The organism is Rhodococcus sp. BH5 (assembly GCF_027583855.1).
Taxonomy (GTDB): Bacteria; Actinomycetota; Actinomycetes; order Mycobacteriales; family Mycobacteriaceae; genus Rhodococcus_F; species Rhodococcus_F qingshengii.
Genome location: NZ_JAJHVW010000001.1, coordinates 917,598 through 974,961, shown reverse-complemented (window position 1 = coordinate 974,961; position 57,364 = coordinate 917,598). Strand labels below are relative to the sequence as shown.

Annotated in this window: 53 protein-coding genes, 2 tRNA genes and 1 other RNA gene (1 of these 56 running past the window's edge); 34 read left to right on the top strand and 22 right to left on the bottom strand. The window is 62.4% G+C overall.

The features are described from left to right. Positions 1-76: 76 nt before the first annotated feature. Positions 77-400: a WhiB family transcriptional regulator gene (locus tag RhoBH5_RS04455; RefSeq protein ID WP_270008065.1), complete on the top strand. Its 324-nt coding sequence runs from the start codon at positions 77-79 to the stop codon at positions 398-400. A gap of 47 nt (positions 401-447) precedes the next feature. Here RhoBH5_RS04455 and RhoBH5_RS04450 read toward each other — a convergent pair whose 3' ends face one another. From RhoBH5_RS04450 to RhoBH5_RS04440, 3 genes are all read right to left on the bottom strand, one after another. After that, on the bottom strand, positions 448-1,791 hold the full coding sequence (locus RhoBH5_RS04450) for an ABC1 kinase family protein (protein ID WP_174519481.1): 1,344 nt from the start codon (positions 1,789-1,791) through the stop codon (positions 448-450). A gap of 4 nt (positions 1,792-1,795) precedes the next feature. After that, positions 1,796-2,710: a hypothetical protein gene (locus RhoBH5_RS04445; protein WP_065352234.1), complete on the bottom strand. Its 915-nt coding sequence runs from the start codon at positions 2,708-2,710 to the stop codon at positions 1,796-1,798. Positions 2,711-2,808: 98 nt separating this feature from the next. After that, positions 2,809-4,209 carry a zinc-dependent metalloprotease gene (locus tag RhoBH5_RS04440; protein ID WP_003942352.1) on the bottom strand — a complete coding sequence of 467 codons (1,401 nt, stop codon included), beginning with the start codon at positions 4,207-4,209 and terminating at the stop codon, positions 2,809-2,811. 123 nt (positions 4,210-4,332) lie between these two features. Between RhoBH5_RS04440 and RhoBH5_RS04435 the strand changes: the two genes are divergently transcribed. After that, a complete protein-coding gene (locus RhoBH5_RS04435; protein ID WP_054187616.1) occupies positions 4,333-5,355 on the top strand; it encodes a YlbL family protein in 1,023 nt (340 codons plus the stop codon). 26 nt (positions 5,356-5,381) lie between these two features. Here the strand turns inward: RhoBH5_RS04435 and RhoBH5_RS04430 are convergent, their stop codons facing one another. After that, a complete protein-coding gene (locus tag RhoBH5_RS04430) occupies positions 5,382-5,984 on the bottom strand; it encodes a PPA1309 family protein (protein ID WP_003942343.1) in 603 nt (200 codons plus the stop codon). A gap of 168 nt (positions 5,985-6,152) precedes the next feature. Between RhoBH5_RS04430 and RhoBH5_RS04425 the strand changes: the two genes are divergently transcribed. Continuing rightward, complete coding sequence (locus RhoBH5_RS04425) at positions 6,153-9,128, top strand: UPF0182 family protein (RefSeq protein WP_030534991.1); 2,976 nt, start codon at positions 6,153-6,155, stop codon at positions 9,126-9,128. Between the two features lie 88 nt (positions 9,129-9,216). Here the strand turns inward: RhoBH5_RS04425 and RhoBH5_RS04420 are convergent, their stop codons facing one another. Continuing rightward, the gene (locus tag RhoBH5_RS04420) at positions 9,217-9,771 is read right to left on the bottom strand and encodes a transglycosylase family protein (protein ID WP_003942299.1); all 555 of its coding nucleotides are present in this window, start codon (positions 9,769-9,771) and stop codon (positions 9,217-9,219) included. Positions 9,772-10,221: 450 nt separating this feature from the next. Here RhoBH5_RS04420 and RhoBH5_RS04415 point away from each other — a divergent pair. Both RhoBH5_RS04415 and RhoBH5_RS04410 read left to right on the top strand, forming a co-directional pair. After that, positions 10,222-10,295: transfer RNA gene (locus RhoBH5_RS04415), tRNA-Met, on the top strand. A gap of 72 nt (positions 10,296-10,367) precedes the next feature. Further along, positions 10,368-11,144: an esterase/lipase family protein gene (locus tag RhoBH5_RS04410; RefSeq protein WP_270007980.1), complete on the top strand. Its 777-nt coding sequence runs from the start codon at positions 10,368-10,370 to the stop codon at positions 11,142-11,144. A 4-nt stretch (positions 11,145-11,148) separates the two neighbouring features. Here RhoBH5_RS04410 and RhoBH5_RS04405 read toward each other — a convergent pair whose 3' ends face one another. The 4 genes from RhoBH5_RS04405 to RhoBH5_RS04390 are packed head-to-tail and all read right to left on the bottom strand — an operon-like array spanning position 11,149 to position 14,592. Next, the gene (locus RhoBH5_RS04405) at positions 11,149-11,793 is read right to left on the bottom strand and encodes a GntR family transcriptional regulator (RefSeq protein ID WP_007731273.1); all 645 of its coding nucleotides are present in this window, start codon (positions 11,791-11,793) and stop codon (positions 11,149-11,151) included. 47 nt (positions 11,794-11,840) lie between these two features. Further along, positions 11,841-12,911 carry an isopenicillin N synthase family dioxygenase gene (locus tag RhoBH5_RS04400; RefSeq protein ID WP_058039107.1) on the bottom strand — a complete coding sequence of 357 codons (1,071 nt, stop codon included), beginning with the start codon at positions 12,909-12,911 and terminating at the stop codon, positions 11,841-11,843. Further along, positions 12,908-13,813 (bottom strand): ABC transporter permease, encoded by a 906-nt coding sequence (locus RhoBH5_RS04395; RefSeq protein ID WP_270007979.1) that lies wholly within the window; start codon positions 13,811-13,813, stop codon positions 12,908-12,910. Before RhoBH5_RS04395 ends, RhoBH5_RS04400 begins: the two co-directional genes overlap by 4 nt. Then, positions 13,810-14,592: an ABC transporter ATP-binding protein gene (locus RhoBH5_RS04390; RefSeq protein WP_003942349.1), complete on the bottom strand. Its 783-nt coding sequence runs from the start codon at positions 14,590-14,592 to the stop codon at positions 13,810-13,812. The genes RhoBH5_RS04395 and RhoBH5_RS04390 overlap by 4 nt, the downstream gene beginning before the upstream one ends. A gap of 251 nt (positions 14,593-14,843) precedes the next feature. Here RhoBH5_RS04390 and RhoBH5_RS04385 point away from each other — a divergent pair, with 251 nt between their 5' ends. The 3 genes from RhoBH5_RS04385 to RhoBH5_RS04375 are packed head-to-tail and all read left to right on the top strand — an operon-like array spanning position 14,844 to position 18,396. Next, a complete protein-coding gene (locus tag RhoBH5_RS04385; RefSeq protein ID WP_007731279.1) occupies positions 14,844-16,034 on the top strand; it encodes a hypothetical protein in 1,191 nt (396 codons plus the stop codon). 15 nt (positions 16,035-16,049) lie between these two features. Further along, entirely contained in the window at positions 16,050-17,027 is a 978-nt protein-coding gene (locus RhoBH5_RS04380; RefSeq protein WP_003942293.1) for an isopenicillin N synthase family dioxygenase, read from the top strand. Between the two features lie 40 nt (positions 17,028-17,067). Beyond that, a complete protein-coding gene (locus RhoBH5_RS04375; RefSeq protein WP_218748855.1) occupies positions 17,068-18,396 on the top strand; it encodes an amidohydrolase family protein in 1,329 nt (442 codons plus the stop codon). Positions 18,397-18,402: 6 nt separating this feature from the next. Here the strand turns inward: RhoBH5_RS04375 and RhoBH5_RS04370 are convergent, their stop codons facing one another. The 3 genes from RhoBH5_RS04370 to RhoBH5_RS04360 all read right to left on the bottom strand — a co-directional run bounded on the left by RhoBH5_RS04370 (position 18,403) and on the right by RhoBH5_RS04360 (position 22,875). Beyond that, positions 18,403-20,037, bottom strand: coding sequence for an acyl-CoA synthetase (locus tag RhoBH5_RS04370; protein ID WP_042450089.1), 1,635 nt, complete (start codon positions 20,035-20,037; stop codon positions 18,403-18,405). 156 nt (positions 20,038-20,193) lie between these two features. After that, the gene (locus RhoBH5_RS04365) at positions 20,194-21,399 is read right to left on the bottom strand and encodes an acyl-CoA dehydrogenase family protein (RefSeq protein ID WP_003942363.1); all 1,206 of its coding nucleotides are present in this window, start codon (positions 21,397-21,399) and stop codon (positions 20,194-20,196) included. A 27-nt stretch (positions 21,400-21,426) separates the two neighbouring features. Beyond that, complete coding sequence (locus tag RhoBH5_RS04360; protein WP_050655137.1) at positions 21,427-22,875, bottom strand: acyl-CoA dehydrogenase family protein; 1,449 nt, start codon at positions 22,873-22,875, stop codon at positions 21,427-21,429. Between the two features lie 103 nt (positions 22,876-22,978). Here RhoBH5_RS04360 and RhoBH5_RS04355 point away from each other — a divergent pair, with 103 nt between their 5' ends. Together RhoBH5_RS04355 and RhoBH5_RS04350 are read left to right on the top strand one after the other, a co-directional pair. Beyond that, a complete protein-coding gene (locus RhoBH5_RS04355) occupies positions 22,979-24,124 on the top strand; it encodes a sensor histidine kinase (protein WP_270007978.1) in 1,146 nt (381 codons plus the stop codon). After that, positions 24,121-24,759, top strand: a complete 639-nt coding sequence (locus RhoBH5_RS04350) for a response regulator (protein ID WP_047271656.1) — start codon at positions 24,121-24,123, stop codon at positions 24,757-24,759. The genes RhoBH5_RS04355 and RhoBH5_RS04350 overlap by 4 nt, the downstream gene beginning before the upstream one ends. Here the strand turns inward: RhoBH5_RS04350 and RhoBH5_RS04345 are convergent. From RhoBH5_RS04345 to RhoBH5_RS04335, 3 genes are all read right to left on the bottom strand, one after another. Beyond that, complete coding sequence (locus RhoBH5_RS04345; protein WP_270007977.1) at positions 24,753-26,291, bottom strand: multicopper oxidase family protein; 1,539 nt, start codon at positions 26,289-26,291, stop codon at positions 24,753-24,755. The two genes, RhoBH5_RS04350 and RhoBH5_RS04345, sit on opposite strands and share 7 nt — an antisense overlap. Before the next feature lie 136 nt (positions 26,292-26,427). Continuing rightward, positions 26,428-27,210 carry a histidinol-phosphatase gene (gene hisN, locus RhoBH5_RS04340; RefSeq protein ID WP_007731284.1) on the bottom strand — a complete coding sequence of 261 codons (783 nt, stop codon included), beginning with the start codon at positions 27,208-27,210 and terminating at the stop codon, positions 26,428-26,430. A gap of 19 nt (positions 27,211-27,229) precedes the next feature. Next, positions 27,230-27,724 (bottom strand): beta-class carbonic anhydrase, encoded by a 495-nt coding sequence (locus RhoBH5_RS04335; RefSeq protein WP_270007976.1) that lies wholly within the window; start codon positions 27,722-27,724, stop codon positions 27,230-27,232. 109 nt (positions 27,725-27,833) lie between these two features. Between RhoBH5_RS04335 and prfB the strand changes: the two genes are divergently transcribed. The 7 genes from prfB to RhoBH5_RS04300 all read left to right on the top strand — a co-directional run bounded on the left by prfB (position 27,834) and on the right by RhoBH5_RS04300 (position 33,484). Beyond that, complete coding sequence (prfB, locus tag RhoBH5_RS04330) at positions 27,834-28,940, top strand: peptide chain release factor 2 (protein ID WP_003942364.1); 1,107 nt, start codon at positions 27,834-27,836, stop codon at positions 28,938-28,940. Positions 28,941-28,962: 22 nt separating this feature from the next. Continuing rightward, positions 28,963-29,847: a mechanosensitive ion channel family protein gene (locus RhoBH5_RS04325; RefSeq protein ID WP_003942304.1), complete on the top strand. Its 885-nt coding sequence runs from the start codon at positions 28,963-28,965 to the stop codon at positions 29,845-29,847. Next, entirely contained in the window at positions 29,844-30,329 is a 486-nt protein-coding gene (locus RhoBH5_RS04320; protein ID WP_007731286.1) for a hypothetical protein, read from the top strand. The genes RhoBH5_RS04325 and RhoBH5_RS04320 overlap by 4 nt, the downstream gene beginning before the upstream one ends. Positions 30,330-30,400: 71 nt before the next feature. After that, positions 30,401-31,081, top strand: coding sequence for a cell division ATP-binding protein FtsE (gene ftsE, locus RhoBH5_RS04315; RefSeq protein ID WP_020969258.1), 681 nt, complete (start codon positions 30,401-30,403; stop codon positions 31,079-31,081). Between the two features lie 81 nt (positions 31,082-31,162). Continuing rightward, positions 31,163-32,068 carry a permease-like cell division protein FtsX gene (gene ftsX, locus RhoBH5_RS04310; protein WP_003942367.1) on the top strand — a complete coding sequence of 302 codons (906 nt, stop codon included), beginning with the start codon at positions 31,163-31,165 and terminating at the stop codon, positions 32,066-32,068. A gap of 76 nt (positions 32,069-32,144) precedes the next feature. Next, positions 32,145-32,618 carry an SsrA-binding protein SmpB gene (gene smpB / locus RhoBH5_RS04305; protein ID WP_003942330.1) on the top strand — a complete coding sequence of 158 codons (474 nt, stop codon included), beginning with the start codon at positions 32,145-32,147 and terminating at the stop codon, positions 32,616-32,618. A gap of 8 nt (positions 32,619-32,626) precedes the next feature. Further along, entirely contained in the window at positions 32,627-33,484 is an 858-nt protein-coding gene (locus tag RhoBH5_RS04300; RefSeq protein WP_270008064.1) for a DMT family transporter, read from the top strand. A gap of 225 nt (positions 33,485-33,709) precedes the next feature. Here RhoBH5_RS04300 and RhoBH5_RS04295 read toward each other — a convergent pair whose 3' ends face one another. The 3 genes from RhoBH5_RS04295 to RhoBH5_RS04285 form a co-directional block, all read right to left on the bottom strand. Beyond that, positions 33,710-34,588 carry a sugar phosphate isomerase/epimerase family protein gene (locus RhoBH5_RS04295; RefSeq protein ID WP_270007975.1) on the bottom strand — a complete coding sequence of 293 codons (879 nt, stop codon included), beginning with the start codon at positions 34,586-34,588 and terminating at the stop codon, positions 33,710-33,712. Positions 34,589-34,801: 213 nt separating this feature from the next. Further along, complete coding sequence (locus RhoBH5_RS04290; protein WP_030534980.1) at positions 34,802-35,728, bottom strand: aldo/keto reductase; 927 nt, start codon at positions 35,726-35,728, stop codon at positions 34,802-34,804. 413 nt (positions 35,729-36,141) lie between these two features. Further along, positions 36,142-36,726, bottom strand: a complete 585-nt coding sequence (locus tag RhoBH5_RS04285; RefSeq protein ID WP_042450077.1) for a helix-turn-helix domain-containing protein — start codon at positions 36,724-36,726, stop codon at positions 36,142-36,144. A gap of 65 nt (positions 36,727-36,791) precedes the next feature. Here RhoBH5_RS04285 and RhoBH5_RS04280 point away from each other — a divergent pair, with 65 nt between their 5' ends. The 3 genes from RhoBH5_RS04280 to ssrA all read left to right on the top strand — a co-directional run bounded on the left by RhoBH5_RS04280 (position 36,792) and on the right by ssrA (position 39,771). Then, a complete protein-coding gene (locus RhoBH5_RS04280) occupies positions 36,792-37,739 on the top strand; it encodes an NAD(P)/FAD-dependent oxidoreductase (protein WP_192712536.1) in 948 nt (315 codons plus the stop codon). Between the two features lie 20 nt (positions 37,740-37,759). Next, complete coding sequence (locus RhoBH5_RS04275) at positions 37,760-39,334, top strand: SDR family oxidoreductase (RefSeq protein ID WP_192712535.1); 1,575 nt, start codon at positions 37,760-37,762, stop codon at positions 39,332-39,334. 66 nt (positions 39,335-39,400) lie between these two features. Continuing rightward, positions 39,401-39,771: a transfer-messenger RNA gene (gene ssrA, locus RhoBH5_RS04270) on the top strand. A 104-nt stretch (positions 39,772-39,875) separates the two neighbouring features. Here the strand turns inward: ssrA and RhoBH5_RS04265 are convergent. The 3 genes from RhoBH5_RS04265 to RhoBH5_RS04255 form a co-directional block, all read right to left on the bottom strand. After that, a complete protein-coding gene (locus tag RhoBH5_RS04265; protein WP_202426910.1) occupies positions 39,876-40,865 on the bottom strand; it encodes an alkaline phosphatase family protein in 990 nt (329 codons plus the stop codon). A 92-nt stretch (positions 40,866-40,957) separates the two neighbouring features. Continuing rightward, positions 40,958-42,268, bottom strand: coding sequence for an HNH endonuclease signature motif containing protein (locus tag RhoBH5_RS04260; RefSeq protein ID WP_270007974.1), 1,311 nt, complete (start codon positions 42,266-42,268; stop codon positions 40,958-40,960). An 83-nt stretch (positions 42,269-42,351) separates the two neighbouring features. Beyond that, positions 42,352-43,173: a GNAT family N-acetyltransferase gene (locus RhoBH5_RS04255; RefSeq protein ID WP_192712534.1), complete on the bottom strand. Its 822-nt coding sequence runs from the start codon at positions 43,171-43,173 to the stop codon at positions 42,352-42,354. 53 nt (positions 43,174-43,226) lie between these two features. Between RhoBH5_RS04255 and RhoBH5_RS04250 the strand changes: the two genes are divergently transcribed. From RhoBH5_RS04250 to RhoBH5_RS04185, 14 genes are all read left to right on the top strand, one after another. Continuing rightward, a complete protein-coding gene (locus RhoBH5_RS04250) occupies positions 43,227-43,859 on the top strand; it encodes an alpha/beta fold hydrolase (RefSeq protein WP_192712533.1) in 633 nt (210 codons plus the stop codon). Beyond that, positions 43,856-45,136 carry an NAD(P)/FAD-dependent oxidoreductase gene (locus tag RhoBH5_RS04245; protein WP_192712532.1) on the top strand — a complete coding sequence of 427 codons (1,281 nt, stop codon included), beginning with the start codon at positions 43,856-43,858 and terminating at the stop codon, positions 45,134-45,136. Before RhoBH5_RS04250 ends, RhoBH5_RS04245 begins: the two co-directional genes overlap by 4 nt. Beyond that, positions 45,127-45,870 carry a DUF1365 domain-containing protein gene (locus RhoBH5_RS04240; RefSeq protein WP_192712531.1) on the top strand — a complete coding sequence of 248 codons (744 nt, stop codon included), beginning with the start codon at positions 45,127-45,129 and terminating at the stop codon, positions 45,868-45,870. The genes RhoBH5_RS04245 and RhoBH5_RS04240 overlap by 10 nt, the downstream gene beginning before the upstream one ends. Continuing rightward, on the top strand, positions 45,867-47,156 hold the full coding sequence (locus RhoBH5_RS04235) for an SAM-dependent methyltransferase (RefSeq protein ID WP_007731299.1): 1,290 nt from the start codon (positions 45,867-45,869) through the stop codon (positions 47,154-47,156). The genes RhoBH5_RS04240 and RhoBH5_RS04235 overlap by 4 nt, the downstream gene beginning before the upstream one ends. Then, positions 47,153-48,469, top strand: coding sequence for an SAM-dependent methyltransferase (locus RhoBH5_RS04230; protein WP_051649691.1), 1,317 nt, complete (start codon positions 47,153-47,155; stop codon positions 48,467-48,469). The genes RhoBH5_RS04235 and RhoBH5_RS04230 overlap by 4 nt, the downstream gene beginning before the upstream one ends. Beyond that, positions 48,466-49,269, top strand: coding sequence for a DUF1295 domain-containing protein (locus tag RhoBH5_RS04225; protein WP_037130102.1), 804 nt, complete (start codon positions 48,466-48,468; stop codon positions 49,267-49,269). The genes RhoBH5_RS04230 and RhoBH5_RS04225 overlap by 4 nt, the downstream gene beginning before the upstream one ends. Before the next feature lie 23 nt (positions 49,270-49,292). Then, complete coding sequence (locus tag RhoBH5_RS04220) at positions 49,293-49,670, top strand: fluoride efflux transporter FluC (RefSeq protein ID WP_270007973.1); 378 nt, start codon at positions 49,293-49,295, stop codon at positions 49,668-49,670. Next, complete coding sequence (gene crcB / locus RhoBH5_RS04215) at positions 49,667-50,011, top strand: fluoride efflux transporter CrcB (RefSeq protein WP_003942344.1); 345 nt, start codon at positions 49,667-49,669, stop codon at positions 50,009-50,011. Before RhoBH5_RS04220 ends, crcB begins: the two co-directional genes overlap by 4 nt. Positions 50,012-50,108: 97 nt before the next feature. Continuing rightward, positions 50,109-51,746 (top strand): phosphoglucomutase (alpha-D-glucose-1,6-bisphosphate-dependent), encoded by a 1,638-nt coding sequence (pgm, locus tag RhoBH5_RS04210; protein WP_070162194.1) that lies wholly within the window; start codon positions 50,109-50,111, stop codon positions 51,744-51,746. A gap of 42 nt (positions 51,747-51,788) precedes the next feature. Continuing rightward, positions 51,789-53,042, top strand: coding sequence for an MFS transporter (locus RhoBH5_RS04205; protein WP_003942326.1), 1,254 nt, complete (start codon positions 51,789-51,791; stop codon positions 53,040-53,042). 25 nt (positions 53,043-53,067) lie between these two features. Then, positions 53,068-53,556 carry a MauE/DoxX family redox-associated membrane protein gene (locus RhoBH5_RS04200; RefSeq protein ID WP_003942318.1) on the top strand — a complete coding sequence of 163 codons (489 nt, stop codon included), beginning with the start codon at positions 53,068-53,070 and terminating at the stop codon, positions 53,554-53,556. Positions 53,557-53,598: 42 nt separating this feature from the next. Further along, positions 53,599-54,342: a DsbA family protein gene (locus RhoBH5_RS04195; RefSeq protein ID WP_007731305.1), complete on the top strand. Its 744-nt coding sequence runs from the start codon at positions 53,599-53,601 to the stop codon at positions 54,340-54,342. Positions 54,343-54,487: 145 nt separating this feature from the next. After that, positions 54,488-54,560 (top strand) — tRNA-Ala (locus tag RhoBH5_RS04190). Between the two features lie 126 nt (positions 54,561-54,686). Continuing rightward, on the top strand, positions 54,687-55,730 hold the full coding sequence (locus RhoBH5_RS04185; RefSeq protein ID WP_270007972.1) for an NAD(P)/FAD-dependent oxidoreductase: 1,044 nt from the start codon (positions 54,687-54,689) through the stop codon (positions 55,728-55,730). A 10-nt stretch (positions 55,731-55,740) separates the two neighbouring features. On the opposite strand, the gene RhoBH5_RS04180 is transcribed toward RhoBH5_RS04185, so the two are convergent. Continuing rightward, on the bottom strand, positions 55,741-57,364 hold the 3' portion of the coding sequence (locus tag RhoBH5_RS04180) for an alpha/beta fold hydrolase (RefSeq protein ID WP_270007971.1). Its footprint extends 911 nt past the window's final position; the window shows 1,624 of its 2,535 coding nt (coding positions 912-2,535); its start codon lies off the right edge, out of view; it ends in the stop codon at positions 55,741-55,743.

Genomic DNA, 57,364 nt, shown 5'->3' with positions numbered 1-57,364 from the left:
CCATCGAACCCATATCGTGCGACACAGTTTCGCATCCGAGCACTAGGAGACCGAGTTGTCTGCCCAGACAATCCGCGTGGAACCCGAAAACTCCACCACTGCAGTAACTTCCACCGACGTCACTTCGGCTGCAGTCACGTTCATCGAGGTCGCGTCCACCCGCCGCGACCTGCCGTGCCGGGCATCCAACCCCGATCTCTGGTTCGCCGAAGCTCCGGCCGAACTCGAGCAGGCCAAGGCACTGTGCGCGCAGTGCCCCATCCGTTCCCGTTGTCTCAGTGCGGCTCTCGACCGCGCCGAGCCATGGGGGGTGTGGGGCGGCGAGATCCTCGATCAGGGGGCCGTCATAGCGCGCAAGAGACCGAGAGGGCGCCCACGCAAGCAACTTGTGTGCGCGTGAGAGCCCTATTCGGCGGAGCCGGTGTCTTAGTCGGCGGAGCCGGTGTCTTATTCGGCGGAGCCGGTGTCATCCAGAACCGGCTCCGCGAACCCTGGCAACCAACGAGTCAGGATTTCCATGTACGGGGCATATGCGTCCAACTGGGCGCATATGCCGACCGAACCGAGAAGAACACGGAAGATCATCAAATACTCGGCCGGAAGGTTGAGTGCACGGGCCGTTCGGAACTGCGCACTGTTGAAGTCAGTGGCGGTTCCGGCGGCCTTTTGCAGCCATGCCCGAGTGAAGTGAAATGACTCGGTCTGGATCGGGTCGGTGAAGGGTCGCAGGTAATCCGCGATCTCCTTGTCGGTCACCGTGCGTCCGGGGATCACGAAACCGTTGGCGCGCAACAACTCCGTCAACTCGTCGAATTGTTCCTCGACAGCCAAGCGCACCATCGTGCCGAGAACCCGTGGCAGTCCGTTCGGGAACGGCGCAGCAGCACCGAAGTCGATGACGCCGAGTCGGCCGTCCTCGAGAAGCATGAAATTGCCGGGGTGCGGGTCACAGTGGAGCAATCCGACACGGGCCGGAGACGCGAAGTGGAATTCGGCGAGTAGCGCACCGGCCGCATTGCGCTGCTCCGACGTTCCACTCTCGATGATTCTGGTCAACGGGGTTGCCGTCATCCATTCGGTCACGACCACTTTCGGTGCGCTCGCCACGACGTGCGGGATCACGAATTGGGGATCTCCGTCGAACTCTTTGGCAAAAGCTCGCTGATTGTTCGCCTCGATCCGATAGTCGAGTTCTTCCTCCGTGCGCGCGGTGAACTCCTCGATCACGGGCCGCACGTCGACACCGGGCATGACCGAACCGAAGAGACCGGCAAATCTGCCCAGGGTCTTGAGATCGGCGCGTAGAGCTTCGTCGGCGCCGGGGTACTGAACTTTCACGGCTACGTCGCGGCCGTCCGCCCAGACGGCTCGGTGAACCTGCCCGATGCTTGCCGACGCGGTCGGTTCGTCGTCGAACGACTGGAATCGGTCGCGCCACTTGGTTCCGAGTTGCTGGTCGAGCATCTTGTGTACTTGCTTGGTCGGCAGCGGCGGGGCGGCGGCCTGGAGCTTGTTCAGCGACTCGCGGTACGGCTCGGCGAATTCCTCCGGAATTGCCGCCTCCATGACGCTGAGCGCTTGGCCCAGCTTCATCGCGCCGCCCTTGAGTTCGCCCAGCACCGCGAACAGTTGCTCGGCCGCCTTCGCGCTCAACTGCGCGTCGATCTCGCCTTTGTCGCCGCCGGCGAGCTTGCGTCCGAAGCCCATGGCGGCGCGACCGGCCATCCCCAGGGGGATGCTCGCGAGTTTGGCAGTACGGGCAGAACTCTTGCGTGGGATCTCGGACACCACACCATCATGTCTGACTGGGGCGTCCTTTGCCCGAAACAGGTGCCAGGTATTGGCAACTGCAGGATATTTGCCGAGGCCAGCGCCTGGTTGTGATCCGATACGGACGGAGCGCGATCTCGAGCGTCGACGACAGACTCGCCGCATGCGTCGCCGCTGTCTCCGATAATGCGGAGTCGATCTCGGCCAGGGCCAGCGCGACACTTGCATGGATCATCGCCGATTCCGCGTGGCCTGCGCTGCCGAGTAGCTGCGCGGACAGATGAAGCCAATGAGGGTCGAGTTCGGATCGGAGGATGTCTGCGCACCGCAGGCAACTCGACTGACCAGGCAGGACAAGAGGACCGACCACACCGTTGCCGTCGCGGATGCGGACGGAAAGGTGGGGGAATCCACAGCGAACGAGATCGCTGACCAGACGAGGATCAGTCACGACGTCGTCGCTCAGGACCACCAGTTGTTCGTTCCACGTGCGCACGACGTCGGTGTTGCGATACCCGCGCGAGCGACGCGTGCTGACCCCGCCGGTGACCAGTGCGCGCTCGATGGCGTCAGAGAGCGGACCGACACCGTGAATCCGGACCGTCGCGGTGCTTCTGCGGGCAGTGTGGACGAAACCGGAATCGGCGAGTTGCTCGAGCAACTCCTCCGTCACGGATGTGGGAATCCCGCGCCTCGACGCTTCCCAGAGGATGTTTGCGCGGGATCTCGAGCCGTCCATTTTGCGCAGGATCGACTTCACCGCGCGATCGTCGACCCCGACAGGCAGAGTCAGCAGGACGGCACGTCCGGGGGTCCATCCCAGCTGCAGTCGACCATCCGGGCGCGACAGAACAGCGATCCGCGGGTCCCATCGAGGTCCCGCGGATCGCTGTGAAGTGCTGTCTTGTCTGGTGTTGTCGTGTGTGTGACCGGTCATCATTCGATGCTGGCACGACGGGCCCTCGGCGAGTCCCCGTCAGCGGCAGTTATCCACAGGCGGTCATCGCGGCTGATCTGCGAAAATCGGTCGAGAAGGGATTACTTCTCTTCGTCGTCCTCGCGGGTCTTGTCCATCGCTTCCTCGGCCGCACGCTCTTTTGCCACGACGGCTTCGAGCTGGGCTATCGGGTCGTCGAAATTACCGGCTTCGCCGGCGCCGAGGACACGGGCGACAAATCCGTCCGGTGCGTCGAGATCGCTCGAATCAGGCATCAGGTCGGGATGCGACCAGACGCCGTCGCGAACGTCCATACCGGCTTCCGCAGTGAGCTTCTGCCACAAACCAGCCGCTTCGCGGACCTTGCGAGGACGAAGTTCTAGTCCGACCAGCGTCGCAAAGGTCTGTTCGGCGGGGCCGCCGGTAGCGCGGCGACGCCGCAACGTCTCACTCATCGCGGCAACACCAGGCAGTCGCTCGCCGAGTGCGGCGGTGACGACCGTCTCCACCCAACCCTCGACCAGCGCAAGCAGAGTCTCTAGACGTTCGAGAGCGGCTTTCTGCTCCGGAGTGTTCTGCGGCTCGAACGTGCCCTGCTGCATCAGCGCTTCGAGCTTGCTCGGATCGGTGAGAGCGGATGGATCGAGGTCCTTGGCGAATTCTTCCATCGCCGAGAAGTCCATGGTGATTCCGCGGGCGTATTCCTCCACTGTCGCGAGAACACGCTGGCGCAGCCACGGAACGTGACTGTAAAGGCGCTGATGAGCGGCTTCCCGCGCGGCGAGGAAGACCAGAACTTCCTGATGCGGCTGTTCGAGACCCTCACTGAAAGCCTGAACCGCAGCCGGGAGAAGGGCCGCGGTGCCTTCGGGGCCGAGGGGCAGGCCGATGTCAGTGGAGGAGAGCACCTCGGTGGACAGTTGGCCGAGTGCCTGGCCCAATTGCGAGCCGAACGCGAGTCCGCCCATCTGGCCGAGCATGCCCAGCATCGGGCCAGCCATCTGCTGTGCTTCGGCCGGAAGACCCTGGACCCACATGCCCGCTACCTTCTCGGCCACCGGATCACAGAGTCGCTTCCAGGTGTCGATCGTGTTGTCGAGCCAGTCGTTCGGAGTCCACGCAAGAGTGCGGCTCGCTCCGGCAGGGAGCGTTGTCGCGGCGTCCAGCCACATCTCGGCCAGGTGCGCGGCGTCGGCGATCGCCTTGACGTTGCCCTCGGTGATCGGTGTGACCGATCCGATCTGTTGGCGTGCCAGCTTCTTGGCGATGTCGTAGTTGACCGGGCCGGACGTACCGCCCTGGCCCATCGACGAGCCCATTCCGCTCAGCATCTGCCCGAACTGGGTGAGCATCTGGCCGAGCTGAGCCGGATCGAATCCCTCACCGCCCGCGCCGAACCCGAACGGCATGTCACCACCCCCGAACGGATTGCCACCCGCCGCGTTCTTGTCGCGATCGGGATCGTCGTCGGAGTTGGAGAAGCCGAACGGCATATTGCTCATACCTCAACGGTACAAGGCTCGAGCGGTCGGAGTCGCCCTCCGAGTCACGCTGACGGCGAACACGCACGGCGCTCAGGCGGTGCGATCGGTGCTCCGGAGCCTTCGCGCTTTACTCTGGATCAGGTGAATCGACGGATAGTGACGCTCTTGGCCGCACTCGCACCCATCGTCGTGTTGGGAGTCGTCGGAACAATGGTCACTGTTCCTTATGTCGCACTCGGTCCGGGCCCCACCTTCAACACGCTCGGCGACGTCGACGGTAAGCCCGTCGTGGACATCCAGGGGACCGAGGTCGATCCCACCGACGGCAACCTCAACATGACAACGGTGTCGGTTCGCGACGGCCTCAACATCTTCGAAGCGTTCGGACTGTGGGCGAGTGGCAGCAACGGACTCGTCCCTCGCTCGGAGATCTATCCGCCCGAGAAGTCGAAGGAAGAGATTCAGCAGGCCAACACGGCCGACTTCCAGCAATCCGAGGACAGTGCCGAGTTGGCGGCACTGCACTTTCTCGGCAAGCCGGTGGCACTGACTGTTTCGAAGGTGACTCCGGACGGTCCCGCTGCGGGTGCCCTGCAAGAAGGCGACGTCCTGGTCAAGATCGGCGACACTCCGGTAACCACCATCACCGGCGTTCAGGACACGGTCGGTGCGATCGCGCCCGGCACCGCGATCGACGTCACCGTCCTTCGTGAGGGTGTGGAGACCGTTGTGCCGGTCACCGTCGGGGCGCGGCCCAACAAGCCCGAATCGGGTTACCTCGGCGTCACACCCAGCGAGGTCCCGGACGTTCCCTTCACCGTGCAGTTCAATCTCGCCGACATCGGCGGTCCTTCTGCCGGACTGATGTTCACACTGGCCTTGGTCGACAAGCTGACTCCGGGGGAGCTCAACGGCGGAAAGTTCGTAGCCGGAACGGGCACCATCGACTCCGACGGCGAGGTCGGTCCGATCGGCGGCATCAGGTACAAGTTGATCGCCGCGTCCCAAGCCGGTGCTGAGACCTTCCTCGTGCCGGCCCAGAACTGTGACGAGGCGAAACAGAATGCGCCGGACGGGCTTCGACTCGTCAAGGTCGACAACCTGCCCGGCGCAGTGGACTCACTCGAAAGCCTCAACACGGGTGGCGACGCACCCCGCTGCTGAAAGCTGCCTGGCCGCCGACGACTCTGTCAGTCTTCTTCGACCTCGTCGAGCGTCGCGTACAGGGCGTGCACGAGGTGAGGTGCAAGACCGTCGTAGGTGAGCAGTTCCAAGTCACCGTACGGATCCGCATCCTCGTCGGGACGCATCTGTAGGAGCGACAGCGAGGGACCGTCACGGAGCACGCCGACGAACAGTCGAGCCTCGCGTCGATCGGGATGCGCGTCGGCCGTCAGTCGAGCGACCTCGTCCGCAGCATGCTGATCGGTCAATACCGGCGCCGTGGCGTGATCGAGATCCGATTCCGCCTCGGGCGGCAGGACGACGATCTCCTGAACCAGGATGCAACCCTGCACGGACTCGGGCCAATGCGTCGTTGCCAGGAACTCGTCGAGTGCCCGTGAACCGCCGATGATGTCCTCGGGAAGCGATTCCTGTTCGATCGGTGTGTATTCGGCGCCCTCGGCGAGTTGGTCGAGCAGTCCGGGTTCGGCCGCGGCGAGCATTTCGGTGGGTACCAACGCGTACAGCTTCGGAGGCTGATCCCAGCCTTCGGCGTCGATGTGGTCGACAACTTCATGAACGCACCGGGCGAGGGCACTCGGTGATCTGCTCATATTCTCTTCACTCACGCGTTCATCCTCCCACCTTCTGTCCGGCTCCCCGCTCTCCGTGTTGTCAACCCGTGACCGTTGTTACGTAGAGTGGTCGGAAACGGCCAAGTCCACTCGGGCGTGGCCGCAGTGATCGATGCAATCGGTTGCGACGCCACGGCGTCGCCAAATCTTGGAGCGTGGCACGTGGGCATGCGGCCCCCCGCAGGTTTACCCTCTCTGTCCAGACGCAGTCGAATCTTGTTGGTGGTGGCTGTCGTAGTGGCGGCCTTGCTGCTCGTGGGGCCGCGACTGATCGGCATGTACACGGACTGGTTGTGGTTCGGCGAAGTCGGCTTCCGTGGTGTGTTCACCAAGGTTCTGCTGACGCGATTCGTGCTCTTCCTGGTCGTCGGAATTGTCGTCGGCGCCATCGTGTGGCTCGCGATGCTTCTCGCGTACCGCGCACGCCCGGTGTTCGTCCCTGTCTCCGGGCCCAATGATCCGATCGCGCGCTACCGCACCACCGTTATGTCGCGTCTTCGTCTGTTCGGCGTGATCATTCCGGTAGCGATCGGCATCCTGTCCGGTCTCATCGCGCAGGCCAACTGGGTCACTATCCAGTTGTTCCTCAACGGCCAGGCATTCGGTATCACCGATCCGCAGTTCAACATGGACGTCAGCTTCTACACGTTCGATCTGCCGTTCTACCGTTTCGTTCTCAACTGGTTGTTCGTCTCGATCCTGCTGGCTTTCGTGGCAAATCTGATCACCCACTACGTTTTCGGTGGAATCAAATTGGCCGGACGAGCGGGGACGTTCACTACCGCCGCTCGTGTGCAGTTGGCTGTTCTGGCCGGCACTTTCGTGCTGTTGAAGGCCGTCGCCTACTGGCTCGATCGCTACTCGTTGCTTTCGAGCGGCCGTAAAGAGCCGACGTTCACCGGCCCGGGGTACACGGACATCATGGCTGTGCTCCCGGCAAAGCTGATATTGATGTCCATCGCGATCATCTGTGCTTTGGCTTTCTTCGCTGCGATCTTCACCCGCGACCTTCGTATCCCGGCTATGGCCGTTGCTCTGCTGGTTCTCTCGTCCGTGCTCGTAGGCGCAGTCTGGCCGATGATCGTCGAGCAGTTCTCCGTCAAGCCCAACGCGGCGGACAAGGAGAGTACCTACATCGAGCGGAACATCGCGGCCACCAGGCAGGCCTACGGAATCACGGACGACAAGGTCACATATCAGCCTTACTCGGGTGACGGCGACGCAATTCCGCGCGAGGTGCCGGCAGACGTCACCACTATTGCCAATGCTCGTCTCCTCGATCCGAACATTCTGTCGCCCACTTTCACCCAGCAGCAACAGCGTCAGAACTTCTACGGGTTCCCGCCCTCGCTCGACATCGATCGCTACGACATCGACGGTGAGATGCGCGACTACATCGTGGCGGCGCGTGAGATCTCACCGAACAACCTGCAGGGAAACCAGACGGACTGGATCAACAAGCACACGGTCTACACCCACGGCGACGGCTTGGTGGCCGCTCCGGCGAACAAGATCACTGCGCCGGTCCTGGACCCGACGAAGGACAACGCGAACAACAACAATGCGGGCTACCCGATCTACACGGTCAGCGACATCGCCTCGCAGGACGCGGGAACACAGGTCATCAAGGTCGATCAACCGCGCATCTACTACGGCGAGGTCATCGGTCAAGGCGCTGACGACTACGCAATCGTCGGTGGTGCCGGTGGTTCGGAAGCTCGCGAATACGACACGGAGCAGACCAAGTACACCTACACCGGTTCCGGCGGCGTCTCCATCGGAAACTGGGTCAATCGCTTGGCTTTCGCGGCGAAGTACACGGAGAGGAACATTCTCTTCTCGGGTGCCGTCGGTTCGGATTCCAAGATCATCTACAACCGTGATCCTCGCGATCGCGTCGGTCAGGTTGCTCCGTGGTTGACCACTGACGGAGATGCGTACCCGGCCGCAGTCGACGGCAAGATCGTCTGGATCGTCGATGCGTACACCACGCTGGAGAACTACCCGTACGCACAGCGCAGTTCGCTGGACGGACTGGTCGCGGACAGTGTGGATGCAACGACCGGTCGTTTGTTGCCGAAGAAGGAAGTCTCGTACATCCGCAACTCGGTCAAGGCAACCGTCGATGCCTACGACGGCACCGTGACGCTCTATCAGGTCGACGACAACGACCCGGTACTCAATGCGTGGAAGGGTGTGTTCCCGGACACGGTCAAGCCGCAGAGTGATATCTCGGACGATCTGCGGGCACACTTCCGCTATCCCGAAGACCTGTTCAAGGTTCAGCGGGAAATGTTGGCGAAGTACCACGTCGACAATCCGACCGAGTTCTTCACCAACAACGCTTTCTGGTCGGTGCCCAACGAGCCGACGGTGGAGAATTCGAAGGAAAATGAACCGCCGTACTACGTGATGGTGGGGGACCAGGAAACCGGCGCGCCGTCGTTCCGGCTCACAAGTCCGATGGTGGGATTCCAGCGAGACTTCCTGTCGGCTTACATCACCGTGAATTCGGATCCGAAGGACTACGGCAAGATCACTGTTCTGCAGTTGCCCGTCAACAAACAGACGCAGGGTCCGTCACAGTCGCAGAACTCGATGATCTCGGATGCTCGCGTGGGCTCGGAGAAGGCACTGCTGGAGAGAACCAACACGATCCGATACGGCAACCAGTTGGCCTTGCCGATCGCAGAGGGTGGAATTCTCTACGTCGAACCCATGTATACCGAGCGAAGTAACACAACGACTTCGTTCCCGCAGCTTTCCCGAGTTCTGGTGAGTTACCAGGAGTCTGCGAAGGCTGGCAGCAGGGTTCGTGTCGGTTACGCATCCACGTTGGCCGAGGCGCTCGATCAGGTCTTCGACAATGGTGGAGCCGCGGGTGCTGCCACCGCACCGGGTGGAACTGCCACGACGGAACCGCCGGCGGGAACCGGGACCACCCCCGCGCCGACGGCGCCGACGACGCCTACAGGTCCGGCATCATCGGAAGATGTGTCGAAGGCTCTGGCAGAGGTCAACGCTGCCATGGATGCATTGAAGTCTGCGCAACAGACTGGTGACTTCAGTGGTTACGGAGCCGCGCTGGATCGCCTGCAGAAGGCGGTTGACGCTTACCAGGCGCTGCCGCCCAGTTAGTCGACCTCGTTCGTGAGTCACAGAAGGCCCGCCATCCGATCGGATGGCGGGCCTTCTTGTGTTCTCAGGTGAAGCTGTACGAGCTGAATCAGCGCAGTGCTGCAACGATCGGTGCGTTGGCATCGGAGAGCTGCTGGAACTGTGCGGCGAAGCCGTACTGGCCGGCGAGGTCACGAGCGGTGTCGTAAGCCTGCTGTGCGGCGGGCTTGAGCTCGGCCGGGATCTCGATGGCGGGAGCAACTGCGGGTGCCTCGGCGACGGGAGCTGGCGCTGCGGCGGGAGCTTCTTCGACTGCAGGCTCGCTCGCGACGGTCAGACGCTGGCCGCAGACGGGCCATGCGCCGGGGCCCTGGCTCTGCAGGGTGTTCTCGGCGACGCGGATCTGCTCTTCCTTGGAAGCGTTGGCGGGCGAGCCGGTGCCACCGTTGGCGGTCCAGGTGCTCTGCGAGAACTGCAGGCCGCCGTAGTAGCCGTTTCCGGTGTTGATGTTCCAGTCGCCACCGCTCTCGCACTGTGCGACGCCGTCCCAGTTGTGGGTGGCTGCGGAAGCGGTGCCGGTGCTCATGGTGAGGGGCACTGCGACAAGTGCGCCGGCTACTGCCAATGTGCCGAATGCACGCTTGCTGATGCTGGTGTACGTCATGTCGGGGTAAATCCTCTCCGCGCTTGCTGACATCGGCGGGCCTGCGGGTCGGCGATGATGCTGACTTTCCCGGGCGCTTGTCTCTCCGTGTCTCTGCCCCTCGAAGGTTTCGGGGGTTCCGATCCCGCGGGGCAGAGTGGAGCAGCGGCGGGTCGGCGTTCGCCCGGTTGATTCGGGCCGGGACCGACCGTACGGGAGCGTCGAACGAGGGTCGATTCGCAATTTTCCGGACTGTCTGGTCTGCTCTCGACCCAAAATTTTAGCGTTTGTGCTGGTAGAGCCTTTCCGATGCCGTTTCGACGTACGTTCGTTACATGCTTGTTATGTGTTGATGCTCACGGGCATTTTGTGAACCCAGTCACCCGATTCTTCGACTTTCAGGCGTGTATTTCGCTCCAGCGCAGGCGATTTGCGTTCCGTTCACCTGCTCGTGTAACTTTGTCCATGCATCGCGGGGTGGAGCAGCTCGGTAGCTCGCTGGGCTCATAACCCAGAGGTCGCAGGTTCAAATCCTGTCCCCGCTACTAGAAAAGGACCGCCGCACTGGAATCCAGTGCGGCGGTCCTTTTTTTGCGCAGCCGTCGTAGGGTGGCGACGTGCGACTCTCGAAGATTCTCTTGGCGATGGCGGTGACTACTTCGCTGGTGACCACCGCTCTGGCGTTCTCGGCAGGAAGCGCTGCCGCCGGTGGGCGGATCACCGATGCGAAGCGCGTGGTCTTCATCGTTCCGGGGCAGCAGCTCTACAACTCGAGAGAAACGCACCAGGCGACCTACCGCGCCCTCGACAAGGCACTGAGCGCTGCGGGCTACGAGACACACTTCGTCGACGCACCCGGCAAGATGATTGCGGCCGACGCCGAGCTGATTGCGGATTCGATTCGCTCCTACGCTACCGGCGCTGACTCCGTCGGGGTGATCGCGCACAGTGCGGGTGGACTGAGCTCCCGGTACTACGCGAAGTTCCTCGGTGGCTCCGAAGTAGTGGATTCATTCGTCGCCATCGGTGCGCCACAGTACGGTAGCCCCGGTGGCTGCGTACAAGGCCCTGCCGACGGTTACGACACCTGCATGTTCTCCGAAGTTCTCACCAAGCTCAATGCCGGTGAGGACACTCCTGGATCTGCCTACTATTCGGTGGTGCAGAGTTCGGGCGAGTGGGCGGACGGTCGGTTGGACGGGGGCCAGTGCCGGGTGTACGTCGATGGCGTTCCCGGGGCCGGAACCGGAGGAGACCACCTCACCGAGCTCGAGCATCCAGAGGTCATCTCGGGAGCGATCAGCGCTTTGGGGCGCGACTGTGTCGGTACGTTCGTGGACGAGAACGACGGCGACATCACCTGGCCTGACACGCTGTTTCCGTCATTTCGGTAAAGCTTCAGGTCCGGGTTGTTCGGACGAGTAGCCCGGCTACGTGTGCGCTCGCGGCAGTCCTCGCCCCCAAGGCGTCACCCGATTCGATGGCCGCGACTATACGTGCGTGCTCGGTGACGGCGATCCGCCGATTGAGCTCGAGGCTCCACATGTCCGAACGGTAGAGGTGTGACTGACCATCCAGACGATGCAGGGCTTCGCTGAGCGGGTGATTGCATGCAGTCTCACGAATCAAGGTGTGGAACTCGAGGTCGAGCTTCGAATCCCGACGCTGATCCGGCGGGCTCTCGAGAAGTTCGCGTTGCACCTGCACCATCTTGTTCAGCTGTGACACGGTTTCGTGCGTGGCATTGGCCGTCGCGTTGAACGCCGCGAGACCGTCGAGTACCTCACGCACCTCGAAGACCGCGCGCAGAGACTCCGCGTCCAGCGAATCGACTTTTGCACCCGCATTCCGTGTGTGGACGGCGATGCCCTCGTAGATCAACTGCTGCACGGCCTCGCGGACCGGCGTTCGACTGACATTGAGCTTGCTCGCCAGCGCGGGAACACTCAGTGGTGTCCCCGGCGCCAGCTCGCCCGAAAAGATCAGTTCGCGAAGCGTCTCGTGCACGGACTCGGTGAGTAAAGCTCGTTCGGTGGTGGTCATCTTGTCCTCACTTCGATCCTGCACGATGTCGACGGTACCCGGGAGCGCTATCCAGCGGCGCGCACCCGGTCAGCGCTGCGACTGTCGACCTCGGGCGCCGTCGCGCCTTTCAGTCCGGCCACTTTGGCCGCGATGTTCTCAGCGATCGTGATCGGCGGGTATCCCACTTCGCCCGGTGTGAGAGTCCCTGGCAGTGCTTCGATGACGGCGTCGTAGTTCCCGTCGAAAAAGAATGCGGCAGAGCGACGTCGGATGATCTGACCATCGACGATAGGTGGGTCGACTCGGTGCACTGTCGAGCGCCATCGGTCGTTCGTCCAGCGTGCCATCGCGTCGCCGAGGTTGATCAAGAGTGCGCCGTCGGCAGGTTGGACGTCGTGCCATACGCCGTCGGCACTCAGAACTTGAAGACCCGGAACTCGATCTGCCCACAGGATGGTCAAGATTCCGAAGTCGGTGTGAGCGCCCATTCCCGTCATGTCGCCGGAGATGCGGATCTCGCCCTCGGGCAGTGCGTAGTTGTTCATCTTCATCGCGTCGATCGAATGGTCGAGCATCGAATCGAAGTACCCGGGCTGCAATCCGAGAGCGTCGGTAAAGGCGCACATCAGGATTCGTGCCAAGCCCTGGGCATGACGGAAATACTCTTCGATTGCCGGTCGGAATCCGGGCGCGGCCACGGGCCAGGTGTTGGCGGCGTAGCTGGACTCGGGTAGGTCGACGCCCGGATAGTCGCTCACCTCTGTGCCCACGACTATTGCTTCGTAGAAATCGTTCATCTGGTTCGCAGCGGCGACGCCCAGGCTCATGCTGAGTGATTCCGATTTCGGTGGTGAGTAGCCGCGGTTCTCGGACGAGGGACGGCGATAGTTGTTCTTCACCGTCAGTGGGAGAGCAAAGAACTCGTCGAGAGCGTCGGCCAGTCCTTCGGTCGCCGATCGTGGAATGCTGTGTCCGACAATCTGTATGAATCCGACCTCCCGGCACGCGCGATCGAGTTGAGCTGCCACTTCCGCACAGGCAGTGCTGTTGGTGGCGTTTGCAACCGCTGCCTCGCCGCGGAGGTACGGGCTGATATCGATCGTAGGGATCTCGAAGACAGGAGTTTCGTGGGTCATTTAAAGTCCTTGCGGCCGGACGTGTGCCACTTACCGACGAGCACACGTGAGAGGAATCCAAAGGCAGAGAAGACGAGGACACCGAACACCGACGCGATCACGATCGCGGCGATCAGATCCTCGGACTGAAGGCGGCTTCGGTAGACGTCGAGCAGCGTTCCGATCCCGGGTTGTCCTTTGGCGAAGAACATGTCGCCGATGATGGCACCGACGACAACAAGGCCGGAGGCGGTGCGGATGCCGGTGAGAATAGCCGGCATTGCCGCTCGCAGTTCGAGTTTCACCAATCGATCCCAACGGGACGCGCGGCCGAGGGTGAACAGTTCGTGCAGTCCGCGATCGACCGATTGCATTCCGAAGTGTGTGTTGGTGATGATCGGGAAGGCTGCGATGAGAACACACACCAGGGTACGCGCGGTCATACCGTAGCCGAACCAGAGCCCGATGAGGGGGACGATGGCGAGGATGGGAATGACCTGCAGCACAACGGCATAGGGATAGACGATCCGCTCGATCCACTTGGCCTGGCTCATCAGCACGCCGGTTCCGACGCCGACTGCCACCGCGACCACGAAGCCGACCAGTGCTACCTGTGCCGTCACTGCGAGGGCTTCGAGCATGGGAGAGAGGTGTTTCCAGTCGAGTAGCGACTTTGTCAGTACTTGACTCGGCGGCGGAAGGAGAAATCGACGTTCCGGGGAGAGAACGAGGTAGCTGACGATCGACCACGCTGCGACCGCGCCGGCAAGTGAGAGCAGCGGATAGAGAAGGAAGGTGCCGAGCGCTCTCATTCGCGAGGGCCGTCCGGGCTGTGACTGTGCTCGCGCGGCGGTCGCAGAATCAGTGCGAACGGCGGAATTGCGTGCGGTGGTGCCCTGTTGCACTGCAAGGACTTCGGTCATCGTGAGCTCCCATGGAGACTGGCCGAGATCTCGGCGACGTGTTCGGTGTATCGGGCGTCGTAGCGCAGTTCCGGGCTACGCGGGTACGGGAAATCGATGTCCACGACCGAATGGATTCGTCCGGGCCGGGCGGTCATGACGACCACCTTGTTTGCGAGGTACACGGCCTCGGATACCGAGTGCGTGATGAACATCGAGGTGAACCCCTTGTCGGTGTAGAGCCTTTGCAGCTCTACCTGCATCTCCAGTCGTGTCATCTCGTCGAGAGCACCGAAAGGTTCGTCGAGCAGCATCACAGCAGGTGCGAGGGTGAGCGCACGTGCCAACGAGACGCGCATCTTCATTCCGCCCGACAACGCGTTGGGCAGTTGTTTCGCAAAGTCCGCCAGGCCCACTGCGCGAATTGCCTCGTCGGCGCGCAACTTTCGGGCTGCTTTGTCGCCGCCACCGAGTTCGGCGGACAATTCGACGTTGGCCTGCACGGTTCGCCAGGGGAGGAGAGTCGGCTCCTGGAAGATGAAGCCAACTGATTCGGTGTCGAGGGCAACCGCGCCGCTGGTCGGTCGCTCGAGGCCGGCCGCCATGCGCAACAAAGTCGACTTGCCGCAGCCGGAGGGTCCGACCACGGCGACGAAGTCTCCTCGCTCCACGTTCAGATCGATGCCGTCCAGCGCGACAGTGCCGGTATCGAACTTCTTGACGACATCGGAAAAGACCATCTGCATCGGTGCGGTGAGCTTGCGAGCGTCGGCATCCTGCATCGTGTTCGCGAGTTCCATCTGAGCCTCCGGTTCGATAATGCATGCAAAAGTTGTTCAATATGTATGAACCATCTTGAATTGCATGTATGTCGCCTAGGTTGCTGAATGTAAATGTGAGGTGACATTGCAGGTGAAGCGAGAATCCTGGCGCACGTTACCTGATGGAAACAACGAGTCGATTGCATGTAATCCACGTGCTGCAGAGTGTGCTCATCGGATCACCCTTCCTGGTTCGCCCACATCCCAATTGTTTTCACGAAGGAGACGCTGTGTATTCAAATCGCAAGGTGCATTCCAATCGCAGAAGTGTGGGAGCGGCGGGCGCGGCACTGGCCATGTGTGCAGCCATCGGATTGACTGCGTGCAGCTCCAGTGAGGCTGAGACGGCCAAGGCTGAATCTCTCGAACCAGCTGCCGAGGCTCAGAACCTAGCGGGTCTCTGTCCGGAAAACGTTGTGGTTCAACTCCAATGGCAGCCACAGTCGGATATGGGGGCGCTCTTCGAGATGCTTGGTCCCGGCTATTCGGTCGACACCGACGACAAGTCCGTCAGTGGGACTCTTGTCGCCGGAGGGAAGGACACCGGAGTCGACTTGACCTTGCGGGCCGGGGGACCGGCAATCGGGTTCCAATCCGTCAGCTCCCAGATGTACGTCGACGATTCGATCACTCTCGGCTTGGTGCACGGCGATCAGGTGATCGCGGCAGCGGCAAGTCAGCCCGTTGTGGCCGTCACGCCATTGCTCAAGTACAGCCCGGCAATCCTCATGTGGGACAAAGAGTCTCATCCGGAATGGGCGAGTGTTGCCGATATCGGCAAGTCCGACGCGAGTGTCGTCGTTTCCAAGGAGCAACTGTTTCCGCAGTGGCTCGTGGCGAAAGGCCTACTGAAGCAGTCTCAGCTCGACACGAGCTACGACGGAGCTCCCTCGCGATTTGTCGGTGACCCGACCATCGCTCAGCAAGGATTCGCGAATTCGGAACCGTACACGTACGAGAAGGAGACGCCGGCGTGGGACAAGCCGGTTTCCTATGACCTGCTGAAAGATTCGGGTTTCGACATCTACGCGTCCAATGTTTCCGTTCGTGCCGACAAGGTCGAGACACTCTCCCCGTGTTTGAGCAAGCTGGTTCCGATCATTCAGCAGGCCACCGCGGACTACATCACTGCACCGGATACGGCGAATGCTGCCATTGTCGACGTCGTCTCGCAGGACGTGTCGTTCTCTCCCTACACCGAGGGTGAAGCAGCGTTCAGTGCCCAACTCTTGAAAGAGAAGGGCCTGATCGCGAACGAGGCGGACGGATCCGTCGGCACGTTCGACATGACGCGAGTCGCTCACACCGTCGAAGAACTGAAGCCCATCCTGAACGCCGGGGGTGCGGCGATACCGCAGTCATTGACTGCAGAAGAGATCTACACCGACAAGTTCACCGATCGGTCCATCGGAATCCGCTGAAGGAGCTGACAGCAAATGACTTACGACATGACAGAACTCAACCGCGAGACCCGCATGGGTGGCCTGGGCACGGAGACCACCGACCGCGAGGTCCGAAGAATCGATCTCTCGGATTTCGAGAACCGGCGCAGCGAGATCGCCGAGGAGTTGTGGTCGGCAGCAACCGACATCGGATTCTTCCAAATCGTCAATCACGGGATCGATCTGGACCAGGTCCGCGAGGCCTTCGCGGCGGCCGAGCGATTCTTTGCACTGCCCACTGAGGTCAAAGCGCAGTATCCGCTCAAGAAGGGTTTCAACTCCGGCTGGGAGAGCATGACGCAGGTGCGTCCGTCCATCGGAACACCTGATCAGAAAGAGTCCTATCAGGTGACCCGCCCGCATATGGGTGATCTGTGGCCCACTGCAGACGAATTGGGCGGATTCCGCGAAACGATCCTGGACTTCGAAGCCAAGTGCTGGGGCATTGCGATGGACCTGTTGTCGTGCTTCGCCGAGAAGCTGGGATTCGAACGAGACTTCTTCACCAGGGCACATGACCCGTCGGTGGACACCTACCAGAGCACGCTGCGACTACTCCACTACTTCCCCCTTGCCGCCGACGCAGATGTCGAAGGGATGTGGCGTGCCGGAGCACACACCGATTTCGATTGCCTGACATTGCTTTTCCAGCGTGACGGTCAGGGCGGCTTGCAACTGTGCCCGGGCAAGGAGATGGACACCCAGGAATGGACGTCGGTGGTGCCGGCTGAGGAAGCAATCACCTGCAACATCGGCGACATGCTGATGAGATGGAGTGATGACGTCCTGCCGTCGAATTTTCATCGAGTCAAGAGTCCCGGAGTCACCGACTATCGGGGAGCCCGCTACAGCCTCGCGTTCTTCGCTCAGGCGAACCGCGACGTGACCATCGAGGGGCCGGCGGGCAAGTACCCGCCGATCACTGCCGAGGACTACATCGACCAGCGAGTACGCGCGAACTTCGCGCGTTGATCCGTATCCGTTCCGTCACACACTTTCAGGAGAACTGGCGATGACTACCGCGCCCAAGAACATGACCGACGTGATCATCCGGGACGTGACGTTGTACAGCGGCGGGCAATGGCTGACCGGCCACGACGTCGTCGTCTCGAATGGGGTGGTCGAATCGATCGAGAAGTCGACCGGCACCGCCACACCTGGAAGTGTGGACGGATCGGGGGCGTATCTGATCCCTGGGTTCGTCAACACCCATACGCACCTTCAGCAGTCACTGATGCGTGGGATCGCCGAAGGGGCACCGCTTCTCGAATGGCTACTCGCGGTCGCAGAAGAGTCGGTTCAGATCACTCCCGAGCGCGCATACGCGGCCACTGTCGCAGCCTCGCTGGAGGCATTGCGCAGCGGTACGACCACCCTGGTCGAACACATGTGGCCGCACCCGTCCAGCGAGGTTCACGATGCCGTGATCCGGGCGTTGCACGACACCGGGATTCGTGCGGTGCTGGGACGCGGAACCGCAGACCGGGCGGACAAGACGAGGAAGTGGGGCTTCGATCCGCGGCTCATGCAACCACTCGGAGACGTTCTCGCACATACGGATCAGATGATGCGGGACGTCGCCGGTTCCCGCATTGACGTGGCAGTCGCGGTACCGAACCCGCGTTCGCTGACCCCGGAGGGGATGTCGGAAGTGCGTGAGTTCGCGCAGGCTCGCGACCTGACGGTCTCGATTCACCTGCTCGAGACGCAGACCGACAACACGATGTGTACCGAACACGCGGGCATGAACGCGGTCGACTACCTGGATTCCCATGGGTTCTTGTGGGACCGGGTGCTGGCGGTCCACTGCGTCGAACTCGACGACCGTGGTCAGAAGGTGCTGGCGGAGCGCGGCGTCGGAGTGTCGTACAACCCCGTCAGCAACATGCGGCTCGGTAGCGGAATCGCGCCCGTCCCGAGTTTCCTCGACGCGGGGATCGCGGTGGGGTTGGGTGTGGACGGCGCAGCCAGCAACGATACTCAGGACATGCTCGAGACGCTGCGCACCGGCGCCTATGTGCAGCGAGCCGCGCGCGGCCGCGCCGACCTGCTCGGCTTCGAAGCCATGATCGACATCGCATCCGGCGGTGCAAACGCAGCACTCGGTCTGCCGGCCAGGTCCGGCGGGATCTCCGTGGGTGATCCCGCCGACCTCACCATGATTCGGTTCGAACGCGACTTCGGTTGCCTCCCGGTGCGAGATCCGGGCGCGTCCATTCTCACGACGGGCAGTCGTCAGATAGTGGACACGGTGTTGGTTGCGGGCGAGGTCGTGCTCCGCGACGGGCACTCCACTCGCGTCGACGAGGCGGAATTGATCCGCACGCTCAGCGCTTTGTGACTGTGCTCAGTCTTCGCTGATCTCCATCTCGATCAGGACGCGGCGCAACAGCTTTCCGGTGGCGTTGCGGGGAAGTTCGTCGATGAAGACGATCTCGCGGGGAACCTTGTAGCGCGCGAGATTCGACCGGACGTGATCCTTCAGCTCGTCGGAGTTCTGGTCGGCGCCGTGGGCGACGACGACAAACGCTCGCAGACGGTGCCCGAAGTCGGCGTCCTCGACTCCGATGACTGCCGCTTCCAAGACGTCCTCGCGATCGGCGAGCAGGTTCTCGACTTCGAGCGGGTAGACGTTCTCGCCACCGGAGACGATCATGTCGTCGTCGCGGCCGTCGACGAAGAGGAGGCCGTTGGCGTCGAAGTGTCCGACGTCGCCGGTCGAGAGAAGTCCGTCGATACGTTCCTTGTCGCGCCCGTCGGTGTATCCCTCGAAGCTCAGCCCGCTGGCGACGAAGATCCTGCCGATCGTGTGTGGGGTGGTGATCTTCTTGTTGTTCTCGTCGAACAGTTCGACGTGACAGGTCACCGGAGCGCGGCCCGCGGTTCCCGGCGCAATGGTCAGATCCTCGGGAGTCGCGACCGTGGCCACTGCGACCTCGGTGGATCCGTACAGGTTGTAGAGGACGTACCCGAACGAGGCCGTGACTCGCTTGCACAGGTCGGGTGAGAGTGACGAACCTGCCGAGAAGATGATCTTCAGGTTCGACGTGTCGTACTTGGACAGCACGTCGGGACCGAGGTCGATGATGCGAGTGAGCATCGTCGGGACCACGACCAGACTGTCGCACTTGTACTGGGCGACAAGCTTGATCGTGTTCTCCGGATCGAACTTTCGATGCATGACGACGGTCTGGCCGAGCGCCAACGCGAGAGCGAACTGCGAGACACCGGTTCCGTGGAAGGCGGGGGCCGCCATCATCATGGTCTGTCCGCGGCGCAACGGCACGCGGTCGAGGAACTGCGCCGACGCGAGAGGGGAGGTGTGGCCACGCGGCGCACCCTTGGGAGTTCCCGTTGTGCCGCTGGTGAGGAGGACGAAGCCACCGTTCTTCTCGGGTGCCGGCACCGACGACGTGGTGCGTCCGGCGATGGCCTCGTCGAGAGTGGCTGCCGTGGAACCGTCAGCGGCCGTGCCCTCTGGCCAGGAACGATAGACGACGACGTCGTCCGGCAAGGCATCGGCGATGTCCGCGAACTCGTCGTCGTAGACGAAGGCGACCACCTTCTCCCGCGCGGCGACGTCCACGAGTTGGGGCCGAGCGAAGCCCGTGTTCATGAGAACGAGCTTCGTTCCGTTCTTTGCTGCCGCCAGCATGGTCAGGACCAAGCCTCGATGGTTACGGCACATCGCACCCATGACGGAGTCGGAGGTGATGCCGTCGGCCTGCCACGCCCGGACCAACGCGTTGCTCTGACGCTCGAGCTCGGCATAGGTGATGGGTCCGCGCTCGTCGATGACCGCCACCGCATCGTAGCCGTTCTCGGCGTGTGCATGGACCGGCCCGGCAAAGGGTCCGTACTTGTCCACGGCTGCAATGGATTTGAGCCCGCGATCGAGGCGAGGGAACGGGACGAGTCCGGCTCGGAACATGACCCCCGCCGCGCCGATGGTGTCAGTGACCTTGGTGACCAATCCGGGCATACGTGAACCTCTTCCGAGCGTCGTTGTAGGACTGATTACACACTAATGCGCAATCAGGTTTCGGTGGTGAAGTTTCACGATGGCGACCGAGCACTCCGCCCCGCCGCCTCGAAAGGTGGAGGGGCGGAGTGTTTCGGGATCTGGTCCGTGCGACCGTCACTTCAGTTCGGCGGACGACTTTCCGAGCAGGCGGCGTGCGACGATCAGCTGCTGGATCTGCTGGGTGCCCTCGAAGATGTCGAGAATCTTCGAGTCGCGGCCCCACTTCTCGAGCAACGGGCGCTGCGAGTAGCCGTAAGTGCCGGCCAACTCGACTGCCTTGAGCGTCACGTCGGTGCCGGTGCGGCCGGCCTTCGCCTTGGACATGGACGCTTCGAGCGAGTTCGGCTTCTTGTTGTCGGCCATCCACGCCGCGCGCAGAGACAGCAGGTACGCGGCCTCCCAGTCGGCTTCCAAACGGATGAACTCGGCTGCAGCTGCATGCTGGTTGTAGACCGGTGTGTCGTAGGAGATCTCGACACCGGCTTCGGTCAGGATGCCGCGCAGTTCTTCGAGAGCTGCGCGTCCGACGCCGACGGCCATGGCTGCAACGAGGGGCCGGGTGTTGTCGAACGTCTGCATGACGCCGGCAAAGCCCTGCTCCACGTTGACCTCCGGGCTGCCGAGGATGTTGTCCGCGGGAATGCGGCAATCCTGGAGCAGGAGTACTGCGGTGTCGGAGGCCTTGATGCCCAGCTTGTGCTCGAGGCGAGCAACGCTCAGGCCCGGTGCGTCACGCGGAACGACGAACGACTTGATGGCCGCTCGGCCCTTCGACTTGTCGACCGACGCCCACACGACGATGTGCGTCGAACGCTCACCGGCGGTGACGAAGATCTTCTCGCCGTTGAGAACCCACTCGTCGCCGTCGAGAACGGCGGTGGTGGTCACGGCGGCGGAGTCGGAACCGAAACTCGGTTCGGTGATGGCCATCGAGGCCCACACCTTGCCGAAACGTTCGAGCTGTTCGTCGGTTGACACTGCGGCGATCGCGGCGTTGCCGAGCCCCTGGTAGGGGATCGAGAGCATGAGTCCGACGTCGCCCCAAGACGTTTCGAGCGAGTTGAGGAGCGCAGACATGTTGCCGCCGTTGGCGTTGCCACCCTTGGCGCTCGCGTCGGACCGTCCGCCGCTGGCACCGCCGATGTCTCCACCGGAATCGGAGAGGCCTTCCACCATGGCAGCCATGGTGTCGAGCTCGACCGGGTACTCGTGCTCGGCAAGATCGTACTTACGTGAAATGGGTCGGAAGATCTGCGCCGCGACCTGATGTGCCTGGTTCGCTGATGCTTTGAGCTTCTTGGGAAGTTCGAGGTTGATCATCGTGGTTCTCCTGGAAGTTCAGCGGCGTCAGATGAGGACGATGCCCTCGGCAACGCCGATGGCACGGAGGTCGCGGTACCAGCGCTCGACCGGGTGTTCCTTGGTGAACCCGTGTCCACCGAGGAGTTGCACACCGTCGAGGCCGATCTGCATGCCCTTCTCGGAAGCCAGCTTCCGGGCCAGAGCGGATTCGCGAGCGAAGGACAAGCCCTGCTCGGCGCGTGAAGCGCCCCGAAGCGTGACCAGGCGCAGTCCGTCGAGTTCGATGCCGATGTTGGCGACCATGAAGGCAACCGCCTGGCGGTGGCTGATCGGCTCGCCGAACGCTTCGCGCTCGTTGACGTACGGAATCACGTAGTCGAGAACTGCCTGGCTGGTTCCGACGGCCATGGACGCCCAACCGAGGCGAGCCAGGCGAATCGCGTCGGCGTATTCGGCCTTGCGCTGCTCGGCGTCACCGTCGCCGAGCAGTGCGGACTCCGGCACAGCGACATCGGTGAGGATCAGGCGACCCAGGCCTGCGGCGCGCAGTCCCATGCTGGGATCTGCTTCGACGACGAGTCCCTTGGTGTCGGATTCGACGATGAAGAAGGACGGCTTGCCGTCGAGTTCTGCGGCGATGACGAAGAGCTCGGACGTAGCCGCGGCGGGCACCAAGCTCTTGACGCCGTTGAGCTTGTAGCCGCTGGGGGAGCGAACTGCCTTGGTCTGCAGGGCAAACGGATCGAACAGTGCGCGTGGTTCGTTGACCACCACTGCTGCGCCGGGGACCTGCTCGCCGGTGAAGGCCGGAAGGTAGGTCTTCTGCTGCGCGTCGGTGCCCCACTGCGTCAGTGCGACTGCAACGCCGCTGGGTGCGAGGATCGGAAGTGCAAGCCCCATGTCTCCGTGCGCAAGTGCCTCGGCAACAAGAGAATTGGTGACTGCGCCGCGATCGGCAGCTGCTCCGTCGAGTTCTTCGGGAACATTGATCAGCGTGATGCCGAGCTCGGCTGCGCGCTTGGAGAGATCGGCGGGTGCCTGCGCTGCGCCGTCGGCGTCGTGCGCTGCGGGACGCAGGATCTCGGCCGCGAACTCGCGCACGGTCTCGACGATCATCTTCTGGTCGTCGTCGGGGGTCAGATCGAAGTAGTCGGCGTTCTTGCTCGGGTTGTCGGGCAGGCGCTTGGGTGCGCCGTTGCCCGAGACCTTCTGGAATCCTCGAGTGGCGGCACCCAGGGTTTTGAAGCCCGTCTTGGTGCCCTCGTAGGTCACGCGATCGATGGTCTGACGCAGATTGAACTTCTCGGCCAGTTCCGAACCGGTGATCTTGGTAAGCACACGCATGGCTGCGCCCATGGCGTCGCGTTTGATCGGGTTCAGGCCGACGGCGGACGTGTCGCGGGGCGCACCCTTGGCGCCGCCGCGCTGCGCGCCCGATTCGCTGCGCTGAGCGCTCTTGTCGGGGGCAACACTGTCTTGCTTGGTCATGATCACCAGCTGTTTCTCGGTGTTGGGGCGTTGGACGATCCTTATCTTACTCATCAGTAAGGTCTGTTGTCGAGAAACCGCGAAATGATGCGCGTCATAGGCTCGAGGGGTGAACCGGACAGAGGTGCCAGATCGGATACAGCGGTACGTGCGCTACACGCCGTTGGTGGTGGTCCCGTGCCTGTTGATCGCCAGCACGTATCCGGGGGAGTATCGAGTTCCCCTCACCTACTGGATTCTGTCGATGCTGTCGGCGCTCGCCTTCGCTGTCGGCCGTCGATGGCCGGTCTTCGCGTCCCTGGTCATCTCGGCGCTCGCCGTTCCGATGTTCGTCGCCGACGCCTGGGGGCTGTCCGAGCTTGTTCCGTATCTCGGGGCGGTCGCCGTCGTCGACGTCACGATGCGGGCCGAGCGTAGAGAAATGGTTGCCGTATCGGCAGCAGGATGGTGCGGTTCGGTGCTCGCGGGGATCTGGTTCGAATCTCACGAAGCGTTCTGGTCTGTCACGACGGCTGTGAAAGTGCTTGCGTACGTGGGGTTGCCACTGCTGCTCGGGCTGTATCTACGCTCGCAGCGTGAATTGGCCGCGAACAATCTTGCGCAGACCCGCGCTGCGGAGCGCAGTGCGCTCGCCCGCGAACTGCACGACCTGGTTGCGCACCACATGGCATCGATCGTCCTGAGAATCGGCGTGGCTCAACATGTCTTGGCGCCCCAGGACGAGGCCGTGCGTGAGGTCCTCGCGGATGTGCGTGGGACTGCGTCCGATGCGCTGGCCGATATCCGTCGCCTCCTGGTCGCACTTCGTGATCCTTCGCTCGGTGAGGTCGCTCTGGTGGAGCCGGATGCCGTCGAGGCGGAAATCGAGGCGGCGATAGATCGTGTGCGTGCGGCGGGTTTCGAGGTGCAGGCAGTCTTCGATGCCCAGGAGAATGTCGAGTCAGGCGCAGCCGATCTCGACGCGATCGGGAGGCTGACGTTGTTGCGGGTGATTCAGGAATCACTGACCAACGTCATGAAGCATGGCGACAAGAAGGGGCTGGTATCGGTCTCGGTCGGTCGCGAAGACAACCGGGTGCATGTCAGGGTTGTCAACGACGTCGAGGGATCGCCTCGGAGTGCAGGTCATGGCCTGGTGGGAATGCAGGAGCGTGCGGAGTTGGTCGGCGGCGAGATGACCGCCGGCACCAACAGTGACGGGAAATGGGAAGTGCACGTGAGTATTCCACTCGTTGTCTCGGGCGGTGTCTCGTGATCAGCGTGCTGATCGTCGACGACCAGCGACTTGTGCGCGCCGGTTTGCGGATGCTGTGCGCGGCAGCCGAGGACATGACCGTGGCCGGTGAGGCGTCGAACGGCGTCGAGGCGGTAGCGCTCGCTGCAGAATTGGATCCCGACGTGATTCTGATGGACTTGAGAATGCCCGGGCTGGACGGGATCGGCGCCACGCAGCAGATCGTCAAGGCCGGTCGTCGAGCGCGCATCCTCGTGCTGACCACCTTCGACGACGACGATCATCTGTATCCCGCACTCGCCGCGGGGGCTTCGGGATTCTTCGTCAAGGACACCGAACCCGCCGAGTTGCTCGGTGCCATTCGGCGGATCGCCGAGGGCGAGATGGTGTTCACTCCGGAACTTCTCCGCCGCGTTGTGGATCGAGCGGTGATCGGTGGTATCGCAGACACTGCTGCGACGGAGAAGGTTCCGTTGACCGATCGCGAATCGCAGGTCCTCGCGCTGGTGGCAGAAGGGAAGAGCAATCAGGAGATCGCGGACACGCTGCATCTCGGTGTGACCACGGTGAAGACGCACGTGGCGAACCTGATGTCGAAGACCGGTTGCGACAATCGGGTTCGCCTCGCCGTGTACCACTTGCAGAACTTTCAGTGACCGGAGTGCGAAGCAGACGAAGGCATCGGCATGTCCATCGGCATGTCCATCTGCATCGGAGCCGCCTTCTGTCCCGGTTCGAGGACGAGGAATTGGCCCATCATCCCTTGGTCCTCGTGCATCAGCAGGTGGCAGTGGAACATGTACGGGAAGGTGGGATCGGTGTACTCGGACCACTGCAGCGCGACGCGAATCCTACTGCCCGGTGGTGTGTAAACAGTGTCCTTGAGTCCTCGTAAGTGAGGCGGAGGAGTGCGACCGTCGACGTCGAGGATCTGGAACTGTACGTCGTGGACATGGAAATTGTGTGGCCAGTTGTCCTTGTTGGTGATCGTCCACACCTCGGTCGCGCCGACTTCGGCCTCGAAGTCGATGCGGTTCATGTCCATTCGTTGCCCGTTGATCATGTACCACTGCAGATCGAAGGTTCGGGAAACGCTTGCCTTCGACGGATCCAGACGCGGCAGTACGGCCAACTGCGCCGGGAGAGTCGACCGTGACGCGCGGCTGGCAACGCCCCGCAGTTCGAGGATGTCGAAGCGGTCGTTCATGCCGAAGTTCTCGGCGTCGGAGGAACTCACGCCACCGCCGTCCTCGATCGGGAACGACACCAGTGTGGTCGTCGCACCGGGGTCGACGCGAACCACGATCTCGGCTCGTTCGCCGGGGCTGAGCTGAATCCGCTTGATCGCAATAGGTGATTCGAGCAGTCCGCCGTCGGTGGCAATCAGATCGAACGTGCGGTCGTCGGGGAACCCCAGGTTGTAGAGACGGCCGGAAGAGCCGTTCAGAATGCGTAACCGGACGACCCCGGTGGTGACGTCGAGGTAGGCGTCGGAGATGCCGTTGGTGACGATCGTGTCGCCGAGCAGGCCTATGTCGGTCGGATCCGATTCGTCGAAGCTGCCGTCGGCGAGGAATCGACGATCCTGGATGATCAGCGGAACATCGTCGACACCATAGGTTTTGGGGATGTCCAACGCCCGCGTGTCGGCGTCGTCGATCAGGAACAGTCCGGCGAGACCGCGCTGCACGTGCCGTTCGGTGGATCCGTGCGGGTGTGGGTGATACCAGAGCGTCGACGCCGACTGGCCGATCGTCCACGCCGGTTCCCAGCGTCCGCCGGCTTCGATGGTCTGGTGCGGGCCGCCGTCGTATCGGGCGGGCAGATGCATGCCGTGCCAATGGACGGTCGTGGGCTCTGCCAGTGTGTTGTCGATCGTGAATGCGACAGATTCTCCGCGTTCGGCGCGGACGGTCGGCCCCAGAATGGATCCGTTGAAACCCCAAGTGTCGGTGAGTTTTCCCGCGACGATCTCGGTGGTCCCGGCACCGGCACGAAGTGTGAAGTGGCGAACACCGGCGTCGTCGACGGTGGATTCGGCAAGCGGCGGAATCGGTAGCGGACGCGAAGTTCCGGCCACCGCCAACGTGGCGCTCTTCGCTGCCGGGTCGGCGCCGCAGCCCACCGCGAGCCCGAGGGGCGCTGCGGCCAGACCGAACAGAATCGTGCGCCTGGAAATCCGGTTCATCGTTCTCCTGGAAGTAGTGCGTGATCAACTACTTCCAGTCAACGGGCCGAGATGTCGTGCCGAATCCTGCCGACGGGCCTGTCGGAACTCCTCCCTCGGACCCTTGCGGCGGGTGGGATGTTCTGGTACTCGGGTGTTACCGCAGGCGGGCCAGAACGTCTTCGTGCAGCAGTCCGTTGGTGGCGACCGCGCTGCCGCCGTGCGGACCTGCGCCGCCGTCCAGATCGGTGAACGCGCCGCCGGCCTCACGGACCAATACGTCGAGCGCTGCCAGATCCCACAGGGAAACCTCGGGTTCGGCAGCAATGTCGACGGCGCCTTCGGCCACGAGGCAGTAGGAGAAGAAGTCCCCGTAACCGCGCACGCGCCAGACGTGGTCGGTGAGTTCGACGAACTGATCGCGAATTCCGCGGTCCTTCCACCCCGAGAGGCTCGAGAAGCTCAGGCTCGCTGACTCGCTGCGATCGACGGCGGATACCTGGATCGCCCGCGCATCACTGTCCCCGAAGGACGTATGTGCACCCAAACCTGTTGCAGCCCACCATCGCCGATTCAGTGCAGGTGCGCTCACGACGCCGATGACCGGGACGCCGTCCTCGAGCAAGCTGATCAGCGTGGCCCACACCGGTACGTTGCGGACGAAGTTCTTGGTCCCGTCGATGGGGTCGACCACCCACTGTCTGCCCTCGAAGACTGCGTCGCCGCCGAATTCTTCGCCGAGTACGGAATCCGCAGGACGATGCTCACCGAGCGTCGCGCGCACTGCTCGCTCGACAGCCAGATCGGCGTCGGAGACGGGGGTGAGGTCCGGCTTGTCGTCCACTCGAAGGTCGAGGGCGCCGAAGCGGGCGCGAGTGATCGCGTCAGCCTCGTCGGCGATACGGAGGGCGAGTGCGAGGTCGGATGCGCGATCGGTCACGGGTACACAACCTACCGGCTCAATCGGGGAGGACCTCGTTCAGCTTTCCGGTTGCGATGTCGAAGACGAATCCGCGTAGGGAGGTCGTCGCGGTGACGAACGGACTGTTCTCGATGCGCTTCAACGACTGACGGACGTCCTCGTCGATGTCGGGAAACGATTCGGCAGCCCAATTTGGTTTGATGCCGATCTCGTCCTGGATGGATCGCTTGAAGTCGTCGTCGGTGAACGTCAGCATTCCGCAGTCGGTGTGGTGGATGAGGATGATCTCGGTAGTTCCCAGCAGACGCTGGCTGATGGCCAGGGATCGGATCTCGTCGTCGGTGACGACTCCACCCGCATTGCGGATGACGTGCGATTCGCCTTCCTTGATTCCCAGCACCCGATAGACGTCGATGCGGGCGTCCATGCAGGCGAGTACGGCGACGTGTTTGCTGGGTGGGAGGGGGAGCGGTCCGGTGAACTGCTCGGCGTAGGCGGCGTTGTTCTGCAGGTATTCGTCGGTGACAGTCATCGTTCCAGTAGGTTCCCTCGGAGCGAGGTTGGCAAGGCTTCCAGTCCCGGTGATCCCAATACGTGACGGGCGGCAGGGCCGAGGTCGGCACCCGGTAGCCTTGAGAACCGTGCATCCCGACGTAATTGCAGACCTGAACGCCCTCGACACCACCCTTCGCACCTGCGAATCGGTTGTGGACGTCGAGGAGCTGCGCCGACGCATCGACGAGCTCGAGCACCAGGCAGCCGACCCGGGTCTGTGGAACGACCAGGAACACGCCCAGCAGGTCACGAGCCAGCTCTCCCACGCGCAGGCCGAGCTGCGCCGGATCGTGGCACTACGCGAGCGACTCGACGAGATGCCGATCCTCTACGAACTGGCAGAAGACGAAGGCCCCGACGCGGTGGCCGACGCCGACGCCGAGCGCGCGAGCCTGCGAGACGACATCGCGGCGATGGAAGTCAAGACCATGCTCTCGGGCGAGTACGACGAGCGCGACGCGCTCATCAACATCCGCTCCGGTGCCGGCGGTATCGACGCTGCAGACTGGGCCGAGATGCTCATGCGTATGTACATCCGCTGGGCGGAGAAGCACGACTACGGCGTCGAGGTCTACGACACGTCGTACGCCGAAGAAGCCGGACTCAAGAGCGCGACGTTCGCGATCAAAGGCCCGTACACGTACGGCACGTTGTCCGTCGAGATGGGCACCCACCGGCTCGTTCGCATCAGCCCCTTCGACAACCAGGGGCGTCGTCAGACGTCGTTCGCCGAGGTCGAGGTACTGCCGGTCGTCGAGACGACCGACCACATCGAGATCAACGAGAACGACATCCGCGTCGACGTCTACCGCTCGTCCGGTCCCGGCGGCCAGTCGGTCAACACGACGGACTCCGCCGTTCGACTCACGCACATCCCGACGGGAATCGTCGTCACCTGTCAGAACGAGAAGTCGCAGCTCCAGAACAAGGTGTCGGCGATGCGCGTCCTGCAGGCCAAGCTGCTCGCGGTCAAGCGTCAGGAAGAGCGCGCCGAGATGGATGCGCTCAAGGGCGACAGCGGCAGCTCGTGGGGCAACCAGATGCGCTCCTATGTTCTGCATCCGTACCAGATGGTCAAGGACCTGCGTACCGAGTACGAGGTCAACAACCCGTCGGCAGTGCTCGACGGCGACATCGACGGGTTCCTCGAGGCCGGCATCCGCTGGCGCATGAGCGAGAACCAGTCCGCATAGCGTTCGGATACCGAAAGGCACGATGACTTTACTTCGACCTGGGCAGAACCTGCTCGATTGGCTTCAAACCACCGGTTTGTCCGTCCTCATGACCGTGCTCGGGGCGATGATTCTCGCCCGGTTGGTCAGTTGGGGTGGCAACAAGGTCACCGACCAGATCGACTCCAACTATCAGTTGGGCGATGCGCTGGTTCGTTCCGAGGCGACCAAGCATCGTCACTCGGTCGCGCAGGTCATCACCTGGGTGGTCATCACGTTCATCTACGTGATCGCGACGCTGAAGGTTCTCGACCAACTGAACCTGCCGATCGGCAGTCTCGTCGCGCCGGCGACCGTTCTCGGTGCGGCGCTCGGTTTCGGTGCACAGCGCGTCGTGCAGGACATTCTTGCCGGTTTCTTCATCATCACCGAACGTCAGTACGGCTTCGGTGACACCGTGCGACTTGCGATCACCGGCTCCTCCGACGACGCCGAGGGTGTCATCGAGGACGTGACCCTGCGCGTGACGCGGATGCGGAACTCCGACGGCGAGGTCATCACCGTTCCCAACGGCCAGATCGTGAAAGCGACCAACCTGTCCAAGGATTGGGCACGCGCCGTCATCGACGTTCCGGTTCCGGCGACCGCCGATCTCACCCGGGTCAACGAGGTGCTTCGCCAGGTCGGAGTCGACGCGATGGCCGACCGCGGACTCAAGAAACTGCTGCTCGACGAGCCCACGGTCATGGGCGTCGAAAGCCTGGAGGTCGATCAGGTCAACGTGCGGATGGTCGCGCGCACACTCCCTGGCAAACAGTTCCAGGTCGGACGCGCTCTTCGCGTCCGCGTCGCCGCAGCACTGCGACGTCAGGGGATCACGGTGTCACCGGATCTGCACACCGTACGGACCGAGGAGGCGAGCGAATGACCGATCAGGAACCGCGCCGCGGACTCGACCGACTGTTTCACCTGGACTGGCTCCCGTCCCGGATTTTCGGCGGCCGGATGCGAACCTCTACCTTCATTCTCATCGTGGCGTGGATATTGACGTATCTGTTGCATACGTATCTCAATCCTGAGGACCCGACCGCAGTGACACCACCGCCCAGCGTGGACACGTCGCAGACCGAGCCTTACGTCGCGCCCTCGGTCAAACCGTCGACGACGACCCCCGTGCCGTCCTCGACCGAGCCGACGACTACGTCCGAGACCCAGTCTCCGGAATCGAGCACGGGCAGCTCAGGTTCTCCGACGCCGACTTCGGGTCCCGCGCCTGCGCCGGGCAACGCCGAACAGTCCGCGACCACGGTGCCGACCACTCCGGCGACGACGACCGTTCCCCAACCTGGCGCGGCGATGCAGGCACCGACGTCTGTGCCGCAGTCACCCGCGACCACCGGTACCGGATAAGGACGAGGGTGCTCGCGCGTGGCGCCAAGGTCACCGTTAGATAACGGCTAGACTGGCTAGTTGTGATCAGCATGAAGAATGTGTCGAAGTCCTACAAGGCCTCCACCAGGCCGGCGCTCGACAAGGTCAGTGTGGAGGTGGAGAAGGGGGAGTTCGTCTTCCTCATCGGCCCCTCCGGCTCCGGCAAGTCGACGTTCATGCGGTTGCTGCTCAAGATGGAGTCGCCCACGTCCGGCGACATCGAGGTCGCGGATTTCCACGTCAACAAGTTGGCGGCCCGCCGCGTGCCGAAGCTTCGCCAGAGCATGGGCTGTGTGTTCCAGGACTTCCGCTTGCTTCAGCAGAAGACGGTCTCCGAGAACGTGGCCTTTGCGTTGGAAGTCATCGGCAAGCCCCGCAACGTCATCGCGCGCACTGTGCCCGAGGTTCTCGACATGGTCGGTCTGGCCGGCAAAGCCGATCGACTGCCCACCGAACTTTCCGGCGGTGAGCAGCAGCGCGTCGCCATCGCCCGCGCATTCGTGAACCGCCCTCTCGTGCTGCTCGCCGACGAGCCCACCGGCAACCTGGACCCCGAAACGAGCCAGGACATCATGCTGCTGCTCGAGCGGATCAACCGCACCGGCACCACCGTCGTGATGGCGACCCACGATCACCACATCGTCGACTCCATGCGTCGACGCGTCATCGAACTCGATCTCGGCAAGGTGACCAGAGACGAAGCGCGGGGTGTGTACGGCGTCGGCAGGTAGCGCCGACTACGACCACACGTCCCGTACGCCCACCGGTTGTCGTGAAACAACCGGCCTCTCGAAAAGGAATCGGATTCCCCGATGCGCGCCAGCTTTATTTTCAGCGAAGTCCTGACCGGCCTACGCCGCAACATCACGATGACCATCGCCATGATCTTGACGACGGCGATCTCCCTCGGACTCTTCGGCGGCGGTCTGCTGGTCGTGCAGATGGCAGGAAAGACCCAGCAGATCTTCCTCGAACGCGTCGAGGTGCAGATCTTCCTGACCGACGACATCTCTTCGGCCGATCCCGGTTGCGAGCAGGAGATCTGCAGTTCGTTGCGCAAGGAACTCGAGCAGACTCCGTCCGTCGTCGCGGTTCAGTACCTCAACCGCGAAGACGCCGTGAAGGACGCCACCGAGCGCGTCTTCAAGGACCAGCCCGAACTGGCAGCCCTGGTGAGCCCGGACAGCTTCCCGGCGTCGTTCAAGGTCAAGCTCAGTGACCCGGAGCGGTTCGGCGTCATCAACGACACCTTCGGTTCGAGGCCCGGCGTCGAGAGTGTGCTCAATCAGCGCGAGTTGGTGGACCGACTGTTCAGCGTGCTCGGTGGAGTGCGCAACGCAGCGTTCGCGATCGCGATCGTCCAGGCGATAGCGGCCATCCTGCTCATCGCCAACATGGTCCAGATCGCCGCGTTCACGCGTCGTACCGAGGTCAACATCATGCGGTTGGTCGGCGCGACGCGTTGGTACACCCAGCTTCCGTTCCTCCTCGAAGCCGTCGTGGCGGCCTTGATCGGTGCGGTGCTCGCCATTGCCGGACTGTTCACGGCGAAGAACGTCTTCATCGACGGGGTCCTGTCCGACGTCTACGAAGCAAACATCGTGGCGCGGATATCCAACAGTGACGTGCTGTTCGTCTCGCCGATCCTCGTGCTTGCCGGTGTCGGAATGGCCGCGGTGACGGCGTACGTGACGCTGCGTCTGTACGTCCGCGAGTAATCGGTTTGCACGAGCTTCTATGCTGGAACAGCAAGAACCATTCGACAGCAAGACAGCGGACTGAGAGGCCCGGACAGTGAAGGAAAAGGGCCGCAAGGTCATTGCGACCAATCGCAAAGCACGCCACAACTACACGATCATCGACACCTACGAGGCCGGCATCGCTCTCGTCGGGACCGAGGTCAAGAGTCTGCGTGAAGGCAAGGCGTCGCTCGTCGACGCGTTCGCCACGGTGGACAACGGCGAAGTGTGGTTGCGCTCGTTGCACATTCCGGAGTACACGCAAGGCACGTGGAACAACCATTCGCCACGTCGTACCCGAAAGCTCCTGCTGCACAAGCGTGAGATCGAGCACCTCGTCGGCAAGACCCGCGAGGGAAACCAGACGCTGGTCCCGCTGTCGATGTACTTCAACGACGGCAAGGTCAAGGTCGAACTCGCACTGGCAAAGGGTAAGCAGGACTACGACAAGCGCCAGGACATGGCCAAGCGCACCGCCGAGCGCGAGGTGACCCGCGAGCTCGGTCGTCGTATCAAGGGCATGCGCTGACCTCCATCCTGCTTGCCCTCGTGGCGGCAGTTGCCTACGGAGTCAGCGACTTCGTCGGGGGAGTTGCGTCACGACGAGTTGCCGCACTGCGTGTGGTGATCGTCTCGTATCCACTCTCGCTCGTCATCGTTCTGATCGCAGCACCTTTCGTATCCGGGACGCTGACGCCGAACGGTCTGATCTGGGGCGCGATCGCGGGCGTCACGAGTGGTCTGGCGGTCTGGTGGTTCTATCTCGCGCTGGCAACCGGCCCCATGTCGGTGGTCTCGCCGCTGACAGCTGTTCTGGTGGCGGGCATTCCGGTGCTCGTCGGATTCGCATTCGGTGAGCGGCCGGGGTTGATCGCGTACCTGAGTATTGCCGTCGCGCTGGTCGCCGTCGTCCTGGTCAGCCGCGAGTCGCCTGACGACACCGCGGGTGAGGTCGCCGGCGGAATCACCCTCCGCTTCACCAGACAAGTGGCTCTTCTGACCGTCGGAAGCGGTGGCGCATTTGCACTCTCGTTCATCGCACTTCACCAGATCGGCGAGGACAGCGGACTGTGGGCGTTGGCCGTATCTCGAGGTGCCGCGACCGTCGTGGTGTGGTTGGTCGCGCTGGCGGCCGGTCACTTCGTTCTCCCACGAGGCGAGCCACTCAAGCTCGCGGTGTACGTCAGCGTCCTCGACGTCGTCGCGAACGGGACGATGATCTACGCCTTCCAAGGCGGAATGCTCTCACTGGTCAGCGTGATCGGTTCGCTGTATCCGGCTGCGACGGTTCTGCTCGCCATGGTGATGCTGGGCGAGCGGGTAAGCCGCGTGCAACAAGCGGGAATGCTGTTGGCGCTGGCGGCAGTCGGCATGATTGCCGTCGCTGGGGCGTAGTTCCTTTTCAGCGGCTGTGACCCGTACACCCATCGTAGGAACGCGCTGTTTCATTCCTCGACGAGTACCTGGGCTACTTGCACGCCGGATACCCCGATCCGACACCATCCTGTCAAAAGAGTCCCGCGTGGTTTGAACTGGTCTCCGATTGGCGGAGTGGCCAAATTGGAAACGCGGCGGCGGTGCGAGTTTGGTATCGCACCAAACTCAGGGCCTCGGAATAGCTCATGACGGCTCGACAATGCCCGCGGGCGAACCAAATTCAGTACTCCGCAGGAACATCCGAGTGGCCGCGGAAAGGTGGGCCACGGTTTCCTCCGGATCTCCGATATCAGCGGTGAACACCTCGACTCCCAACACGACGTCGGGAGCCACGACCCCCAACGCCCGCACAATCTCCGCGATCGGCGCCGTTCCCTCGCCAGGAGCCAGGCGGCCGGTCATCGGTACATAGGGATCGTGGCGGCCAGGCTGGACACGATCGCTGATCTGCACTTCGAATACCTGACCATGGGTAACCTCTGCAAGCTGGGTCGGCGTACCACCCGAGCGCAGACAGTGCCAAGTATCGAACAGGATTCCAACGCCGGGGTGGTCGGCTCGCCGGACGATGTCCAACGCCGCACCGAGATCCGGTATTCCTGTGCCGGGGATGAACTCCAGACTGACACGAACTCCGACCTCGGCTGCGCGGTCGGCGACTTGTCGCACCGCCGACGCCAGCGCGTTTCTCTTCACTGTCGGATCACCCAAGAAATGGGCGACGTTGAGAGTGCGAGCGTGAAGCGCCTCAGCGGCTTCGAGACACTCGTCGAGATCTACCATGAGCTTGCGCCAGTGTGGAGGTACCTCATCCAGTCGAGCAGAGCCGGGTAGATAGGTCATGAGCGCATCGATCACGCCAACAGTCACACCTAGATCGTCCAGGCGCTCCCGCACTCGGGAGTCGGCACTCTTCACAATCGAATATTGCGAGGGATGAACAGTGATCTCTGGAAAGCCGCCCCTACGGGCCAACTCGGCGAGCTGTATCAAATCAGCGTGTGGGATGCATCCCCAGCAGAGGGCAGTGCCCTCGATTGGCTGCACAGCCTGGTAGGTCATCGATGGCCACTTCTCTTCGTCACTCACACACACTCGGAGGTGATGTGCTGGTCCTGTCGTTGCGACTGCCGGCGGAACGAATACGGTCGACGCGGCTTACAGGTTGGAAGTCCAACATTGGATTGCGAAAGCGAGCTACCAGTGCGCGGGCCGTTTGTTTTCTATCTGGCTGCTCAGTAGTCAAATCAGCAAAAGGAGTTGAACCGCAGACTTTCAGGGGCGCGAAGGCAGCGCCGCAAGAACGTCGTCGTCGAGCTTCCACTCCGCGGCGGCAACATTTGATCGCACTTGTTCGGGGTTCATCGCACCGATGATCACAGAGGGAACGCTCTCCTGCGCGCACAGCCACGCTATGGCGAGTTCGAGTATCGAGTGTCCGTGCGCTTGTGCGAACGCTGACAGTTTCTCCACGTACTCGAAGTTCTCTTCCGTTGCCAGTGTGGCGAAGTACGGCGCACTTGCTAGTCGGCTGCCGGTCGGAAACGGCCGTCGCATCGTGTACTTACCGGTGAGCATTCCGGAAGCAAGCGGAAAGAAAGGGATGATTGACATTCCGACCTCGTGTGCGGCGGGAACAATGTCTGCCTCGATCGCGCGGTTGAGCAAATTCCATTCGACCTGGTTCGCCAATAAATGCGATGCGCCAGTACCGGTGGCGATGCCCTCGGCCTGCCTCATCTGATCCGCGGAGTAGTTCGAGCAAGCTACGTGGCGGGCTTTCCCTTTGGCTACCAGCCCATTCAACGCCTCGATGGCCTCCTCCAGTGGAGCATCGGGGTCAGGGACATGCTGGTAGTACAAGTCGATTCGATCGGTGCTGAGTCGCCGCAAGCTTGCCTCACAGCTATCCTCGATGCTTCGTGCGAGTACTCCGGGCTTGTAATCGACCTCACGCGGGCGTGGAATCGCTTTGGTGGCGATTACCACCTGGTCTCGTTGACCTGCGAGCGCCTTGCCGAGGATTTCCTCCGAGCGCCCGTTTCCGTACATCGTCGCTGTGTCAAAGTGGGTGACGCCCTCATCGAGGGCGGTACGGACGACCTCCGTACTCCCCTCAGGGTCCAGCCGGGTACCAAAGTTGTTACACCCTAAGCCAATACGCGAGACTTGAAGATCGCGCGCGAGTTGTCGTAATTCCATGTCATTCCCCTTGTTTTCGCCACTTACGTGAATTCGTCGCCCCGCGAACTCGACGAATGATTGGACGCAAGATCAATTACCCTGCAAGAGCTCTGAGCGGTCGGCAGGCCCTGTGGGACGAACGAACATCTACATTCCATACATCGACAAGGTTGGTCCGCCGACCCACTTCATCGGAGCGATTCAAATCGTGCACGAGCCCGGACCGCAGTAGGAAGTGGTTTTTTCCACTCATCGGGATTCCTCTTCTCGGTCATGATGATTCATCGGGCTAGCTATCTCGCGTGGAGACAGGCGGCGCGGTACAACAGTTGGCATTGGTTTGGCCGGATTCTCAGTCATCTCTCAACGATGTGCGCCCGCTCCACCGAGTCACCCGCTTGTAGATGTCCTCGCTTCTCGGAGAATTTTCTTCAGCCGCGTCTGTCGGCCGGCGCTGCGCGTAGGTGAACCCGCTCGCCTTGTTTTCCGAAGAGGCTGATCGCCTCGGCCGGCCGTCCGTCGGCAGCACTGATGCGGTGCGGGATGTGCGTGTCGAACTCGGCGGCCTCGCCTGCCCCCATGATGAAATCCCGGTCGCCGAGTTGGAGTCGGATGCGCCCGGACAGAACGTAGACCCACTCGTAGCCCTCGTGGGATCCCGGTTCGCGATCGTCGTCGGTGGGCGAGATGATCATCTTGTAGGCCTGCAGATTGCCGGGTTGACTGGTCAGCGGAATGACCGTCATACATCCGACCGTTCGAGGTTCTTCTCGAACGCGGGGGTCCTTGATCTTGCTGTTCACCAGGTCGTCCAACGGGACGCCGTGTGCCTTGGCAATCGGCAGCAGCAACTCCAAGTTGGCTCGGCGAGTACCGGATTCGAGTCTCGACAGTGTGCTGACGCTGATGTCGGTGGTCTCCGACAGGTCGGCCAGGGTCATCTCGGACTGCTGGCGCAACGCACGTAGGCGAGGGCCGATGCCGGCTAGTACGGCTTCGAACGATGGTTCGGTCATGCACTCATTTTGCCAAAGTGGCAACAGTGTTTGTCAAGACTGCGTTCTCTTGTCATTCTGGATTCATGACGCAGAACTCATTCGACGTAGCAGTAATCGGAGCCGGTGCGGCAGGCCTCAACGCCGCACTCATTCTCGGTCAGGCACGCAGGTCCGTGATCGTCTTCGACAACGGATCGCCACGGAACGCGGCCGCCGACCACATGAACGGATTCCTCTCCCGTGACGGCATGAACCCGGCAGAATTGTTGACCATCGGCCGAGGTGAGGTCCGCAAATTCGGCGGCGAGTTCCATGACGGCACCGTTGTCTCCGTGACACGGGACGGCGAGAAATTCTCGGTAGAACTGGCTGACGGCAGCAAGATTCAGGTGCGCAAGGTGCTTGTTTCGACGGGTCTGACGGACCGCCTACCGGTAGAACTCGAAGTCTTCGGCGAGCGTTGGGGACGCGATGTGTTGCACTGCCCGTACTGCCACGGGTACGGCGTGCGTGATCAGCCGCTCGGCGTGATCGCCAAGAGCGCGGAATTTGCGATGCACCAGGCGCTCATGGTTCGCCAGTGGTCCGATGACGTGGTTCTCTTCCTTCATCGCATCACCGAACTGAGTTCCGAAGATCGGGAAAAGCTTGCGGCTCGCGGTATTTCGATCGTCGAGGGTGAGGTTGCCGGTCCCGTCGTCGAGGATGATCGGTTGGTGGGCGTGCGGTTGGCCGACGGCAGTGTGGTCGCGCGTTCGGCGGTCTTTGTCGGTGGCGCCCTCACGATGGACCCCAACGATGCGATCTTGCGCGCATTCGGTGCGCAGCGCGCCGAGACGATGATGGGCGATTTTGTCACAGTCGACATGATGGGGGCCACAAGCGTGCCCGGCGTGTTCGCTGCGGGCAATGTCGTGGACCCGGGTGCCCAGGTCATCATGGCCGCAGCCGCCGGGGCGAAGGCCGGAGCGGGGATCAACATGATGTTGACCAACGACGACCTCGAGGTTGCACTCGCGCTTCGCAGTTGAATTGTGCGTAGCGTGGGGTGATGGACGCAGTGAGAGTGTTGATCACGGGTGCGACCGGATACATCGGCGGACGTCTTGCCCCTCGCCTGGTCGAAGAGGGTCATCGAGTTCGAGTGGTGGTGCGCAGCCCGGAGAAACTACGCGATGTTCCCTGGCACGATTCCGTGGAGATCAAGCGCGGGGATCTGACCGACAGTGGCACCCTCTCAGGTGTTTTCGACGATATCGACGTGGTCTACTACCTCGTTCACGCCATGGGTGGGGGAGGGTCGTTCTCGGATATCGACAAGCGAAGCGCGGAGAACGTCGCCGCCGCTGCCCGCGATGCGGGGGTGCGACGGATCGTCTACCTGGGCGGGCTTCATCCGTCCGACCGAGAGTTGTCGACTCACTTGCAGTCCCGGCTCGAAGTCGGTCGGATCCTGCTCGACTCCGAGGTTCCGACGGTTGTGTTCCAAGCTGGAGTGGTGATCGGATCGGGTTCGGCGTCCTTCGAAATGGTGCGCCACTTGACCAATCGGCTTCCGGTGATGACCACACCCAAGTGGGTGCACAACAACATTCAGCCGATCGCGGTGCGTGACGTACTCCACTATTTGATTGCAGCCGCGGCGACGACGCCGGAGGTCAACCGCGCCTTCGACATCGGTGGGCCGGATGTCATGCAGTACGGCGAAATGATGAACACCTACGCCGACGTCGCTGGATTGGTACGCCGACGCATCCTCGTCCTGCCCGTCCTCACCCCGCGTCTGGCAGGTCACTGGGTGGGATTGGTCACGCCGATCCCACGAGGTTTGGCGATGCCCCTGATCGAATCCCTGCAGAACGACGCGGTGATGCACAATCACGACATCGACGGCTTCATCCCGCCTCCCGCCGAGGGCCTCACGCCGTATCGAGAAGCGGTGCGACTGGCACTTCGAAAGATCGACACCGGTGAGGTGGAGACGGCGTGGTCCGGTGCAACGATCGCGGGCGCTCCATCCGATCCTCTTCCATCCGACCCGGATTGGGCCGGCGAAGCGGTCTACGTCGATCATCGCGAACGTGACTGCGCGGCGGATCCGAAAACCCTCTGGTCGGTGGTCGAGTCGATCGGCGGCGAGAACGGTTGGTATTCATTCCCTTTGGCGTGGGCCATTCGGGGGTGGATGGACCGCGCGGTCGGTGGTGTCGGACTGCGCCGGGGCAGGCGGGATCCACGCCGGCTCAACACGGGCGAAGCCCTGGACTTTTGGAGGGTCGAAGAAATCGATCGAGGCAAGTTGCTCCGATTGCGCGCCGAGATGAAGGTCCCGGGCGGAGCATGGTTGGAGTTGCGAGTATCAGAAGGCCCAGCCGGTGCCGACGGACGGCCGGTGGGTTCCCACCTCGATCAACGCGCGGTCTTCTTCCCTCGCGGGCTCGCGGGTCGGGCGTACTGGTATTCGATCCTGCCTTTCCACGGAGTCGTCTTCCAGGGGATGATCACCAACATCACCGGTGCCGCCGAGCGTGAGATGGCTGCGGTGCAGGAAACGGGTGCAGTGCAGGAAGCGGGTGCAGTGCAGGAAACGGCTGGGCCGAAGGACACGGAAAGTGCCGCCGATTAATTGGTATGACTTCCGAACTTCGGCGCGTTATAGTGAATAGCCCCACGAAAGACGCGGGGCACACACGGGGCTGAACGGTTTCGACTGCGTGTGTTGAGTTAGGGGAAGCGTGTCGGTGCAGGCAAGAGACCACCGTAAGCGTCGCTGCAAACCTATAAGCGCCGATTCCAATCAGCGCGACTACGCTCTCGCTGCCTAAGTAGCGAAGCGTGTCTGTCAGCCCGGGGTTGCCCTCGACCCGGTTCCTGGCATCAGCTAGAGGGCTTTACTGTTCGGCTCGGTCACGGAGTCGAATGGGACATCAAACAGTGACTGGGATCGTCATCCTGGCTTGTTCGCGAGACTGGGAGATCCAAGTAGAGACTTAGCGAACTGCACACGGAGAAGCCCTAGCGATTCAACGTAGGACCCGGGTTCAATTCCCGGCAGCTCCACAACAGGTCGGGCCGGAGAGCACACGCTCTCCGGCCCGACCTTTTTGCTGCCTTCTTGCTGCTGTCTTGCTGCGGCACTCTGCTGTGTGGCCCGGGCCTTCTTGCGATCAGGAGCCGAAGAATCCCAGGTCGACCGAGCCGACGAAGCCGGGAGCTTCCTTGGCCAGCGGCTTGCCGTCCAGATCGGCAGGCAATGCAATGCCCAGGCTCTGGAGGATTGTCGGGGTGATGTCGGCGATCGTGTACGAGTCTGTGTTCTGACCGGCCGCGTATCCCGAGCCGCGTGCTATGACGAATGTCGTTGCTTCCGCGGGTGTCTGACCGCCGTGCCCACCGGCGGGCTTGTGCCCGTGATCCGCAGTGACCAGTACAGTCCACTTCTCGCCGGTCTTTGCTGCGCGCTGATCGACGGCATCGACAATCTTGCCCACCTGAGCATCGACCGAGGCGATGGACTCTTCGTACGCAGCGCCGTTGGTGCCGCCGCTATGTCCCGCGCCGTCCACCTGATCGAGTTGGGTGAAGATCAGGTCAGGTCCCTTGTCTGTGATGTCGCGGGCGACGGCGTCTGCCGTCGCAGCGTCGGTGGCCGCTCCGGAACCTGCATCGGCCGTGGTGACGACAACGTCGGCTTTCGGTGTCCCACTGGAGGCGATGTTGTCGATGCCGCCCCAGGTGGAGATCGATTCGGTGAGGAGGGAGGGCTTTGCTGTTTCCAGCCGGGTGAAGACGCTCGGGTAGAGGTCGAAGCGGGCGCCCGCGTACGTGTTGTCCTTGACTCCGTGCTTGGTATCCCAGACTCCGGTCAGGATGGTCGACCACGACGGTCCGGAGATGGTGGTGTGGCCGAGGATGGAAGATTCTCCGCTGGTTCCTTCGGCGATCAGCTTCTGGAGGCGGGGAGCGTCGGCGGTCTTGATGTGGCTGAGCATAGTGCCGTCGAGGCCGATGACAACTGTCTTCTCGGCGGCCGACGGATTGAGGTCGGACGATCCGGGAATTGCTGCAGCAGTTGCAGTTCCGGCAGCAACAGCGCCAGCGAGGAGGAGTGTGATAGCGGCTGAGGTGCGTGCGATTTTCTTGGTCACGCTAAGCATCTTGCGATAGGACTAGACCAATTGCACTACCTGGATGTGAGGGTTGTCCTGTTGTTCACGGCAGATTCAGATTGGACTAGACCAATGTTTCCTCAGGCGGCCCAACCGTCGAGGATGACGCTGACCGCGTGATCGAGGTGAAGGGGCTCGCCGTCCCATCTTGGGATGATCGCGTCGTCGGGTATGTCTCCGCGCAGTAGGCCATCAGCGAATCCCTCGGTCGGTGGTGCTGGGTCGATGACGTCACCATTGGCGTAAAGGAACTCGAACTTCTGCTCGCCGAGAGCAGTGATCGTGAACTGGCCGTCATGCAGCGCGCGGTGGCAGGTGCCGCACAGCATGATCAGATTGTCCAAGTCCGTATTTCCGCCGCGTCCCCAGAATTTCACGTGATGTGCGTGTAAGAAGCGAGTCCGCCCGCAACCCGGTGTGCGGCAAGATCCGTCGCGGTAATTCAATGCCAGCATTTGTTTGGCGCTGACGACGCGGGTCCTTCGGCCCAGATTCAAAACGCATCCCTCCTTTGTCGTTCCCAGGCGAAGTTTCGCGTTGCAGAGCACTTCCTCGGCGGCACTTTGGGGGAGCGCGGGTCCACTCGGTACACGGACGGTGTTCGCTTCGTGGAAGAACACAACTTCGTTCGCGGCGGCCTTGGACGTGCGGTCTGTGACTGCGGCGGTGGCGAGCTCTGCCATCGCGACGAGTCCTGGTCCGATATTTCCGGCCGGGTTCTTTGCAGCCTTCTCGTCGACAGGGCGGATGGCAGCGGTTCGGGTGCGTTCACGTTCCGCCACCGCCAATGCTGCGAGGATTCGGGCGCCGTCCTGTGCGGGCAGGCGTCCTTTGATGACAAACTCGCCCGTATCAGAGTCCCAATGCCAGCGGACCTGAAGATGTTCGGGCGCTTTGCTTTTGCCGGATTCATTGTCGGTTGCTTTACGCAGACCTGCGGCGAGACGATCGATCTGGGCTGCGGGCGCCTCGCATCCGAACCGAACCATCTGCTTTTCGTTTGACGGCGTGGTGACCCGGGTGAGTGCGCGAACCTTCGAGTAGGACAGCCGGCCTTGCTCGAAGGCCTTCCGCATCTCGGGCAAAGGTCGGAGCGCTTTGGCGACGCGAACATATTCCCTGCCGGTGTGCAGGCTCATTCCACATTTCCACGACAGCCAGTGGGCGCATGAATGCAGTCCGGGGCCGGACCAGCCGCGGTCTTCGTCGAACTTCGACAGGAGGGTGAGGAATCGAGCCGTGGCCGCGGCGATCTGGCCGGCGAGAGCGCAGATTTCGGAGCCGAGTTGCTCTACGTCGCTTCGGGTGGAACCCTGCGTTTCTTCATTGATCAGTGCTGCGGTATCGGTCAGTTCTGCGTTCATCGTTGCCCCCCGGCGCGTGTCCGACATTGTTTCGAATGTACGTTCGATAATAGATGCCAGTACCGACACACATCCGTGGATGAGGACGGAAAGCGTCCCCGCGGGGACGTCTAACCGCTGCCGATCGAGTACTCGGCGTAGGTACCGACATCCTCGAAGCCAGCGTTTCGATAGAGCTGTGCGCCGTCGCTGGACGCCTGAAGTACAGCGGTTCGGGCACCTCGCTCGCGGGCGATGTCGAGTGCGGCAAGGGTGACCGCCGAGCCGAATCCGCGTCGGCGCGCCGTTTCGAGTGTGACGACCCCATACAGTCCGGCGACGTCGGCGGCAAAATGGACCTCGGCTCCGGCGACAGGCTGGGAGTTCGCGTATCCCACGACAAACGAACTCCGCGAGCGCTCATCGAGGATGTCATCGGCGGTGTCTTCGAAGAAACGTATTACTGCGGTTGAGGGCGGCGACCAATTGGCGGCCATCACGGCGGCGTAGTCGGCGAGCTGCGAACGAGTCGTCACTCGCTGAACGCACAGTTCTGAGACAGGCGTTGGGCGTGGGACGACGTTCAAGTCTGCCGTCATCGCTCTTTCTTCCTCGGAGCGCACGCAGCCGAGGGCTGACAAGCGAGCGCCGAGGTCAGAGGGCTTGTCGCGCGGACCTGTCCACCAGGAGAACGGACGACCGGTTGCTCGAAGCCACGCGAGTACGTCGAGTAGTCGTCGGTCTTCTTCCGGGCCTTCAGCAGCAGGTACAGCGAAGCGCGCACCAGCGATGATGTTGAAAGTGTCGTCGGTGAGGCCGCTGTCTGCGACGACAACATCTGCAGAGACCGTGACCGATCCCGTCGGCAAGTGTTCATGCAGGTGGCAGGCATGGGATACCAAGTTGGCGTCCATGGCGTCGAGGACATCGCCGACGAGTGCTTCACGATTCACAAAAGAAATTCTACGAACCCCATCCAAATGGTTTTCGGCTCCGAATGCCGTGTATGACGCCCAACCGACGGCAACAGCAGGACGGTGACCAGCACCTGGTGGTGCTAGTGCTGCCTGGAGGAAAGGTATCGAGCCATCGCCCGGCTCGCGCCTGGCATCTGTCCAACCTTCGGATGTGCCCGTTCACCGCTCAGCTTCGCCTCTCCGGTGTCAAGGCGGTGCAGGCTCGCTATCGAGTTCGAGGTTGGAACGGTGCCGAGCGCAGTCCGGTCGCCGACGCCCGCGCCGCACTCGACGCGATAACGAAACGTAATTCACAAGCTCAGGTGATCCTGCTGGGGCACTCGATGGGCGGACGGGTCGCCGCCGAACTATGTGGCGATCCGGCGGTGGTCGGTGTGGTCGCGCTGGCGCCGTGGTGGCCCGATGGAACGTCGGTGAATCTGCGTTCGGACACACCACTGTCAGTCCTTCACGGCACGGCTGACTCCTGGACCGATCCGGAGGTGTCGCGGCGAAAGTTCGACGAACTGCAGGCGTCGGGTAAGAGCGCTGAATGGATCGGCATCGACGGCGCAGGCCACTTCATGCTCCGTCGGGCGGCGACTTGGCATCGCCTCGTCGCGGATGCAATCGCAGGAATGAGTCGCGGGGTAGCCGCAACAAAGATGGGAGAACGACGATGAGTTCCGACAAGCGCAAGGTGGCCGTCGTCGGTAGTGGTGTCGCAGGTCTGACAGCGGCGTGGGTGCTCAGTAAGGACAGTGACGTCACCCTCTACGAAGCGGATTCACGGCTCGGCGGGCACGCGGACACCCATTCGGTCACCGACCCGGAAGGGCGAAGCCTCGCCATCGACACGGGGTTCATCGTCCACAACGATCGCACCTATCCGACATTGTTGCGATTGTTCGCAGAACTAGATGTGCCTACGCAGGAATCCGATATGAGCATGTCGGTCAGGTGTGGGGGGTGCGGGCTCGAGTACTCGGGAGGCCAAGGGTTGCGCGGCGTTCTCCCGACGCCGGGGCTGCTGGTGAACGGCAGTTTTCTGTCGATGTTGATGGAGGTCAAGCGCTTCCACCGCCGTGCCCGCGCATTGCTCGACAACACGGATCCGTCGGCACCTGACCAGACACTTGGGGTGTTTCTGCGCAGCGGCCGGTTCTCCGACTACTTCACCGCTCACTTCATGACTCCGCTCGTGTCGGCAGTCTGGTCGTGTGATCCCGGCTCGGCGCTGAAATATCCCGCGCGGTACCTGTTCTCGTTCCTCGATCACCACGGAATGCTGAGCGTCACTGGATCGCCGACCTGGCGAACAGTCACCGGTGGATCGGGCGAATACGTTCGTCTCGTCGCCAAAAGTATCGGGGATATCCGCCTCAACACGCCGGTTCGCGCCGTCCACCGGTTCGACGATCGCGTCGACATTCGTGACGGCGACGACCAGATCCAGACCTTCGACGCAGCCGTGGTCGCAACGCATCCGCAGCAAGCACTGAAGATTTTGGCGGATCCGACGCATGCCGAATCCCAGGTCCTCGGCGCAATGCCGTACTCCGTCAACCACACCCAACTTCACACGGACGAAAATGTGCTGCCCGGCAACACCAATGCGCGCGCGTCGTGGAACTACTACATCCCTGAATGCAACGCGAAGCCGGATCACGTTCTGGTCAGCTACGACATGACGAGGTTGCAGCGGCTGCCGGAGACCGGTCGGCGCTACCTGGTGACGTTGGGGGGAGACGAAATGGTGTCCCCGGACTCCGTGATCGATCAGATGACCTACGAGCATCCGCAGTACACACCCACCTCCGTCGCCGCTCAAGCGCGGCTTCCTGAGCTGGACTCGGACGTACTCGCGTTTGCCGGCGCATACCACGGATGGGGCTTCCACGAGGACGGTGCACTGTCTGGCCTGCGTGCCGCCGAACGCGTCGGAGGTCGGTGGCCGTGACTACTCCCATCACGCCGTCCATCGTTCATACGAGCATCCGACACGTACGAACGGAGCCGTTGCACAACGAGTTCGAGTACCGAAGCTACAGTTGGCTCGTCGACGTCGACGATTTGCCCGAGCTCCCGAAGGCTTTGCGGCCCTTGGCGAAGTTCGACGCCGGGGATCACCTCGGCGACCCCACTCGATCGATTCGTGCCAACGTCGAGACTTTTCTGACAACCAACGGACTGGAGTTCGCCGGCGGTCGCATCCTCATGCTTACGAACGCGCGTGTGTTCGGCCATGTGTTCAACCCGCTGAGTGTGTTCTGGTGTCTGAACGACGACGGCAGTCAGCGGTGCGTCGTTGCCGAGGTTCACAACACCTACAGCGAACGGCACTGCTACCTGCTCGAAACCGACGAACGTGGCGGGGTTCGCACGCCCAAAGAGTTCTACGTATCTCCGTTCAACGATCTGGACGGCGAGTACCGGATGCGACTTCCGCTACCCGACACCGCGCTCGCGCTCTCGATAGTTCTGGCCCGTGACGGCAAGGCGCCCTTCGTGGCCACGGTGTCCGGTCGTTGTGTGCCGGCGACGACGCGCGAGATCGTGCGCAGTGCGCTCGCCATCCCGCTGGCTCCGCTCCGAGTCGCCGCGCAGATCCGATTTCAAGGAATCCGGCTGTGGGCCAGGCGCTTACCCATCGTTCCCCGACCGCAACATCACCCGCAGGAGGCAGTGCAATGACCACAACCACTCTCGGCACCGAACCTTCCGCTCACACGATCGAAACCGAGCGGTGGCCGGGCGTCGCCACCGTGCCGAGCGGGCTCAAAGTGCGGGTTGCATCACCGGTTGCCCGCGCCCTGTTCCACAAGGCGGTCGCACGTTTGCCGCTGCGTGTCCAGATGCCCAACGGTGAGTTCTCCGGTGGCGGTAGCCCCGATTCGCCGTTGATGGTCATTCACCGCCCAGACGACTTCGCTGCTCGTGTGGGTGACAGTGGTTTGATCGGATTCGGCGAGTCGTACATGGCGGGCGATTGGGAAGCGTCCGACCTCACTGCGGTCCTGGAAGTCTTCGCCTCCCGCGTGGCGACGCTCATTCCCGACTTCCTGCAGCGGCTACGAGGCCTCTACATTCCGAAGCAGCCTCGCAGTGAACGGAATTCGACGCAGAACACGCGCTCGAACATCTCCCGGCACTACGACCTCTCGAACGAGATGTTCGAACTGTTCCTCGACGACACCATGACGTATTCCAGTGCCCTCTTCGAGGATCTGTCGGTAGGAGCGACCCCGTCGTGGGACGTGTTCGCAGCGGCGCAGCATCGGAAGATCGATCGACTGCTGGATGGCGCAGGTGTCGGACCCGGTTCGCGAGTGCTCGAAATCGGCACAGGCTGGGGAGAATTGGCGATCCGAGCTGCCCAACGGGGAGCGACGGTGCGCTCGGTGACACTTTCGGTCGAACAGCAGGAATTGGCAGCGAAGCGGATAAGCGCTGCGGGACTGGCAGATCGCGTTCAGGTCGACCTTCTCGACTATCGGCAGGTACAGGGGGAGTACGACGCCGTTGTGTCGGTCGAGATGATCGAGGCCGTCGGCCACCAGTACTGGGGAAGCTACTTCCAGACGATCGACGCCCTGCTGGCGCCGGGTGGGCGCGCAGCGATCCAAGCCATCACGATGCCGCACGATCGAATGCTCGCGACCCGCAACACCTACACCTGGGTGCACAAGTACATCTTCCCCGGCGGATTTCTCCCGTCGGTGCGGGCGATCGAGGACGTCACCGAGCGCATGACAACCCTGCGGGTGCGTGAGCGGATGTCGATGGGCGATCACTACGCGCAGACGTTGCGACTGTGGGACGAGCGATTCAGCGCTCGCACCGACGAGGCGTCCGCGCTCGGGTTCGACGCAGTGTTCGCGCGCATGTGGCATTTCTATCTCTGCTACTCCGAGGCGGGGTTTCGGTCGGGGTATCTCGACGTCCAGCAAATTGTTCTCGATCGGAGGAACCAGCGATGACTGCCACAATGGATCGAACGACACAAGGTACCGGCGTTGCGGGTCGTCTCTCGGACATCCTCAGTCCACTTGTCGGCGGCGAACTTCCGGTGCGGTTGACTGCATGGGACGGCAGCACAGCAGGTCCGGAAGATGCTCCGAAGGTGACGCTTTACAGCCCGAACGTTTTGCGACGCTTGCTCTGGAATCCCGGCGAGTTGGGGGCTGCGCAGGCGTATGTTCTCGGTGAACTCGACGTCGAGGGCGATCTAGGCGACGCACTCACACACGTGTGGAAGGTGTCTGCCGAGCGGGGGCTCGGGTCGATTACCCCGACACCATCGCTCGTCTTGGCCGCGGTCAAGGCTGCGCGATCCTTCGGTGCTTTCGGGAGACCTTTGGCTCCGCCGGCGTCGCAGGCTCAGGTGAAGGGGCGCCTGCACAGCCTCGCCCGCGACCGCGAGGCGATCGGGCACCACTACGATTTGTCGAACGATTTCTACCAATTGATCCTCGATGAGAACATGGCGTACTCCTCGGGCTATTGGACTTCCGATGCACCGGACTACACGCTCGAAGACTCACAGACAGACAAGCTGGACCTGGTGTGCCGCAAGGTCGGTCTCGATCGAGCGCGAGGCTTGCGGTTTCTCGATGTCGGCTGTGGTTGGGGCTCGCTCAGCCTGCATGCAGCGCGGGAGTACGGCGCCAGGGTTGTCGGAATCACGATCTCGGCGGAGCAGAAGGCTTTTGTCGACGCGAAGGTCCGCGCGCTCGGTTTGGAAGACTGGGTCGAGATTCGCCTCCAAGATTATCGAGAGATTCCAGACGGTCCCTTCGATGCGGTCGCTTCCATCGAGATGGGTGAGCATGTCGGTGAGGACAACTATCCGACCTACGTGAAAGCGCTCCACGACAATGTTATTGCCGGTGGCCGTGTGCTGATTCAGCAGATGTCCCGCACTGGCCCGCACCCCGGGGGAGGTCCGTTCATCGAGTCGTTCATCGCGCCGGACATGTACATGCGGCCCGTCGGTCGCACTGTTGCGATGATCGAGGAAGGTGGACTCGAAGTGCGGGACGTCCACGCCCTGCGTGAGCACTACGTGCGGACCGTCGACGCGTGGATCGAGACCTTCGAATCGAACTGGGATCGCGTCGTGGAACTCGTAGGTGTCGAAGTCGCTCGGGTGTGGCGTCTCTACCTCGTCGGCGGAGGAATGGCATTTCGGGACGGCAGGATGGGCGTCGATCAGATTCTGTCGGTCCGGCCGCACGGTGATGGTCGATCGGGTATGGAACCGGTACGGCCGCAGTGGGTGTCGCGGCGATGAACGGATTCGACTGGGGCGCGTTCGGAGTGGTCACACTCACGAGTCTGCTGGCGATCGCCGTCGGAATGGCGGTGACAGCCACGATCGGTGTACGGATCGGGCGCCACAACGTTGTCGACGTGTCATGGGGCGCCGGCTTCGTTCTGATCGCGCTCGTGTCCGCGATAGTGGGAACCGGCGACCTCTGGCGCCGGTTGCTGATGCTTGCGCTCGTGGCGATCTGGGGTCTGCGGTTGGCGACGCACATGGCGATTCGATCGCGTGGCAAAGGTGAAGACCCGCGGTACGAAGAAATGCTCGGACGAGCGACGGGTAATCGAACGCTGTATGCGATCCGCAAGATCTATCTCACGCAGGGGATTTCGTTGTGGTTCGTCTCCCTGCCGATCCAGGTCGCAGCAGTGTCGAACGGCAGCTTCGGACTTCTTGTCGTACTCGGAATCGCGCTGTGGATTGTCGGCGTCACGTTCGAGACGGTCGGCGACCGACAGATGGAGGAGTTCAAATCCGATCCGGGCAGCCGTGGCCACATCATGGATCAAGGTTTGTGGGCATGGACGCGGCATCCCAACTATTTCGGCGACGCGTGTGTCTGGTGGGGGATCTTCCTCGTCTCGGCGTCCGTGTGGCCGGGGGTGTTGACCGTCCTCTCACCGATCGCCATGACCTACTTCCTGGTCTTCGCCACCGGAGCGCGGTTGCTCGAGCGACACATGGAACAGCGTCCGGGCTATCGCGAGTATCAGCAGCGGACAAGTTACTTCATTCCTCGCCCGCCGAAAGCCCGCTCCGGGACGTAGGCTCTTTCGGGTGAGGCCAGAGCATGGGTGATCTGAAACTGCCGGCTGCGGTATGCGCGGTTGCCGTCGGCGGAGGGTTGGGCGCGCTCAGCCGCTACGGTCTGGGGGAGCTCTTTCCCCACATCTGGACGACTCTGGTCATCAACGTCGTCGGCTCGTTCGTTCTCGGTATTCTCGCGGCCCTGCTCGTGCACAACAAGGTTGGGTACCTCTTTCTCGGCACGGGCTTCTGCGGCGGCTTCACCACCTTCTCGTCCTTCGCGGTTCACGCCGTGACGGAGAGTCCGTGGCGATCGATTCTCTATGTTCTCGGGACGTTGATTCCCGCGATCCTCGCTGCAGCACTGGGCAAAGGGCTCGGTGAACGCTGGATCCGCGCGCGGGACGGAGCGTCGGCATGACAGTTCTCCTGGTGGCGCTCGGCGGCGGCGCTGGTGCGAGTGGCCGGTACCTGTTGGCGCGGTATGTGCCCGCGTACAAGGGATTTCCGGCTGCGACGTTCGCCGCGAACGTGATCGGCTGCTTCCTCCTTGGATTGTTCACCGGGGCAGCTCTTTCCACCGAGATGGCCGCACTTCTGGCGACCGGCTTCTGCGGCGGCTTGTCCACCTATTCGACCTTCGCGACCGAGAACGTCGGGATGATCGAGAGGCGCCAGACGGCGCTTTCTCTGATCTACATCGTCCTCAGTCTGATCGTGGGACTGTCCGCTGCGTGGTTGGGAATCCAGATCACGGATTGACGGATCCGGCGCCGAGCGTGCACGCCACGCGGCCAGGGTAGACAATTGTCCACAGTCGCGTCGACACAGTGGTCGACCACCGGGCCGAGGGGGATTCGTGGCGCACGAACGAGCAGGACAAGTGGCTCTGCCAGAGGATCTGATCAATGTTCCTCATCTGGTCACCGCGTATTACACGCGCACTCCGGATCCCGAGAACCCGATGCAGCAGGTACTTTTCGGCACTTCAGGACATCGCGGTTCCAGTCTCGACTCGGCGTTCAACGAAGCTCATATCCTGGCGACAACCCAGGCGATCGTCGAGTACCGCGCTTCGCAGGGAATCGACGGCCCGCTGTTCATCGGCCGGGACACACATGCGCTCTCGGAGCCTGCCTGGCTGTCGGCCTTGGAGGTCCTGGTCGCCAACGACGTCGTCGTCCTCGTCGATTCACGCGACGCCTACACTCCCACCCCGGCTGTCAGTCACGCGATCTTGCGATACAACTCGACGGGTCCGGAGGCCAAAGCCGACGGCATCGTCGTGACACCGTCACACAATCCGCCTCGTGACGGCGGCTTCAAATACAACCCGCCGCACGGCGGGCCCGCGGACACGGATGCGACGTCGGTTATCGCCGATCGAGCGAACGAGCTACTGCGCAAGGGGCTTTCCGGGGTACGGCGTGTGACGGCGGCACAAGCGCTGGACCGCGTCGAACGCTACGACTTCCTCCGCTACTACGTCGAAGACCTCCCCAGTGTCCTCAACCTCGACGCGATCCGCGATGCCGGAATCACGATCGGTGCAGACCCCCTCGGCGGGGCAAGCGTCGACTACTGGGGCGCGATTGCCGAAACTCACCGACTCGACCTCGAAGTGGTGAATCCTCTCGTCGATCCGACCTGGCGGTTCATGACGCTCGATACGGACGGCAAGATCCGCATGGACTGCTCGTCGCCCGACGCGATGGCGTCGCTGATCGGGATTCGGGATCGCTACGACATCGCGACCGGAAACGATGCGGACTCCGACCGCCACGGCATCGTCACTCCCGACGGCGGTTTGATGAACCCGAATCACTATCTGGCCGTTGCCATCGAGTACCTGTTCGCGAACCGGCCAGGTTGGGGCGCAGATACCAAGGTCGGCAAGACCCTCGTGAGTTCCTCGATGATCGACCGTGTCGTGAGCAGCCTGGGCCGCGATTTGCTCGAGGTTCCGGTCGGGTTCAAGTGGTTCGTTCCCGGATTGCTCGACGGGTCTGTGGGATTCGGCGGCGAGGAAAGCGCCGGCGCGTCCTTCCTCCGACACGACGGTTCCGTCTGGACGACGGACAAGGACGGCATCATCCTTGCGTTGCTCGCGTCGGAAATCACCGCGGTGACGGGAAAGTCTCCGTCAGCGCACTACGCCGCGTTGGCCGAAAAGTTCGGGAGCCCGGTGTACGCACGGATCGATGCGCCCGCGACACGCGCACAGAAGGCAGTCTTGGCAAAATTGTCTCCCGACCAGGTGAGTGCGACCGAGCTGGCGGGTGAACCGATCACCGCGACACTGACTGCCGCGCCCGGAAACGGCGCGGCGATCGGTGGTCTCAAGGTGGCGACGGAGAACGCGTGGTTTGCAGCGAGGCCGTCCGGCACGGAGGACGTGTACAAGATCTATGCCGAGTCGATGAAGGGCGCCGATCATCTGGCTCAGGTTCAGGCAGCGGCCAAGGACTTGGTGTCCGGCGTCTTGAAGGCGAACTAGCCCGCGGACCGCTCAGGTCGCCCGGCTAGAATTCCGGGCGACATGAAAACTCGTGCAGCCAAGCTGCCACAGGAAATTTGGGTACTGGTCGCCGCCAGCTTCGTCATCGCCCTCGGATTCGGGTTGGTCGCCCCGGCACTACCTCAGTTCGCGCGCAGCTTCGACGTATCGGTCACCGCCGCCACGATCGTGATCTCGTCTTTCGCTTTCATGCGGTTGGTGTTCGCGCCGATGAGCGGCACTTTGGTACAGAAACTCGGTGAGCGGCCGGTCTACATCGTCGGCCTTCTCATCGTCGCGGTCTCGACCGGTGCGTGCGCTTTCGCGGGGGAGTACTGGCAACTTCTGCTGTTCCGGTCGTTGGGCGGCATCGGGTCGACCATGTTCACGGTGTCGGCCCTCGGGCTGATCATTCGCATGTCACCGTCGGACAGTCGCGGCCGCGTGTCGGGTCTGTACGCGACAAGCTTTCTCATGGGATCGATCGGCGGCCCGCTGGTCGGCGGTGCGCTGTTGCAGTTCGGTCTGCGGATGCCGTTCATCATCTACGCAATTGCGTTGGTGATCGCCGCGCTCGTTGTCTTCGTGAGCCTGCGTGGATCTCATTTGGCGTCACCGGACAAGGCTGTCGATGTGAAGTCGATGACTCTCACAGAAGGCCTCCAGTCTCCGGTGTACCGGGCAGCGCTCGGATCGAACCTCGCCTTCGGTGGCGTGATCTTCGGAGTTCGCGTTGCCATGGTTCCCCTGTTCGTCGTCGAGTTCCTCGGCCGAGACCCCTCGATTGCGGCCTACGCCCTGACGATCTTCGCCGTCGGCAATGCGTTGGTGTTGATCGTCTCCGGACGACTCTCGGACCGCTTCGGACGCAAGCCCTTTGTCGTGAGCGGCCTACTCATCTGCGGTCTGGGAACCATCGCAATGGGATTCACCGACAACCTCGTGGTGTTCTTCGCCATTGCCGCAGTGACTGGTGTCGGCTCCGGCCTCATGAGTCCGGCCCAGCAGGCCGCGGTTGCCGATGTTGTCGGATCGACGGCCCGAGGCGGACCCGTTCTGGCGGTATTCCAGATGATGTCCGACATCGGTGGGGTAGTGGCGCCGATTTGTGCCGGACTGATCGCCCAGCATGTGTCGTACTCGGCGGCCTTCGCGGTGATGGGAGCCGTAGTAGTCGTGTCGGCGACGGGTTGGTTGTTCGTTCCGTCGCGAACGAAGCCCGTCGAATCCGTCGTCGAAGATCTGACTGATGTGACGGTGCTAACGGATACTCCTGCGCGGACAAACCTAGACTGACCGGGCATTCTGTACTCTCGATCGGGTGGCAATTCGCATCGTGAGTCTTGTGGCCCGATTGGGTTTGGCGGCCGTTTGGCTGATTTCCGGGGGACTCAAGTTCTTTGATCCCGTTCAGACGAAGATCGCGGTGCGCGCCTATCAACTATTGCCCGAGTCACTGGTGGGTCCGGTGGCGACGGCTCTTCCCCTGGTCGAAATAGTCCTGGGCCTGCTGATCCTCGTCGGGTTGGCGGTGCGAGCATCCGCTGCGGTCTCGGTGGTCATCCTCACGGTTCTCATTGCGGTGATCATTTCGGTGTGGGCCAGGGGATTGTCCATCGACTGCGGATGTTTCGGCGGCGGAGGTGCAGCCGACGTCGGCGCTTGGGACTATTCGAAGGAGATTCTCCGCGACTTGGGCTTCTTGGCACTTGCCGTCTGGCTGCTCGTGTTCCCGCGTTCGCCACTCGCATTGGGGCCCGGATCACGCGCGGCGTTCTCAGTGGATACTCAGTCTTCAGTGGCAAGGTAAGCAATCGGTAAATCGTTTCGACGCACGAAGGACTGCATCAGCGTGAGCACCAAGAGCAGCAAGAACAAATACTCGCCGGAACCGGTCTCGAGCCGCTCCACCTACATCATCGGTGGCCTCGCGGTGCTCGTGATCGCGGCCCTCGTCATCGGCGGTGTCTTGTGGACGAACAGCAAGAACAAGCCCCAGAACGACGGCTACGGCTCCGTGCAGAGTTCCGAAGTTGCCGTCACGGTGCAGGACAACGGAGTGGTGCTGCTCGGCAAGCCCTCCGCCGCGACAACCATTGATCTCTTCGAGGATCCGCTGTGCCCCGCCTGTGCCGCTCTCGAACACCTCAGTGGCCAGGCTCTCGCGGCCGCTGTCGACAACGGTGACGTCGCCGTGCGATACCACATGCTGAACTTCCTCAACCGGGCGTCGGGCAGCGGTGACTACTCCACACGGGCCGGCGCTGCGCTCCTGTGCGTTGCTCAGGGCGGCGACGCGATCGCGTACTCCGCATTCCACAACAAGCTTTTCGCGACCGACACGCAGCCGGCCGAGGGCGGCAGCAGCGACCACACCAACGACGACCTCGCCCAGATCGCTCGTGATGCGGGCGCATCCGAGGACGTGGCAACCTGCATCTCTTCCGGTACCAACGTCGAAGCCGCCGCGGCCAATGCCGCAGCCGCCAGCCAGGCGCTCAAGGATGTCGGGTCGAACGGGACGCCCACGGTTGTGGCGAACGGCAAGATCGTTGACACGGGCAGCAGCGACTGGGTTTCCAAGCTCTCCTCCTGAGCTGAAGCGGCCGCTCCGACGAGGAGCGGCCGCTTCGCTCTGACCAGGCGATTTGTTGCCCAGGAGTCAAGTGGTGTAACTTTCTTCCAGCAAGCGGAAAGCAGAACAGCCGCTGCGAGTTCGACTGTTAGAGTGAACTGAATACGGGGCTATGGCGCAGCTGGTAGCGCACCACACTGGCAGTGTGGGGGTCAGGGGTTCGAGTCCCCTTAGCTCCACCCAAGACAAATGCTCTGCACCAATCGGTGCAGAGCATTTGTTGTTTTCGTGCGCAATACTGTCCGCTGTGAGGCCTGATCGGCCCGTGCATCTCGGTACGGAGACCAGCGGCGGAATGGGGAATCGTGCGCGCACACGTGGTGGTGATCGGTGCAGGATATGCGGGCGCCATGGCAGCGAAGCGGCTCCATCAGATGATTGCGGCCGGCTACGACGCGACGGTCTCGTTCGACAGGGCGCTACCGCGTGCGGCACACCGAGTCTTCGGAGAGGTGACGACGATCGAGGCGGCGCTCGGCAGGCTCACCCTCGACGACGGCAGTGTGCTCGACTACGACTATCTGGTCTACGCAGTCGGAAGTGGGCAGTTACCCAGCACTATCGGCGGGGCGGCGGAGCACGGGTTCAGCGTCTCCGAATTCGAGGACGCGGTTCGCCTCGAATCCAGAATGGCGACACTCGACGGGAAGGCTACGGTCTGCGTTGTCGGCGGCGGTCTCACCGGAATCGAGACTGCCGCAGAATTGGCTGAGCAGCGAAGCAGCCGAATCACTTTGGTGACCGGAGGAATCGTGGCCCCGGATCTGTCAGAGCGTGCGCGATCTGCAATTCTCAGAACATTGACCGATCTTGGGGTCGACATCGTCACCGAATCCCGGGTGACGCGGATCGACGGTTCGTCCTGCGAGCTTGCGGGAGGCGCACGGGTGGAGGCAGATTGCACGATTCTCGCGACAGAATTCGGGGTCCCCGATCTGGCGCGCCGAAGTGGCCTTCCCGTCGACGGTCTCGGTCGTCTGAAGGTCGACGACCGACTCGAATGCTCGTCCCACCCCAACATCGTCGGTGCGGGTGATGCGGTCGCAGTCGGTGATCTTTTACTGAGGATGAGTTGTCAGGCCGCGATTCCCTTGGGAGTCCATGCGGCCGAGACGATCCTGCATCGACTCGAAGGTTCCGCGCCGCGCCCGGTGGCTCCGAAGTTCGCAGGCCGGTGCATCAGTCTCGGGAGGCGGCGAGGTGTGATCCAGCGGACCACTCGTGTCGACGACGCAACGGGCATGTTCGTCGCAGGCAGGGCGGGTGCGTTCGTCAAGGAACGAGTGTGTTCGTCGACGACCGACTGGGCCCTCACTCCGCGCCGCTCTTTCTTCTACAGCTGGACATGAGGAGCGCTGGTCACGCTCGATCACAGACTCGATCGATGATCGCCGCAGTCTTGCGGACGTACGGTTGGCGGACGACGTCTTCGTGGCACGCGTCGACGTCCTCGAAATCCAGTGAGCCCGTGGCAATGAGTGACCAGATCTCGCGTCCACGGTTGTTGGTGGCCCCACGGATCACGGTGACGGGCGCGGCGCATGCTCGTATTCGATGCTTCCGGAGCGCCTGGCCTCCGATGTAGAGGAACACGGTCCACTGGGTGGCCGGCGGGTACTGCAGAATGCCGGCGAACAGCGTGCGGATCCACATGGCCGCGACGGTGCGTCTGGTCGGCTTCCAGCGGGCATTGGTGGATGGTTGTGGTGCAAGGTCGACGATCGACGGATCCAAAGTGATGCCCGCTCGACCAGCCAGTCGTGCGGCAGCCTCGGTGGAGATTCTGGTGTCGAGAACGGTGACGTGTTCGACAGTGTCACCTGACTCGGACAGCTGTGCCGCCATTTCCAGCGCCACGTAGCCGCCGTACGAGTATCCGGCGAGGAGGTATGGCCCGGTGGGCTGAATCTTCTTGATTTCGAAAATGAAACGGCGGGCGCTTGCTTTCACCGACCGGTCGGGTAGTCCGCGAGATTCGAAGCCATGTGGCTGAAGTGCGTAAACCGGCCGATCGGTGTGAAGCGCTTTCGACAAGGTGGACAGCGTCGTCGATGGGCACCCCGCTCCGTTCATGATGAACAGGGGTCGCCCGGACCCTTCGAGCTTCAGCGGAACCATCGTGTTGTGACAGACGCGATCATCGGGATCGATTCTGCGCCGATCCACCAGCGCTGCAAGGTCTTTGACGGTACTGGCGGCCGCGAACTCCGCCGCCGTGATCCGGATCCGGAACATGTCGTGAATCTTTGCCACCACTTCGGTTGAAGCAAGCGAATCGCCGCCGAGTTCGAAGAAGTCGTCCTCACGGTCGATGGAGTCGATGCCGAGAATCGACTCCCAGATCGAGGACAACCACAATTCGGCGGGCCCGGCGAGAGTCGGTGGAGTGGACCGCACCTCGACGGAGGGCAGCGCTGTTCGATCGACCTTTCCTCTTTCGTTGCGGGGCAACGCCGGCATCAGAAGAAAATGTCGGGGGAGCATCCAGGCCGGCAGATATGTCGCCAGTTCGCGCCGCATCTCGGCGCCCGACCGTGCCATCACGGTGTTGGTCAGGACCACGTAGGCGACGATCTCCGGTCGATCGTTCTCGAGGACGACGGCCACGAAAACATCGGCGACGCCGGGAATTCGACGAATATGCGACTCGACTTCCATCGGTTCCACCAAGTAGCCCCGAATCTTGACGGCGTCGTCGACGCGTCCCCGCAGTTGCAGTTCTCCGCGTTCGTCGATGCGGCCCCGGTCACCGGTCCGGTAGATGCTCACTCCGTCGCCCAGGCGCGTGAATCGTGTTGCAGTTCGATCCGGGTCGCCGTGGTATCCGTCGGCAAGATCACTGGAGACAACCTGAATCTCTCCGATCTCTCCGTCGGGGAGAGGCACGCCGTTCACATCGACGATCTGTACGTCCTTGCCGTCGCGAGCACGTCCGGCCGGTACCACTCCGACGGGTAGTTCGGAATGTGGTGGGAACACGTTG

Bases quoted from the DNA above. Each gene is read 5' to 3' on its own strand.
- RhoBH5_RS04445 (WP_065352234.1), bottom strand. From the start codon at position 2,710: ATGATGACCGGTCACACACACGACAACACCAGACAAGACAGCACTTCA.
- RhoBH5_RS04440 (WP_003942352.1), bottom strand. From the start codon at position 4,209: ATGAGCAATATGCCGTTCGGCTTCTCCAACTCCGACGACGATCCCGAT.
- RhoBH5_RS04420 (WP_003942299.1), bottom strand. From the start codon at position 9,771: ATGACGTACACCAGCATCAGCAAGCGTGCATTCGGCACATTGGCAGTA.
- RhoBH5_RS04405 (WP_007731273.1), bottom strand. From the start codon at position 11,793: ATGACCACCACCGAACGAGCTTTACTCACCGAGTCCGTGCACGAGACG.
- RhoBH5_RS04400 (WP_058039107.1), bottom strand. From the start codon at position 12,911: ATGACCCACGAAACTCCTGTCTTCGAGATCCCTACGATCGATATCAGC.
- RhoBH5_RS04395 (WP_270007979.1), bottom strand. From the start codon at position 13,813: ATGACCGAAGTCCTTGCAGTGCAACAGGGCACCACCGCACGCAATTCC.
- RhoBH5_RS04390 (WP_003942349.1), bottom strand. From the start codon at position 14,592: ATGGAACTCGCGAACACGATGCAGGATGCCGACGCTCGCAAGCTCACC.
- RhoBH5_RS04380 (WP_003942293.1), top strand. From the start codon at position 16,050: ATGACTTACGACATGACAGAACTCAACCGCGAGACCCGCATGGGTGGC.
- RhoBH5_RS04375 (WP_218748855.1), top strand. From the start codon at position 17,068: ATGACTACCGCGCCCAAGAACATGACCGACGTGATCATCCGGGACGTG.
- RhoBH5_RS04370 (WP_042450089.1), bottom strand. From the start codon at position 20,037: ATGCCCGGATTGGTCACCAAGGTCACTGACACCATCGGCGCGGCGGGG.
- RhoBH5_RS04365 (WP_003942363.1), bottom strand. From the start codon at position 21,399: ATGATCAACCTCGAACTTCCCAAGAAGCTCAAAGCATCAGCGAACCAG.
- RhoBH5_RS04345 (WP_270007977.1), bottom strand. From the start codon at position 26,291: ATGAACCGGATTTCCAGGCGCACGATTCTGTTCGGTCTGGCCGCAGCG.
- RhoBH5_RS04335 (WP_270007976.1), bottom strand. From the start codon at position 27,724: ATGACTGTCACCGACGAATACCTGCAGAACAACGCCGCCTACGCCGAG.
- RhoBH5_RS04325 (WP_003942304.1), top strand. From the start codon at position 28,963: ATGACTTTACTTCGACCTGGGCAGAACCTGCTCGATTGGCTTCAAACC.
- RhoBH5_RS04320 (WP_007731286.1), top strand. From the start codon at position 29,844: ATGACCGATCAGGAACCGCGCCGCGGACTCGACCGACTGTTTCACCTG.
- ftsE (WP_020969258.1), top strand. From the start codon at position 30,401: ATGAAGAATGTGTCGAAGTCCTACAAGGCCTCCACCAGGCCGGCGCTC.
- ftsX (WP_003942367.1), top strand. From the start codon at position 31,163: ATGCGCGCCAGCTTTATTTTCAGCGAAGTCCTGACCGGCCTACGCCGC.
- RhoBH5_RS04295 (WP_270007975.1), bottom strand. From the start codon at position 34,588: ATGACCTACCAGGCTGTGCAGCCAATCGAGGGCACTGCCCTCTGCTGG.
- RhoBH5_RS04290 (WP_030534980.1), bottom strand. From the start codon at position 35,728: ATGGAATTACGACAACTCGCGCGCGATCTTCAAGTCTCGCGTATTGGC.
- RhoBH5_RS04285 (WP_042450077.1), bottom strand. From the start codon at position 36,726: ATGACCGAACCATCGTTCGAAGCCGTACTAGCCGGCATCGGCCCTCGC.
- RhoBH5_RS04280 (WP_192712536.1), top strand. From the start codon at position 36,792: ATGACGCAGAACTCATTCGACGTAGCAGTAATCGGAGCCGGTGCGGCA.
- RhoBH5_RS04275 (WP_192712535.1), top strand. From the start codon at position 37,760: ATGGACGCAGTGAGAGTGTTGATCACGGGTGCGACCGGATACATCGGC.
- RhoBH5_RS04265 (WP_202426910.1), bottom strand. From the start codon at position 40,865: ATGCTTAGCGTGACCAAGAAAATCGCACGCACCTCAGCCGCTATCACA.
- RhoBH5_RS04260 (WP_270007974.1), bottom strand. From the start codon at position 42,268: ATGTCGGACACGCGCCGGGGGGCAACGATGAACGCAGAACTGACCGAT.
- RhoBH5_RS04250 (WP_192712533.1), top strand. From the start codon at position 43,227: ATGACGCCCAACCGACGGCAACAGCAGGACGGTGACCAGCACCTGGTG.
- RhoBH5_RS04245 (WP_192712532.1), top strand. From the start codon at position 43,856: ATGAGTTCCGACAAGCGCAAGGTGGCCGTCGTCGGTAGTGGTGTCGCA.
- RhoBH5_RS04235 (WP_007731299.1), top strand. From the start codon at position 45,867: ATGACCACAACCACTCTCGGCACCGAACCTTCCGCTCACACGATCGAA.
- RhoBH5_RS04230 (WP_051649691.1), top strand. From the start codon at position 47,153: ATGACTGCCACAATGGATCGAACGACACAAGGTACCGGCGTTGCGGGT.
- RhoBH5_RS04225 (WP_037130102.1), top strand. From the start codon at position 48,466: ATGAACGGATTCGACTGGGGCGCGTTCGGAGTGGTCACACTCACGAGT.
- RhoBH5_RS04220 (WP_270007973.1), top strand. From the start codon at position 49,293: ATGGGTGATCTGAAACTGCCGGCTGCGGTATGCGCGGTTGCCGTCGGC.
- crcB (WP_003942344.1), top strand. From the start codon at position 49,667: ATGACAGTTCTCCTGGTGGCGCTCGGCGGCGGCGCTGGTGCGAGTGGC.
- RhoBH5_RS04205 (WP_003942326.1), top strand. From the start codon at position 51,789: ATGAAAACTCGTGCAGCCAAGCTGCCACAGGAAATTTGGGTACTGGTC.